Below are 55,182 nucleotides of genomic sequence, written 5' to 3' on the forward strand. Positions count from 1 at the left end.
GGCTACCGCGTCGGCTATGTCGACGCGATGTACCAGGACGGCTCCGGCGACCCGATCGCGGTCGGCGGCGGCGCGTACGGCGGGCGGGCACGGCGCGGCGCAGGTGCTCCAGGGAGTCGGCAGACGGCTGCAGTTCGTCGACGGAGCTGTGCAGGAGGCGGCGCAGGGCGTCCTCGTTCATGACGTCCGGGCTGTTCCTGTCGTCGGTGCGGGGGCTGTCGTCGGTGCGGGGGCTGTCGTCGGTGCGGGGGCTGTCGTCGGTGCGGGGGCTGTCGTCGGCCGGGCTGTTGCTGTCGTCCGTACGGCTATCGCCGTCCGTACGGTCGCGGTCGCTGCCGCCCGCACGGTCGCTGTTGTTCGTACGGTCACTGCCGTCCGGGCTGTCCGGACCTTTCCCGTCGTCCGTACGGTTCGCGCCGTCCCTACGGTTCACGTCGTCCGTCGCCGCGGCCTTGCTGGGCGGGGCCGTGCCGTCGGGCTCGTGACCGGCCCGCCGGTCGGGGTTTCCCGAGGCCGGCTCGTATGTGTCGTCGTTCATGCCGGAGCCTCCATTGCGACGCGAAGCGCCGCGATGCCACGCGATCCGTACGCCTTGACCGAGCCGAGCGATATGCCGAGCGTCTCGGCGACCTGGGCCTCGGTCATATCCGCGAAGTAGCGCAGCACGAGAACCTCGCGCTGACGGCGCTGCAGCCCTCTCATTGCCTTGATCAACTGGTCTCGCTCAAGCTGCTCGTACGCCCCCTCCTCGGCACTGGCCATATCGGGCATCGGCTTGGAGAGCAGCTTCAGCCCGAGGATGCGGCGGCGCAGCGCCGAACGCGAGAGGTTGACGACCGTCTGCCGCAGATAGGCGAGCGTCTTCTCCGGGTCACGGACCCGGCGCCGCGCGGAGTGCACGCGGATGAACGCCTCCTGGACGACATCCTCGCAGGACGCGGTGTCGTCGAGAAGCAGCGCGGCAAGACCGAGCAGCGATCGGTAGTGCGCGCGGTAGGTCTCGGTGAGGTGGTCGACTGTGGTGCCCGCTGCCATCGTGTCGTCAGCGTCCTCGCGCCCTGTCGACGAGATCTGCGGCGCGGGGCGAGTGGTCGACCATGGCGCGATCACCGGCATGCCACCAGGAGTGCGGGGACGCCGGGGCCGCACTGCCGTGCCGCCGCGCCCAGGAACCGTTGCGATGCCGAATACCTCTGCTGCCACGCCAGTTGGACACGCTGCCCCCTGTCAGGGTTGTACGCGTGAGGCAACGCTTTTGACGAAGCAACGAATGCCCCCATACATACCAACCCGTCCCCAAATGCCCCGGTTTGCCCAACGCCCACCGAGGGGCGGCTGGAAAGACGCTCCCCGCCCGCTGACGGTTGCAGCAGGCGGGGAGGGAATCTTATCCGTAGATCTTTGCCCTGGTTTGAGCCCGGTTCAAGTGGTCCAGGCCATTGTTCGGGTCACAGAAGGCTCACAGTTTGGCCGTAAGCCAACCGTCGGACCGCCGGACCGCCAATCGCCAGACCGTCAGACCGACAGCTCCGCCGCGACGAGCTCCGCGATCTGCGCGGTGTTGAGCGCCGCGCCCTTGCGCAGATTGTCGCCGCAGACGAACAGCTCGAGCGCCCTGGGGTCGTCGAGCGAACGCCGGACCCGGCCCACCCAGGTCGGGTCGGTGCCCACGACATCGGCCGGGGTGGGGAACTCCCCCTCCCCCGGGTTGTCGCAGAGCACCACACCGGGGGCGGCCGCCAGGATCTCGTGCGCCTGGGCCACGGTCACCTTGTTCTCGAACCGGGCGTGCACGGCCAGCGAGTGGGTGGTGATCACGGGTACACGGACACAGGTCGCGGTGACCCGCAGCTCCGGCAGGCCCAGGATCTTGCGGGACTCGTTGCGCACCTTGAGCTCTTCCGAGGACCAGCCGTCCTCCTTGAGCGAGCCTGCGAACGGCACCACGTTGAGCGCCATCGGCCCGGGGAACGGCCCGGTGTCGCCGATCGCCCGCCGTACGTCGCCCGGCTGGGTGCCCAGCTCCGTACCGGCGACGAGGGCAAGCTGCTCGCGGAGGGTGTCGACGCCCTCCTTGCCCGCCCCGGAGACCGCCTGGTACGAGGAGACGATCAGCTCCTGGAGCCCGAACTCCGCATGCAGCGCGCCCATCGCGACGATCATCGTGAGGGTGGTGCAGTTGGGGTTGGCGATGATGCCGCGCGGGCGGAGACGGGCCGCGTGCGCGTTCACCTCCGGGACCACCAGGGGCACGTCCGGGTCCATCCGGAAGGCTCCGGAGTTGTCGACGACGACCGCGCCCTTGCCGACCGCGATCGGCGCCCACTGCGCGGAGACCTCGTCCGGCACATCGAACATCGCGATGTCGACGCCGTCGAAGGCCTCCTCGCTCAGCGCGACGACCTCGACCTGCTCACCCCGTACGGACAGCTTCCGGCCGGCCGAGCGCGGCGAGGCGATCAGCCGGATCTCGCCCCAGATGTCCGCCCGCTCGGAGAGGATCGAGAGCATGACGGTGCCGACGGCTCCGGTCGCGCCGACGACGGCGAGCGTCGGCTTCCGGCCGACGGCACCGCCGTGGCCGGTCATCGGCCGGTCCCTCCGTAGACGACGGCTTCCACGCTGTCGCTGTCCAGACCGAAGGCGGTGTGGACAGCCCGGACCGCTTCCTTCACATCGTCGGCGCGAGTGACGACCGAGATACGGATCTCGGAGGTCGAGATCAGCTCGATGTTGACCCCGGCGTTGGACAGCGCCTCGAAGAAGGTCGCGGTGACGCCCGGGTTCGTCCGCATACCGGCGCCGACCAGCGAGATCTTGGCGATCTGGTCGTCGTAGCGCAGCGAGTCGAAGCCGATCGTCGGCTGCGACTTGGTCAGCGCCCCCATGGCCTTGTGGCCGTCGGTCTTCGGGAGGGTGAAGGAGATGTCGGTCAGGCCGGTCGCCGCGGCGGAGACGTTCTGCACCACCATGTCGATGTTGAGCTCGGCGTCCGAGATCGTACGGAAGATGGCCGCGGCCTCACCCGGCTTGTCCGGCACTCCGACGACCGTGATCTTGGCCTCGGAGGTGTCGTGGGCAACACCCGAGATGATCGCCTGCTCCATCGGCTGCTCCCCTTGCGGTTCGTTGCTGACCCACGTGCCTCTGAGCCCGGAGAAGGACGAGCGGACGTGGATCGGGATGTTGTAACGGCGGGCGTACTCCACACAGCGGTGGAGCAGCACCTTGGAGCCAGAACTGGCCAGTTCCAGCATGTCCTCAAACGAGATCCAGTCAATCTTTCGGGCCTTCTTCACGACCCGCGGGTCGGCGGTGAACACACCGTCGACATCCGTGTAGATCTCACAGACCTCGGCATCGAGGGCGGCCGCGAGAGCGACGGCGGTGGTGTCGGAGCCACCACGACCCAGGGTGGTGATGTCCTTCTTGTCCTGGGACACACCCTGGAAGCCCGCGACGATCGCGATATTGCCCGCGTCGATCGACTGCCGGATACGGCCGGGCGTGACGTCGATGATCCGCGCCTTGTTGTGGACCGAGTCGGTGATGACACCGGCCTGGCTGCCGGTGAACGACTGCGCCTCGTGGCCGAGGTTTTTGATCGCCATCGCCAGCAGGGCCATGGAGATCCGCTCTCCGGCTGTCAGCAGCATGTCGAACTCACGCCCCGACGGAATCGGGGACACCTGCTCGGCGAGGTCGATCAGCTCGTCCGTCGTGTCGCCCATCGCGGAAACCACGACGACCACCTGGTGGCCGTTCTTCTTGGCTTCGACGATTCGCTTGGCAACCCGCTTGATGCCCTCGGCATCGGCAACGGAAGAGCCTCCGTACTTCTGCACGACAAGGCCCACGTGCGCTCCCTGGCTCTCAGTAATGCGGTCGGGTCAGTCTAACGAGTGGCCGGAAATTACCCCGCCAATATCACATTGCGAGACACATGACTCACCTTGTGATCAGGCGCCCAGATATTTCCGCTTCATCCCTGGCACCACCCGCTCAGCGACCAACCCTGCCCGCTCCGCACCGAAGCACACGGAAAGGTAACCCAGGTCACACCTTCGAGGCCGGGCTGAGCTGTCAGGGCTGAGCTGTCAGGGCCGCGCCTCGGGACTCCGCCTCGACTGCGCCTCGACTGCGCCTCAGGGCGATGCGCGACCTCAGGACTGCGCGGACCGGATACCGAGCGGGGCAGCGATCTCTGCCGCCATGACCCGTCCCGCCTCCTCCGCAAGCTGCTCGTCGCCGCCCGCATTGCTGTCGGTGTCCAGGCCGTCCAGCTCGTCCAGCGGGCTGTCCAGCCGTACGTGGGCGACCAGCGACTGCAGCGCGCGCAGGGCGGCGGAGGCGGTCGTACCCCAGTTGGACAGATACGAGAACTGCCACCACCACATCGCCTCGCTGATCCGGCCGTCGCGGTAGTGGGCCATGCCGTGCCGCAGGTCGGTGACGATGTCGGCCAGGTCGTCGGAGATCCGGCAGGCGACAGGCTGGCTGCGCGGCACATACGGGTCGAAGACCTCGGAGTAGACGTCCACCGGGTCGAGCAGCCGGGCGAAGCGCTCACGCAGCTCGTCGACGTCCGGCTCGGGGCCGACATCCGGCTCGTACCGCTCGTCGGGGACGAAGTCCTCATGCGCGCCCAGCCGGCCGCCCGCGAGGAGCAGCTGGGAGAGCTCGAGCAGGAGGAACGGCACAGCGCTGTCCGGTTCGTCGCCCTTCGCCACTTCGGTGACCGCGACGATGAAACTCTCGATCTGATCGGAGATCTGGACCGCGAAGTCGTCCGGATCGGGGTGGGCGGCGTGCAGCGTTGCGTCAGACATCGAGAAGTCTTCTCCCTTCGAAGGCACGCCCCAGCGTGACCTCGTCGGCGTACTCCAGGTCCCCCCCGACTGGGAGACCGCTAGCCAGCCTGGTCACCTTCAAACCCATGGGCTTGACCATGCGCGCCAGGTACGTGGCGGTGGCCTCGCCCTCCAGGTTCGGATCGGTGGCCAAGATCAGCTCCGTGACCGTACCGTCCGCGAGCCGCGTCAGCAGCTCCCGGATCCGCAGATCGTCCGGGCCCACACCCTCGATCGGGCTGATCGCGCCACCGAGCACGTGGTAACGGCCGCGGAACTCACGGGTGCGCTCGATCGCCACGACGTCCTTGGGCTCCTCGACCACACAGATGACGGCCTGGTCGCGGCGCGGGTCCTGGCACACCCGGCACTGCTCGGCCTCGGCGACGTTCCCGCACACCGCGCAGAACCGCACCTTGTCCTTGACCTCGGTCAGCGCATGCGCGAGGCGGCGGACATCGGTGGGCTCGGCCTGCAGAATGTGGAAGGCGATGCGCTGCGCGCTCTTGGGACCGACGCCGGGCAGCCTGCCCAATTCGTCGATGAGGTCCTGGACCACGCCTTCGTACACGCCGCTTCCAATCTCGCGCTGACGCGCGGTGGCTTCTCTTCTTACAGACTTCGGTATAAGGCCCGGGTCAGGGCCCTGCACAGACCCTGGACAGACCGGCTACCGCGGAACGGAAGACCACTCGGCCACTCTCAGAACGGCAGACCCGGCATACCGCCCAGGCCCTGGGCGAGCGGACCGAGCTTCTGCTGCTGCAGCTGCTGCGCGGCGTTGTTCGCATCGCGCACGGCCGCGACGACGAGGTCCGCGAGGGTCTCGGTGTCCTCCGGGTCCACCGCCTTCGGATCGATCACCAGGCCCTGAAGCTCACCGGCGCCGGTCACGGTCGCCTTCACCAAGCCGCCGCCGGCCGAGCCTTCGACAGGGGTCCTGGCCAGTTCCTCCTGCGCCGCGGCAAGGTCCTGCTGCATCTTCTGGGCCTGCTGAAGCAGCTGCTGCATATTGGGCTGGCCACCACCGGGGATCACGAGCTCACTCCTGCGCTGTCGACAGAGTTCTTCTTTCCGATAGCCCGAGCCTACGTGCTCATGGGGCGCCCCGCCCTACGCCGTAGGGAGGAGGGCAGACGGCCTCGGAGTACTCAACTCAGGGGCCGCACAGGGCGAGCGATACGCACAGGATCCCCACCCGCCCCTCCCCGTTCCTACTCGTTCGCGACCTCTTCAATGACCGTCGCGCCGAGCTCGCGCACGATCAGGTCATGGCCGCTGAGCGCGCTCTCGTCGAGGTCCGGGTCGTCCTCGGCAGGCATGTCGTCCTCGGGCGCGACCGGCGGGGGCTCCGGCTCCCGGTACGCCGACGACTGCGCGGCCGGCCTCGCCGACTCGGCCGCCGCCCCGGCGGGGGACGACGACGGACCGGGCGCGGCGGGCGCGGCGGCGGACGCCTGGGCCTGCGGCCGGGGGGCGGACTGCCGCGGCGGGGCCGCCGGGGCGCCACCGCCACCGAAGCCACCCGCACCACCGCCACCGCCTCCGCCGCCGAAGCCGGAGCCGCCGGAACCGCTGAAGCCCCCGGAGCCGCCGGAGCCCCCGGGGCCACCGGCACCGCCGAAGCCACCGCCTCCCGCACCGCCGGGCCCGCCCTGCTGCCCGGCGCCGCCCGACGGATCGACGATCGCCTCGATCCGCCACTGCACGCCGATCGCGTCACTGAGCGCCTGGCGCAGCACGTCCTCGCTGCCACCGCTGACGAAGCTGTCGCGCGCGCCTGCATTGGAGAAGCCGAGCTGGAGGGTGGTGCCGTCGAAGCCGGTGACGGTCGCGTTCTGACTCAGCAGGATCCAGGTGAAGCGGCGGCGGTTCTTGACCGCCTCCAGGATGTCCGGCCACATCTGCCGCACCTGCATGGCGCCCTGCGCCATGCCGGGCGCGGGGGCGGCGGGGGCACCGGGGGAAGGCGCGGAAGGACTGGAAGGACTGGAAGGCCCGGAGGAACCCGAAGCACCAGAAGCACCGGAAGAACCAGAAGGACCACCCGAAGACGCCCCACCCTGCCCCGGAGCGGCGGCCGACGGCCAGCTGCCGGGCTGCCGTCCCGCGCCCTGGGCGCCGGAACCGGGGGCCGCGGCGCTCGGCCAGGCCCCGGGCCGCGACGAGGACGAGGCAGGGGCCCCGCCACCATCCGTATCGCCGCCCTCCGCCTGCCCGCCAGCAGCCGGACCATGAGCCGCAGAACCGCCCGCAGCCGCACCACCCGTGGCCGCACCAGGCCAGGCACCGGGGCGCTGACCACCGCCGTTCGCCCCCGCGGGCTGGGCGCCCCCGGGCTGCTGCCCCGCACCTCCGGCGTCGGCCGAAGCCACACCCGCACCACCACCAGCAGCACCACCACCAGGACCACCACCAGGACCACCAGCGGCAGGATCACCAGCCGCCGGACCACCCGCACCGGGCCCAGCCACGGCCGGGGCCCCACCCTGACCGGACCCAGCCCCGCCCCCGGCCCCACCCCGGCCGGTCACCGCCGCCCGCGCGGCCGCCGGGCCGGAGGGGCCCGCGGCCGGGACGTGTGCGTCGGGCCCCGGTACGTACCCCATGGCGGGCCCTTGGCCTTCCGCCCCGCCGGAACCTCCCGGCAGACCACCGGCCCCCGCCCCGGGGAAGCCTCCACCCAGACCACCCGCCAGAGCCCCCCGCTCCAGCTTCTCCAGCCGCGCCTGCATCGACCGCTCGTCGCCGAACGCCGCGGGCAGCAGCACCCGCGCACAGATCAGCTCCAGCTGCAGCCGCGGCGAGGTGGCACCGCGCATCTCGGTCAGGCCCTCGTTGACCAGGTCGGCGGCGCGGCTGAGCTCGGCGCCGCCGAAGACGGACGCCTGCGCCTGCATCCGCTCGACGACATCGGCTGGGGCGTCGATGAGCCCCTTCTCCGCCGCGTCCGGCACGGCGGCGAGAATCACCAGGTCACGCAGGCGCTCCAGAAGATCGGCAACAAAGCGCCGAGGGTCGTTACCCCCCTCGATCACACCGTTGACGAGCTCGAACGCGGCCGCGCCATCGCTCGCCGCGAAGGCGTCCACGATCGCGTCGAGCAGCGATCCGTCCGTATAGCCGAGCAGCGACGTCGCCATGGCGTACGTCACACCATCCTCGGCCGCGCCCGCGAGCAGCTGGTCCATGACTGACATGGAGTCCCGGACCGACCCCGCCCCGGACCGCACCACCAGCGGCAGCACCCCGTCCTCGACCGGGATCGCCTCCCGCTCGCAGACCTCCGCCAGATAGTCGCGCAGCGTCCCGGGGGGCACCAGCCGGAAGGGGTAGTGGTGCGTACGCGACCGGATGGTGCCGATGACCTTCTCGGGCTCCGTGGTCGCGAAGATGAACTTCAGATGCTCCGGAGGCTCCTCGACCACCTTCAGCAGGGCGTTGAACCCCGCCGAGGTGACCATGTGCGCCTCGTCGATGATGTAGATCTTGTACCGGCTCGACGCCGGCCCGAAGAACGCCTTCTCCCGCAGTTCACGCGCGTCGTCCACGCCTCCGTGAGACGCGGCGTCGATCTCGATGACATCGATCGAACCCGGCCCGTTCCGCGCGAGGTCCTGGCAGGACTGACACTCCCCGCACGGCGCCGGGGTCGGCCCCTTCTCACAGTTCAGACAGCGGGCCAGAATGCGCGCGCTGGTCGTCTTGCCACAGCCACGCGGACCGCTGAAGAGGTACGCGTGATTGACCCGGTTGTTGCGCAGCGCCTGCTGCAGCGGGCCGGTGACATGCTCCTGACCGATGACCTCGGCGAAGGTCTCGGGGCGGTAGCGGCGGTACAGCGCGAGGGACGACACGCTTACGACGATATCGGTGCCCACCGACATCCGAAGCCGCCCCGCATCCCTCTCCCCCGCCCCTCCCCACAACGCAAGGGCCCCCCACGCACCCGCCAGAGCCCACTTACCCTTGCTGCCTTCCGGCCCTGGGGGAGTTCGGTGAGATAGCGCCACGTGAGGGGCTGGCCCCCACCCTAGCGGATGGAGCGGGGTGGGAACGAGTTCGCATCCACTGCTTCTGGTCTTGTATTGTTTCCCCCGGAGGATTCGCCTAGAGGCCTAGGGCGCACGCTTGGAAAGCGTGTTGGGGGCAACCCCTCACGAGTTCGAATCTCGTATCCTCCGCACCCGCCCAGCAGGGCATACGAAGGGCCCGACCGCTCAGCGGCCGGGCCCTTCGTGATCTCCCGTCTCGGTTTCCGGCTCGGCTGTCGGGGACTCCCACCAGGACGACCGCAGCGGTGTGGCCGCCGGTCGGCTACGAACCCGTTCCCGCGCTCACCGCACCTTGTGGATCAGCAGCTCCACCGCTTGCTCCCACCGGAACTTGTCGCGACCGCCGCCCGCCTTCGGCTGGTGCGGCTCGTAGTCGGCGATCAACACGCCCATCCCCTGCAGCCGCTCCAGGCTCTGCTGGTACGCCGGGTGGGCGGCCTGCGCGGCGTTCAGATAGGGCAGGGCTGCGGTCGGGATGCCCAAGCCGTAGGCCTCGCACAGAATGCCCAGGGCCAGAGTGTCCGAGATCCCGGCGGCCCACTTGTTGATCGTGTTGAAGGTCGCCGGGGCGACGGCGATGGCGTCCGGCTGCGGGAGGGGGCGCGGGTCACCGGGCGAGCGCCATGCGGAGCGGATCGGATAGCCGGTCTGGGCCTCGACAGCTTGGGGGTCGATGAAGCCCAGGCCCTGCGGGGTCGCGATGACACCGACGTCCCAGTCCCGCTCCTGTGCCGCGGTGATCAGCTTGCCGACATCACCGGCGATCCCGGCCGCACAGACGACGACGTAGAGGAACGGCTTACTCCGCTCGCTCACGCAGGCACTCCCAGTTGTCGGCTGAAGTGATGCAGCTCGGGCACAGCTCGGCGGCGGTCACGGGCGGCCATGTCAGCCACCAGCTCACGTACTGCCGGCCGTCGGATGTCCTGGACCGCGCAGTTTTCAGCGACTCGGAGCGCTCGGTAACCGTCGGCGAGCCTGCCCTGCTGACTGTACGCACGGGCGGCTTCCACCCACAGGGCCGCGCGCCGTTCGGGGACGGGGATCGGCCGCCGCATGAGCGGTCGGGCGGTCTCCAAGGCGATACCCGCATCGCCGAGGGCAACGGCCGCGCTGACGGCGTGCAGCTCGACGTTGGTGGGACTGAAGTTTGCCCACGCTTCGGGGCGGTCGAGTGTCACGTAGCGGGCGACGTCCGTCGCCTCCCTGAGAAAGTCCTGCGTGGCCGCGCGATCACCGGCGCTACTCGCGGCTGTGACTCCGCGCAGCAGCATCAGCCCCAGGGCTGCGAGATAGCGCGGAGAGCGACGATCGTAGGCACCGGTCAGCTGTTCTGCGGTGTGGCGCACCAGCGTCACGGCTTGAGCGGTGTGCTTGTCCCGGGCGAGAACGTGCGCATGCACCCGAACGCTGGACGCCAGGACGACGGGGTCACCACAGCGTTCCGCCTCTGCCATGGCCCGTCCGACAGCCATCCACGCATGTCCGACGTCGCTGAGCTTGAGCAGCAGACTCACCGAGGTCTGGTAGGCCGTGGCCAGCAGCCCGACGACGGTCAAGGAGTGGGAGGAGTCGGCTGCTGCTCGCCGCAGGTCAGCGATCAGTGGCGGCAGGGCACGGCCCAGCTCGGCGTAGTCGCACGTGCAGAACAGTCGACGTGCTGCGGCGACTCGGTCACCCAACTCCCGTGCACTTACCTTGTCGGCCATGGGCGCGGGTGGCGGCGCAGGCAGCAGAGCGTGTACCAGACCCTGATGGGCAGCCGGGCTGGGCGTCGGCGGCGCCGCGAGGGAGGCGACGCTGGCAGCCAGAAAGGTACGACGGTGCATGTCCTCCTTCTTACGGTCTGCCTTACGGTCTGCGGTGTCGGGAGCGGGGGAGGCAGCCAGGCCAAGTTCGTGAAGCGGGATGTCCAACACCCCGGCCACATCCCGCAACACGCGGATGTCTTCCGTGCCACGCCCGTTCTCCAACCGGCTCACCTTCGCCTGGTGGTAGCCCAGCGCTGCGGCGACCTGTGCTTGTGAGCGCTTCTGTCGCAATCGAGCGTCACGGATGACTCGACCGAGTCGTCTCGCCTGATCCTGAGCATCGACCATCTCCGCCACGGCCCCTCCCTGTCGCCACCGATCCTGCCCCTTAAACCGAGCGTAGGTCAGCCGAGATGCGCCGTAATGCGGCTTCTGCATAACTCATGCCCCAGTGGCGCCGACAGGGACCGCTGGGCGTCGATGAGCAGTTCCCTGGGACGGCCCCACTCGTTCCGGAGGCGCACATGGAAACTCACCAACTCAGCTTCGTCCTCCCCAGAGCAACACATGCCGTTGCACACACCCGGCACCGCGTACTCGCGGCCTTATGCCGATGGGGACTACAGGCCGACAGCGACGTACTCCACTCGATTGAATTGGCAACCAGCGAGCTGGTCACCAATGCCGTGAAGCACGCCGACTCCACACACGTCTCGGTGGACGTCCGACTCTGCGGCGGTCTCGTACGAATCGATGTATGCGACGCCAGCCATGAACTCCCGCGGCTGAACCTGCCCGGTGTGGTCGACGAGAACGGTCGAGGTCTACTCATCGTCGCCGCCCTGGCCGCTCGGCACGACGTGGAGCTGACGCCCACCGGTAAGCGGTGCTGGGCTGAATTCGAAGTGCCCCTGGAGACCTATGCCGACGCGAGGGCAGCTTCTGCTGCTCCTACACGCCCTTTGAGCAGCCGACACGTTCGGCCCTGATCCACCTGCGCCTCCGAAACCAGAGGCTCGCCACGAAACGCCAAGTTCCGCAACAGAGGCCTACGCACCACCCGCCTCGCAGCGAAAACTTTGGTTGCATTCACCCCCGTCCGACACCGTCCGCAGCCCGCAAGGCGAGCCGTTCCACCACAGGTCAGGACACCCGCGTCTACGCCCGGATACCCATACGAAGACTTGGAAAGCGTGTTGGGGGCAACGGCCACGAGCCCGGCACCGACTGCCTCGAACCAGAGGAGTTCCGGGCCCGGCATGCCACCGACGGGGAGTCGGACACCCCCGACGGTGTTCCTCTGCGGTGCCTACCGGTTCTCCGGCGACATCGGCACCGGGCTACTCGAAGCCCTGCCGCAGGTCCTGACCCTGCAAGCAGCCGTCGGCGATCCGCTGAGGGACGTGATCGCCCTGCACTCCCACGAGCTCGCCAACCCCGAACCGGGCCAGGCCACCGTGCTCGACCGACTCCTCGACGTCCTCCTGGTACTCGCCATCCGCAGCGACTTCCGCCGCAGCCCGAACGCACCCCGCTGGTACCGCGCCTCCGCCGACCCTCGTCTGAGCGCCGCGCTCCAGGCCATGCACGAGGACGCCGGCCACCCCTGGTCCGTCCCCGAACTCGCGGCGATCAGCGGCCTGTCCCGGGCCGCCTTCGCACGTACCTTCCACGAGGCACTCGGCCAGACACCCATGCACTACCTGACCGACTGGCGCGTGGCCCTCGCACGCGACCACCTGCGCACGGGCGAACTCGGCATGGCGAGCATCGCCAGGAGCGTCGGCTACAGCTCGCCCTACGCATTCGCCGCCGCCTTCCGCCGCCACCACGGCGAACCACCCGGTGCCTGGCGACAACGAGAGTCGACGGGCGACAAGGAAGTCCTGCCCAGCGGCCCCCACATCCACTGACGGGCAGCGCCCGCCGGGCTCGCGGGCGAGATCAGTCGTCGGCGGCCTCGTCATCATCGGCTGCCGCCGGGTCGCGCAGGGGCCGCCACGCACCGCCGGCCGGGCTGGAGGCGCGGAAGCTGCAGCGGCCCAGCACTGGACCATCTTCGACAAGCTGCCGAAAACTCCTCTTTTGCCGGTCGTGGAACTCAGGCAGTGCACGCAGTCGCGGCGGGACGCCGACCTGCGGTGAACGCGGCCGGCGGGACACCCATGAAGTGTCGGAACTCGGCCGTCATATGGGACTGGTCGTAGTAACCCGCCGTCGCGGCGACGTCCGACCACCGGTCGGCATCGGCCGCGAGCACGGTGCGAACGCGGTCAATGCGTGCGAAGTGCTTGGGGGACAAACCGGTGCCGTCGGTGAACAAGGTGTGCAGGCGGCGCTCACTGATGTGCAACCGGGCCGCGGTTGTGGCGACAGTGGCGCCGACCAGTAGGCGTGCCGCCTCTTCGAGCCGCTCCGGGGGCTCCGGGCGGTCGGCCAATGCTTCTTCGAGAGCGGCGATCGGCTCGGTGGCGAACTGGTCACGGTCCAGGCCCGGTAGTTCGCGGAACGGCAGGGCCCGGTCGGCGAGATCACGCAGCGGACGGCCGAGGAGGGCTTGGGCGCGACCCGGCCGCATGCGAACCCGCACGCACGAACGGCCGGGCGCGCCGACGTGATAGCTGGCCCGGGTGCGGGGGCCCATGACAATCAACTCACGCTGGTCGCTGCGCAGGACAAGCGTGATGGCGTGATCGGGCACGTCGACCGCCGACGAACCGTCCGCCGCGGCGACATCGATCCCGGCCACCCAACGCACAAGGGCAGGCGGCACGGCAAGAGAGCTCACGCGGTTCACGATAGTGCCGAAACTTCCTATCACGCGGTGTGAGAGCGCTGTCATCGTCGGGGCATGATCCTTGTTACCGGTGCCACCGGCACCATAGGTAGTCATGTCGTCCGTCTGCTCACCGAGCGGGGCGTGCCGTTTCGGGCGATGTCCCGCCGCGAGCGGCCCGGCGGAGTGCGGGCTGACTTCGACGACCCGGCGTCGCTGGCGGGCGCGGTGGCCGGCGTCGACACGGTCTTCCTGGTGACCGCGCCGCCCGTGCCGACCGCGGACCACGACATCGCCCTCATGACGGCCGCACGGGCGGCGGGCGTCCGTAAGATCGTGAAGCTGTCCGCCATCGGCAGCGGCGAACGGTTCGAGGGGGCGACCGTCGGCGCGTGGCACCTCGCCGCGGAGGAGGCGATCGAGGCCAGCGGGCTCGTGTGGACGATGCTCCGCCCGCCGAGCTTCGCGTCGAACTTCCTGCGCTACCGGGCGCTGATCCAGGCGGGAGAACCGATCCCGAACATGACCGGCGATTCCCGGCAGGCCATCGTCGACCCGAGGGACGTGGCCGCGGTCGCCGTTGCCGCCATGACCAGCGATGCGCACAACGGGCAGCGGTACGACCTGACAGGGCCGGAGCTGCTGACGTTCACAGACCAGGCGACGATCCTGGAGCGCGTGCTGGAACAGCCGGTCAAGATCACCGATGCGAGCGCGCTCGACCAGTTGCCGGCCGGGATGACCACTGGCATCGGCTGGGCGCGCGCCGGCGGTGCGGCCTACGTCACCGACCACGTGCCGCGGGTGCTCGGCCGACCGGCGGGCACGTTCGAGCAGTGGGCACGCGATCACCGGGAGGCATTCGCGGCAATGCCGTAACCCGCCGCCGCCGGCCGCCAGGCTCGGGCGAGCCCGGCCGCCAGGCTCTCGGGTGAGCGGCCCTCGTTGCTCGAGGGATAGAGCCGAGGTGCCCTATCGCGCCTATCTCCTCCTGCACGCTTGCGGAGAAGCTTGATCAACGGGTCGGGGGACCGATCTGCGGGCGGGTGCTCACTTCGCGCCCATGAGTTCGAGGACCTTGTTGATGGCCTCGACGACCGGTACGCCGAGCGCACCGATGGTCGCGGCGATGCCCGCGACGGCGAGCAGGGCGCGGTGCCGCTCCTGCGGTTGGACGTCCGCCTCGGCGCGGAGTGCCGGCAGGGAGTCATCAAGAACGTCCGCGCTGGCCGGCGGCACCTGGGCGCGCAGCTCCTGGATGAGGGTGAGGAGTTCGCGGAGGGCCTCTTGGACGGCCTGGGGCAGCTCTTGGGCCGGAGTGACTCGCTTGTCGATGCCGATGTTGCCCGAGCCGCCGTGCATGGTGACATGGTCGCCGCTGCCGAAGTAGTAGTGCTGGTCCCCGCTCATCAGCTCGCCATCCCTACGTTGCCGGTGCCGCCGTACATGTTGACGTTGTCTCCGAAGTAGTAGTGCTTGGGGCTGATCGTGATGGTGTCCACCCGCACCTGGAAATCCGCCTCCGGGTTCTCGATCGCGTCGGCGATCTGGCGTGCGAGCTGCCGCAGTTGGTCGGGCCACCGGCTGGTCACCACAGCAGTGGAGGGGCCGGAGGTCTCAACGGCCAGAATGAAGTGCGGGGGCGCGCCGAGCACCGTCAGCATCTCCACGAGGGAGTAGATCAGCGCCGCGACCGCGACGACCACGACGAGGACGGAGAGTCCGGAGCCACCGCTGTCACCGCTTCCGAGGCCGCCGCCGGACCCGTCGATCACGGCGGCGAGCAGAGCAAGGAATGTCGTCACCGCTCCGATGATCAGCAGCCGCTTCACGAAGAGCAGAACTGCGTCCTTGCGCCGGGGGTGGATGGTGAGTGTGTACACCCGGGCGAGGTTGTGGAGCGGGTAGTAGGCGTCTCCGATCCAGAGCAGCCGTTTACTGACCCGCAGATCGACTCCGATGATCGGCTGGGCCGAGGCCGGTGCTGCCACATCGGGGTACGGATCGGCGGCGGGCGGCGGACCGGCCGATGGCTGCGGCGGGGCGGCCGGCGGCCGGGCGGGGGGCGGTTGCCAGCCGCCGCCTGCGGATACGGCGCCGGGAGGCGTGTTCCATGCCTGCCCCGCCGAGTCTGCCGATGTCACGCGAACCCCCTTGGGCCAACCTTGCCGTGTGAAGTCCATTCACCCGGTCAAGCCTCACCGACGCAAGTGGGCTCACCGTGAACGGTGGTACTAAGGACTGAAGTTGACACCCCGCCGCATGAGTGGGAGCCGGTGCTCCCGGGTTCGCTTCGTTCTCTGTCCGCGCCGGAATCGACCACTCAGGAACCGGTGCGGACCCCACTGTGCCGCTCACCATGCTCGTCCTGCACACGTCACCTGTGCCGGAGCGTGACCACCGCTGCCACGAGCAGGACCGCGAGCACGATGGCATACCAGGTGAAGAATTGCGGGGCACGGTTCGCGGCCTCCACCGCTCGGACCACCGCGGCGAGGACCTCTTCGTGTGCGATGTTCATCGAGATCGCCTTCTTCTGGGAAAGCGGACCGGTCTAAGTACTCTCACCACCGGGAACGGCGTGATCCGTCGCTCTCCCTGGTTTCATTGAACACCCCGAGCCGCGCATCGTCAGGGGCGAGCCGCGCCGGCATCGTGCGGGCCGCGGAAGGTGGCCCGGTAGGCGCTCGGGGAAGTACCCAGGGCGGACTGGAAGTGCTGCCGCAGGTTGGCCGCCGTGCCGAGGCCGGCCTGGGCCGCCACCTGGTCCACCGGCAGGTCGGACTCCTCCAGTAGTTCTCTGGCGCGTTCGACGCGCTGCTGGGTCAGCCATGTCATCGGTGTCGTGCCGACCTCGTCGCGGAAGCGCCGATTGAAGTTCCTGATGCTCATGGCCTGCTGGGACGCCAGGTCGCCCAGTGTGAGGGGCTCGTGCAGCCGCTGTAGGGCCCAGTGGCGGGCAACCGCGGTGGAGGCGGAGGACGGGTCCGGTACGGGGTGGCGTACGTACTGCGCCTGGCCGCCCTCCCGGTGCGGCGGTACGACGGTGCGGCGGGCGACGTCGCCCGCGACCGCTGTCCCGTAGTCGCTCCGGATCATATGAAGGCACAGGTCGATCCCGGAGGCGCAGCCCGCCGAGGTCAGGACGTCGTCGCCGTCGGTGTAGAGCACGTCCGCGTCCACCTCGACTTCTGGGAACAGGCGCGCGAACTGCTCGGTGTAGCGCCAGTGCGTGGTGGCCGCCCGACCGTCGAGGAGGCCGGCCGAGGCGAGTACGAAGGCGCCCGTGCAGATCGAGGCCATGCGGGTGCCGGGGCGGATCCGGGTGAACGCCTCGGCGAGCGGCGTCGGCAGCCGCGGATCCGTCTGCTCGTAGTCCTCGTACGAGGACAAAACGATCACCGTGTCGGCTTCGGCCAGCGCCTCGGGGCCGTGGGGCACATTGACGGTGAAGTCTCCGTCCGTCCGTATCGCTTCTGCCCGCAGCCCGCAGGTGGCGACCTCGTAGAGCGGCTTCCCGTCGGCCGAGGCGCCCTGTCTGGCCTGCCCGAACAGCTGGTGCACGATGCCCAGCTCGATCGGGAGCATCTTCTGGCGGGCGAAGACGGCGACGTGATGGCGAGTGGGGTGGGTGAAGACAGCCATGGCCATATTTTTGCGTAGCACGGCTATATGGCCACTCGTCGTCCCGCTGAGGTGCGCACAGTCTGGAGAACATGGCTCAGCGGACACAGAACCCACCGGCCGTTCCACAGCCCACGTCATGGCACCGCCCGCACCGCCCGCACCACGCCTGGATCATCGCCGTCGTCGCGGGCGCGGCCATCGTGACGGCAGGCGCCTTCACCACCGTGCCCGGCCTGCTGGTCACCCCACTGCACGACCAGTACGCCTGGGACCGCGGCCACATCGCGCTCGCCGCCTCGGTCAACATGATCTTCTTCGGCCTCACCGCACCCTTCGCGGCCGCGCTGATGGACCGCGTCGGCATCCGCCGGGCCGCCGCCGGCGCCATGCTGCTCATCGCCACCGGTGCCCTGCTCACCAACGTGATGACCTCGGCCTGGCATCTCGTCGTGTACTGGGGCGTGCTGATCGGCCTCGGCAGCGGTTGCCTCACGATGACCTTCGCGGCACAGATCACCGGCCGCTGGTTCGAGCGGCGGCGCGGTCTGGTCACCGGCGCGCTCAGCGCCTCGAGCCACCTGGGCCAGCTGCTCTTCCTGCCCCTGCTGGCCTGGGCGGTCGACCGCTACGGCTGGCGGCCTCCTGTGGTGACCCTGGCGCTGGTGGCTCTGGCGGTGTCCGCGCTGGTGTGGCTGCTGCTGCGCGACCACCCCGCCGACATCGACGGGGCACCCTACGGGGCCAAGGAGTTCGTCGCCAAACCCGCTCCGGCGACCGGGGCGGCGCGCCGGGCGGTGACGGTCCTCCTGGGCGCCTCGCGGACCGGGACGTTCTGGCTGCTCGCAGGCATGTTCATCATCTGCGGCGCTTCCACCAACGGCATCATGTGGAGCAACTGGGTCCCCGCCGCCCACGACCACGGCATGCACGCCACCATGGCCGCGTCCCTGCTGTCGCTGATCGGTGTCTTCTCATCCCTGGGGGCGCTCGCGTCCGGCTGGCTCACCGACCGCTTCGATCCCCGCCGCCTCCTGTGCCTGTACTTCGCCGTCCGCGCGCTCACCCTCTTGGCGCTGCCCGTGGTCCTCTCCTCGACGGTAGGTCCTTCCTTGATCGCCTTCGTGGTCGTCTACGGACTCGCCGACGTCGCGACCGTCCCTCCGGTGATCGCCCTCGGCCAACGCGTCTACGGCAACGACGGCCCCATCGTTTTCGGCTGGGCCAACTCTGCCCATCAGCTGGGCGCAAGCGCCTCGGCCTTCCTCGGAGCCACGGCCCGCGATGTGTTCGGCACGTATGACGTGGTGTGGATCGCGCTGAGTGCGGTCTGCGTCGTCGCGGCCCTGCTGGCCATGGTCGTAGCACCGAAGGGATCGATCATGACGAGTCCTGAAGCGCGTTACGAGTCCTGAAGCGCGGCCAGGACGATCGGCAGTTTGCGGGGGTTACCGGACGCCGACTTGGCGTTGGTGGAGTTGACCACGTAGACCAGAGTGCGGTCGATCCGGCCCTGGGCGTCCAGGGTGGCGCCCATCCCCGAGGCGTAGCCGTAGCGTTCGCCGGTCTTGCCGTAGGTGACGGTGCCGTCGGGGAGTACCACGCGGGTGAGGCCCATGGTGTACGAGGCGGGGTCGGTGCTGTCGTACATGGTGATCCCCTTGGGGACCTCCAGCATGTGGCGGAGCTGGGCCTTGGGGACAACTCGGCCGCTGAACAGGGCCACGGTGAGGCGCTCCAGGTCGGCGGCGGTGCTGATGACGTCTCCCGCCGCCCAGCCCGCGGAGACGTTCCAGTCGGTGACGTCGACCAGGCCGGTGGGGGTGCGCTGGTAGCCGAGGTTGTGCGGCCCGGGGATGCGCGGGTCGGTACCGGGGTAGGAGGTGTCGCGCATGCCGAGGGGGGTCAGGATGCGCCGCTGGACCTGGCGCTCGTAGGAGTCGCCGGTCAGCTTCTCGATGAGCAGGCCCAGCACGGTGTAGTTGATGTTGAGGTAGTGCTGCTTGCGGCCGGGGGTGAACTCCAGCGGGTGGGCGGTGGCGGAGGCGATCAGCTGCTGTGGGGTCGTGGTGTCGAAGCGGTGGGCGTACTGGGCCTCGAAGGGGTCGCCGGGACCGTCCGCGGATCGCAGTCCGCTGGTGTGGTTGAGCAGCTGGGCGACGGTGATCGGCGGGTAGTCGGCGGGGAGCAGTCCGGGCAGGTAGCGCTGGACGGGGCGGTTCAGGGCGACCTTGTGCTCGGCGACGAGCTGCAGGACGACGGCGGCGGTGAGGACCTTGGTCACGCTGCCCGCGCGGAAGCGTCCGGCGGCCAGTACCGGCTGCCCCGAGGCCAGGTCGCGGACGCCGGCGGCGCCCTGCCAGCTTCCGGCTCTGCCGCCGACCCGGATGATCGCTGCGGTGGCGTCATCGGCGGGCAGGTCGGCGATCGTGCGTTGCAGGGCCTCGGTGTCCAGAGCCTTGGTGTCCGGAGTGGACTCCGAGGACGTGTGAGTCGAGGGCGTCGGTGCCGCGTGTGCCAAGGCCGGGCCCGCTGCGATGGCCAGGGCGACGGCGGCAGCGGTCAGGGCGGTGCGGGCGGGGATTCTCATCGGGTGCGCTCCGGGAAGTGGTCGCTGTCAGGGACGACTCCCATGCTGGTGATCAGGCGCCTCCGGCGGATCGCCGGAGCGACCCATCTTCGGAGGGTCGGCGCTCCCTCGCGCGAGGGAGTCGGTCAACCGGCCGTGACCAAGCCCGTCTCATAAGCGCAGATCACCGCCTGGATCCGGTCGCGCAGGCCCAGTTTGGCCAGCACGTTGCTCACATGCGTCTTGACGGTGTGCTCGCTGAGCACGAGTTCCGCCGCGATCTCCGCGTTGGACAGGCCCCTGCCGAGCAGTTGGAGTGTTTCCCGCTCCCGCGCGGTGAGCACCGCCAGCCGGTCGGGGCGCGGCGCGGCGGTCTCCCGGGGGCGCCGTACGAAGTCCGCGACCAGGCGCCGGGCCACCGAGGGTGCCAGGAGCGAGTCGCCCGCGGTCACCACCCGGACCGCGTGGACCAGGTCGTCGCGGCGGACGTCCTTGAGCAGAAAACCGCTCGCCCCGGCGTGCAGGGCCTCATGGACGTACTCATCGGAGTCGAAGGTGGTCAGCATGATCACCCGGCACTCGGTCTCCCGGCAGATGGTTCCGGCCGCCTCGATGCCGTCCGTGCCGGGCATGCGGATGTCGAGCAGCGCCACGTCCGGGGAGTGGCGGCGTACGGCCTCGATCGCCGCCGCGCCATCGCCCGCCTCGGCGACCACCTCCATGTCCGGCTGAGCGTCGAGGATCATCACAAAGCCGCTGCGGACCAGTTCCTGGTCGTCGGCCACCACCACACGGATCGTCACTTCCCCACCCCGAGACTCACGAAGACCTCGAACCCTCTGCCGCCCGGCCCGGGCCCGGTACGGGCGATGCCGCCGTGTGCGGCCGCACGCTCCCGGATGCCGATCAGGCCGTGACCATGACCGGGAGAACGGGGTCCTGCGGAGCCGACGGCGCCCGGACCACGGCCATCGTCGGTGACGGTGATGCCGAGCTTCTCACGGCCGTAGTCGAGCCGGACCGCCACCCGGTCGGCAGTGGCGTGCTTGACGACGTTGGTCAGGGCCTCCTGCACCACACGGTAGACGGTGGCCTCGGTGTCCAGGGGCAGGGGTCTGACCTGGCCGGTGGTGTCGTACGAGACCGTGAGCCCACTGCCCGACACACGCTCGAGCAGCGCGGGCAGCGCGGTGACGGTGGGCTGCGGACCCCGTTCGTCCGTGGCGTCCTCGCGCAGCACCCCCAGCATCCGCCGCAGCTGGACCATCGCCTCCCGGCCCGTCTCCGAGATCGCGTCGAAGGCCGCCTCGGCCCGGTCGGGGGCGGTGCGTACCGCGACCGGGCCGGCCTCGGCCTGCACCACCATCAGGGCGACGGAGTGGGAGAGAACGTCGTGCATCTCCCGGGCGATCCTGGCCCGTTCGCGGACCACCGCCTGCTCGGCCGCCCTGCGCTCGGCAGCCGCCGCGTAGGCCTGGCGGGTGCGGGTGAGGGTGCCGAGGGTGCAGGCGCCGAAGAAGACGATCAGGCTGAAGAGCAGTTCGCGGACCTCGCCCGTGTTGAGGGCCACGCCGGCCGGGATCAGCAGCGCCGCCAGCGCCATCATGGCGATGCGCGTACGCGTCGGGGAGAGGGCGGCCACGGTGTAGGCGGCCACCAGGCCGGCGTACGGCAGGGGCTGGCCCGGGCCGTCGAGGGTCAGCTGGTAGCAGAGTTGGGCGAGGCAGACGGCGACGAGCACGGTGAGCGGCGCCCTCCTCCGCCACACCAGCGGCAGCACGGCCAGAGTCGTCAGCGCGTAGGCGGACCAGGTCGCGGGCGGCAGTTCGGGGCCTCGGGGGATGACGAACGGCATGGTGACGGCCAGTTGCACCAGCAGCGCGAGGCCGAGGTCGAAGGCCGGCGGGGGCAGGGTCCGCAGTGTCCGCTGTGTCCGCCGTGTCCGCCGTGTCCGCGACAGACGAGGGCCGTGGCCCGTCGAGACGGACGCATCATGAGCATGCGGCTGATCGTGCATGCCGCCGATCGTGCCAGGGGAGGGCCCGCCGAGGCCCGCCCCCGCAACTCGGGTCAGGTCCCGATCGGCGGCTCGGCCGGCGCCATGACCGAGATCGTGCCCTGCGCCACCGCGCACAGGGTCGCCGTGCCCTCGCCGTCCACGGTGGACAGATCGCAGCGGCAGACGACGCGGGTACGGCCGGCCCGTACGACCCGTGCCTCGGCCCGCAGCAGCGCTCCGGCGGCGGGGCGCAGATAGTCGATGGTGAATCCGGCGGTGAGCAGCCGGGCGCCGGCCACTGTGCCCGCGGCGAAGGTCAGGGCGTTGTCCGCGGCGTAGCCGAGTACGCCGCCGTGCAGGAAGCCGTGCTGCTGGCGCAGGTCGTCGCGGATGTCCACTTCGAGGGTCGCCGCGCCCTCGCCGAAGGCGACCAGGCGGGCGCCGAGCAGGTTGCTGAAGGGCTGGGCGGCCAGCAGCTTCTGCGCGACCGACAAGTCCAGAATCTCGTCCATGGCACCTCACTTCACTGGTGAAGTGACCCTGCCGCGCCGCTCCCGCGTCTGTCAAGATCGGCCCTATGTCTGAGGCTGAGCCCGCATCCGACCAGCGCCTGTTCTTTCTGCTGCAGCGGGCGGCGCACCAGCTGCGTACGGTCGCGGACCGGCGCTGTCTGGCCGCCGCCGGGGTCACCACGGCGCAGCTCGGTGCGCTGTTCGCCGTACGCGATCAGCCGGGCATCACCCAACGGGAGCTCGCGCACGCCCTGGGGCTGCGCGAATCCGGCGTCACCGCGCTCGTCGCGCGGCTCGCCAAGGCCGGCCTCGTCGGCAGGCGGCCGCACCCGCGCGAGCACCGCGCCGTGGTGCTGGAGCTGACCGACGGCGGGGCCGCCGCCCTCCTTGCCGCCCAGCCGGAAATCGAGCGGTTCAACGGCGAGTTGCGGGGTCTGCTCGGCGATCAGGAGTTCGCCCGGACCGCCGCCGCGCTGTACGCGCTCGCCCACTGGGAGTCCTGACCGGGAGAGGGCCTGCCTGCCGGCCGCGCCAGGCGCGGGGCTGCCGCTCACCGCAGTTGCCGCGCCACCGTGTCCGCGAATGCGCGGGCGAGTGGCGGGAGGGCGTCCCAGCGGCGTACGGCCCAGCCGACGGACAGCGGCGGCAGCGCCGGGACGGGCACCAGGCGCAGCGGCCCGCTGTCGCCTGGCACCGGCAGGCCCGGCAGGGCGGGCACGACGGCGTGCCCCAGGCCGAGCTCGGCGAGGAGCAGGGCCGTGTCCCAGTCGGCGACGCTCGTGTCGGAGCCGGTGCGGACGCCGAGCTCGGCGAACGCCGCGTCGAGCCGTCCGCCGGAGGTGGAGTTCGGCGGCAGCCGTACGAGGCGCACGTCGGCGAGGTCGGCTACGTCGATCCTCGACCGGGCCGCGAGTGGATCGCCGGCCCGTACGGCCAGCACCCAGGGCAGGTCGACGACGGGGCGCTGTTCGATGCCCCGCACCGGGGCGCCCATGGTGATCCAGGCCAGGTCCAGATCGCTGGCGAGCAGGGCGTCGAAGCAGCCGCGGCTGGAGCTCTCGGTCTGGAACTCCAGGCTGACCTTGGGGTAGCGGCGGCGGAAGGCGACGACCGCGTCGGCCATGAAGTGGCGTACGGTCGTGCCGCCGGTCGCGATCCGCACCGTGCCGCCCTCGCCGTGCACCAGATCCCCCAGCCGCCGCAGCGCGCGGTCGAGTCCGGCGATGCCCTCGGCGGCGGCGTCGCACAGGATGCGGCCCGCGGCGGTGGGCGCCACGCCGCGCGGCAGGCGTTCCAGCAGGCTCACGCCGGTCTCCCGCTCCAGCCGCTTCACATGCTGGCTCACCGCCGACTGCGTACAGTCCAGATCCCGGGCCACGGCGCTGAGGCTTCCGGCGCGGCATACGGCCACGAACACACGCAGGTCATCCAGGGTCACAATTCCCCAGTTATAGCTTGGGTATTGCGAGTAATCCCCAGGATTGACTGGGGTGAGCCATGGCCGCGAAGATCGACGCAGGGCCCAGGCGGCAACCCGTACGGCGCCTTCGCGAGGATCCGGACCGGACGAAGACGCCGCACGGGTGCCGACCGCCCCCTCGGAGGGGCCCCCTCAGAGCAGCCCTCTCAGAGGGGTACGGCGACGCCGTTGAACGTCGTCTCCGGTGTCTGGGGCGAGGTGAAGCGGGCGTTGACGAGATAGAGGCGGTCGGCCCAGCGGGCGACGGTGGTGGGGACGTCGAAGCGGGGGTCGGTGACCGTACGGCGCAAGGTCGCGGTGGGGGTGGGGGCCTTGGCGTCGAGGTCGAAGACGCTGATCAGATTCAGCCGGTTCTGTACGACGTACAGCGTGCGGCCGATGCGGAGGAGGCCGTCGCCGTTCGCGACATCGGCCGCGCCGGAGAGCGCGATCTCGGTGGCGTGGCCGCCGGCCAGATCCACGTGGTACAGCCTGCCGGGCGAGCTGCTGACGACGATCAGCCCTCGGCCGTCCGGGGTGCCCACGACGCCGTTGGCGTTGTTGACGTCGGGCGTCTGTACCCAGTCGCCGGTCAGCGGCAGGCGGCGGACCTCTCCGGCGCGGCCGCGCGGTACGCCGTACAGCACGGCGTCGCGCGAGTCGGTGAACCAGGCGCGGTCGCCGAGCAGGATCACGTCGTTGATGAAGTGGCCGGTCGCGTCGGTCAGTTGGTACGTGGTCACCAGCTCGCCGGTGTGCGAGTCGACGATCCGCGCCGTCCCTCCACCGCCTCCCGAGACGTACAGCAGACCGTCCTCGTCCAGCTTGAGCCCGACGGCCACCGTGCCCGTGGCGCCCTCGTGGATGACTCTGCCCTCACCGGTCCGCAGATCGGTGCGGTAGACGGCGCCGTTGGCGCGCGAGCCCATGTACGCGTACGGCCTGCGGCCGATGGTGATCCCCTCGGGCATGAAGCCGTCGGGGAGCGGGAACTCGGTCGGCCATGTGGCCCGTGCCGGGGCGGACGAGACGGCGTGCGCCGCCCCGACGCCGGTCGCCGTCGCCGTCGTCGCGAGCGCGGTGACGGCGGCGCCGCGGAGAAGGGTGCGGCGGGACGGCTGGGGGTGGTTCCAGATCATGGTCCGGGCCTCCGTGAAGGGTGGGGGCATCAGTGAGTCGTCAGCGTCAGCGACTCCCTGCACTCTGTGCACTTCGAGCGCTCTGCTTCAACGCCGTTTCAGGTCACCTCGTGCGTAAGATCGGGTGAATCAGCAGGGGCACGGACGGGCGAACGGAGAGTGGCCGAAAGCCATGGGCACGGGCGAGGGCGGGCGCGGCGGATCCGCCGACAAGCTCGGGCGGCCGACGTCGCGGGATGTCGCCCGGCTCGCCGGGGTGTCCCATACCGCAGTCTCCTTCGTGTTCAACGACCGGGCCGAGGGGAACCTCTCGGCCGCCACCCAGGAGCGCATCCGCCAGGCCGCCGCCCGGCTCGGCTACCGCCCCGACCCCGTCGCGCGCGGTCTGCGGCGCCGCCGCACCGCGGTGATCGGGCTGGTCACGGACGAGATCGCCTCGTCGCCGTTCGCGGGGAGGCTGCTGCGCGGGGCCATGGAGACCGCCTGGGACAGCGGGCATCTCGTCCTCACCGTCGACTCCGGCGGCGATCCGGCCAAAGAGGACGCGGCGGTCGCCGAGCTCCTGGACCGGCGGGTGGACGGGATCATCTACGCGGCCATGTCGCTGCGCCGGGTCCGCGTCCCCGAGGGCCTGCACCGCACGCGCTCCGTCCTCGCCAACTGTCTGGCCGAGGACGACTCCCTGCCGGCCGTCATCCCCGCCGAGCGCGCCGGGGGCCGTACGGCGGCCCGGCTCCTGCTGGACGAGGGGCACCGCAGGGTCGCGATGGTCGGCGGCCAGGACGACATGGCGTCGGTCGAGCGGCTGCGCGGCTTCCGTGACGCCGTGCGCGCCAAGGGGATCATCGTCCCCAAGGAGTGGGTCCTACGCACCGGAGGCGAGATCTCCGGCGGGTACGAGGGCGCGCTGCGGGTGCTCGACGGGGTGCCCGCCGATCGCCGCCCCACCGGCGTCTTCTGCTACAACGACCGGGTGGCGGCGGGCGTTCTGCACGCCGCGGCCCGGCTGGGGGTCGCCGTCCCCGGCGACCTGTCGGTGGTCGGCTACGACGACCAGGAGCACATGGCCGAGTTCCTGGCGCCGCCCCTCACCACGGTCGCGCTGCCGCACCGGGCGATGGGCGAGGCCGTCGCCCGGCTGCTGCTGGAGGCCATCGAGACCGGGCGGACGCCGCTGGCCACCACGCGGCGCCTCGCCGGCCCGGTGATCAGCCGTGCGTCGGTGGGACCAGCTCCGGTGGGACCAGCTCCCACCCCGTGACGGCGGCCACGGACCCCGCCACGACGAGTTCGCGCACATCGTCCGGGCGCCGGTAGACGCGCTCGGTGACCGTGGCCCGGTCGTCGACGAACAGCTCGAACAGCGAACCGTCGACGAGTACGCGCACCTCCCTCCCCGGCGCCCGCACCACGATCGGCCCCGCCCCCCGGGCCCCGGTGCCGGGCGTCCGGGGCCAGTCACCGCGGTCCAGCGTCACGGTGTCCTCGTCCGGGTCCAGCCGCACCGTCAGCCGCGCACCCGAGGCGGACCGCAGCAGACTCACGGTCGTCAGGCCGCGGGCCGTGACGGTCAGGTCGTACGCCTCCGGGAGCGGAACCCGGCCCGGTGCGGTGACAAACGGTTCGGCGACAGACGGTGCGGTGACAGACGATTCATTGACGAACGGTTCGGCCGCGCGCAGCAGTTCGAGCTCCGGCGCCGGTACGACGCGCAGCGCGCCGTCCGGGTGTACGTCAACGACCCTCGGCGCGGTGAGCACACCGGCCCACCCAGCACGCTCGACCTCGCCGCGCTCACGGGCCTCCCAGGACCAGCCCCACATCAGGGTCCGGTCCGCCTCCTGGAGCACAGCGGGCGCGTAGAAGTCCCGCCCGTGGTCGAGCCGCCCGCCGGTGCGCGCCTCGAAGCGCAGACCGCCTCGGCCGTCCGTGCACAGACGTCCCGTCAGGTATCCGGTGGCGCACGGATCTCCGTCCCACAGCGACACCGCCAGCACCCAGTCCCCGCCCGCCGTCGCGTACATCTGCGGGCATTCCCAGCCGACCGCCTGGTCGCCGAACGCTTCCACGGCAACCGGCCCCGTGCCATCCACGAGCACACCGGCGAACCGCCAGTCCGCCAGGTCGTCGCAGTCGTAGAGCAGCACCGACGGGGTCCCGTCGGCGTGGCCCGCGCCGACCAGCGCCCACCGCCGCCCGTCGCACCGGAAGACGAACGGGTCGCGGAACATCACCACGTCCAGGCCGGCGGGCGGCCCGGCCACCACCGGGGTGGGCGACGGCTTCCACTCGGCCAGCGCGTCGTCGTCCGGGTCGGCCGCCCGTGCCAGGCAGATGGTGCCGAGCCCGGTGTGGTGGCGGTCGACGCCGGTGTACACGGCCGTGGGCACGCCGTCGTCGTCGACCACGCACCCGGACCAGCAGCCCGCCTCGTCCGGGCCGCCGGGGGTGGGGGCGAGGGCGATCGGATGGTGCTCCCAGTGGACCAGATCGGGGCTGGAGACATGGCCCCAGTGGACGTTGGCGTGGCTCGGGGCGTCGGGGTTGTGCTGGTAGAAGAGGTGGTGGCGGCCTCGCCAGCGAAAGGGACCGTTGGGGTCATTGATCCAGTTGGCGGGCGGACGGACCCTGAAGCGCGGAGCGTCCGGGTCCGGGGACTGAGCGGTGGGGCTCAACGGTTGACTCCTGCGGAGGTGATGCCCTCGCGAAGAGGGCGCTGGCCGACGATGAACACGGCGACGGCGGGGATCATGGAGAGGACGACACCGGCGAGCACCACCGAGACGGAGCCGGTGCCGAGGTTGCCCTGGAGCGAGACCAGGCCCAGCGGCAGGGTGTAGTTCTGGCCTGAGGTCTCGAGGATCAGCGGCCGGAAGAATTCGTTCCAGTGGTAGTTGAAGGCCAGCACGCCGACGATCGCGAGGCCGGGGGCGGCCAGCGGGGCGTACACCGACCGGAAGATCCGCCACGGGCCGCAGCCGTCCAGCATCGCGGCCTCGCCCAGGTCCTTCGGCATCCCCAGGAAGTACTGCCGCATCAGGAAGGTCCCGAAGGCGGTCGGAAAGGCCGGAATGATCAGGCCGAGGAGGGTGTCGGTCAGGCCCATCGACTTGAGCACCAGGAACACCGGCACGATGGTGACCTGGAGCGGCACCATCATGGTCGCCAGCACCAGTCCGAACAGCGGCTTCTTGAAGCGGAATTCCAGGCGCGCGAACGCATACCCCGCCAGGCCCGCCGTGATCATCTGACCCACCGCGATCAGCGCGGTCACCAGCGTCGAGTTGAGGGCGACCAGCCACACATCGATCTGGTCGAAGACCCCGCGGTACGACTCCGTCGTCGGGTGGGTGGGGATGATCTTCGGTGGCAGGTCGAAGGACTCGGCCGGGGTGCGCAGCGAGGTGGAGACGGTCCAGATGACCGGGCCCAGGGTGAGCAGCGCGCATACGGCCAGCCCGGCGATCCGGGCCCAGGGCGCGAGCGCGTACCGCGCACGGCTCAGGTTCGTGGTCGGTCGGCTCGGATTCGCTCGGCTCGGGTTCGGCCGGCTCGAGTTCGGCCGGCTCGGGTTCGGCCAGCTCATGGGCGCCTGGCTCATGGGCGCTCGGCTCAGGTTCGCTTGGCTCATGGGACTCACCCGGCTCACTGGTAGTGGACGAAGCGCCGGCTGAGCCGGAACTGGAGGGCGGTGACCGCCATGATCAGTACGAACAGCAGCACGCCCACCGCGGACGCCGGGCCGAAGCGCAGCTGCTCGAACGCGGTCTCGTAGACGACCATCACGACCGTTCGGGTCGAGTCGCCGGGCCCGCCGTTGGTGAGCACATACGGCTGCTCGAAGACCTGTAGCGCGTTGATGATGCCGACCACCGACGCGACCAGCAGCGTGGGCGACAGCAGCGGCAGCGTGACGTTGAGGTGCTTGCGCAGCCCGGTCGCGCCGTCGAGAGAGGCGGCCTCGTGGATCTCCTTGGGGATGTTGTTGAGGCCGCCGACGAACAGCAGGAACGAGAAGCCGAACTGCTGCCAGACATAGATCAGGATCACCGCCGCCATCGCCCCGTGCTCCGACGTCAGCCATGGCACCGGGGCGATCCCGACCAGCCCGAGCAGCCAGTTCACGACCCCGAAGTCCTGGTTGAAGAGGTACTTCATCACCACCGAGATCGACGCGGCGGACAGCACCAGCGGGAAGAAGAACGCCGACCGGAACACCGAGCGCAGCCACGTGGGCATCCGCCCGTTCACCGCCAGCGCCAGCGCCAGGGCGATGAGCAACTGCAGCGCGACCGCGAGCACCATGAACACGAGGGTGTTGCGGAAGGAGATCAGCACGGTCGAATCGCTGAACACCTCACGGTAGTTCGCGGCCCCGGCGAAGCTCGGGTCGTCGATCACGTTCCAGTGGAAGAGGCTGAGGACGACCGAGCCGACGATCGGTACGACCGTGAAGACCACGATCCCGACGATCGTGGGCGCCAGGAACAGCGCGGCGAGCAGCCGGGCGGAGCGGGTGCGGGCGGAGGGCCGCGAGGGGTCGGCGGCCGGTGTCGCCCGCCGCTTTCGTACGTGCGGGGCCTGCGCGTTCGCCTGCGAGTTCGCCTGCGAGTTTGTCGTCATACGTCACGCTCCATGGCCTTCTCCAGGTCGCCCTGCATCCGGCGCAGCGCGGGGCGCACCGCGCCCCGGGAGGCCAGGGCGGTGCCGGTGTGCTTGAGCAGCACCTGCTCAACCTCGGCGACATGCGGCGGCGCGGGGATCGGCCCCGTGTCGGGGAACTTGTCGAGGGTGTCGTAGAAGACCTGCCAGTGGCTCGGGCCGGTCTCCCGATAGCGGGCGGGGTCGAGCATCGAGCGGCGGGCCGGGGTGGTCTGGTTGGTCTTGAACAGCCGCATCAGGGTGTCCCTGCGGGCGGCGTACTTGATGAACTCCCAGGCCTCGTCCTGCTTCTTCGAGGTGCGCAGCAGGGCATAGCCGGCCGCACCGAACTGCATGCGCTGGGTGCGCCAGCGCGGGAAGTACTGCACGTCGTAGTCCGTCGCCTGCATGCCCGCCAGACTCAGACCACCCGCCCAGAAGCCGCCCGCGGGCGTGACGCCGACCCGGCCGGTGGAGAAGACGCCGACGAGGTTCTGGCCGTTGCCGCCCTCGGGGCGGGTGCACAGGTGCTCCTCGATGAGGGAGGCGAGATAGTCGTACGCCTCCTCCACGCGGGCGTCGGTGGCCTGCGGGGTCGTCCACCGGAAACCGCCCCCGCGCCCTTGCCGTTCGGCGGCCGGGTAGAAGGAGTCCCACAGCCAGGCGCCGCCCGGCGCCTTGGACTCGGCGAGCAGATTGGTGCCGTTCGCGAACAGCCAGGGCACCACGCCGCCCCACAGCCGGTTGGTCCAGAAGTACGGCGTGAACCGGGAGCCGCTTGCCTTCTTCATGTCCCGCAGCAGCGCGGTGAAGTCGTCGCGGGTCCAGTCGGCGGCCGGGAAACCCGCGCCGGCCCGCTCCAACACCTGCCTGTTGAGATACATGTCGGCCGCGTTGAACTCGACCGGCAGCTGGTAGAGGCTCCCTTCGTACATCATCGACTCCACCAGCGAGGGATGGACGTCGGCGAAGTACTCGCGCAGCTCCTCGGCGTCCCGCCGCACCCAGCGGTCCAGCGGGACCCCGAGCCGCCGCGCGAACAGCTGGACGCCCTCGGTGGCGACGTAGACAAGGTCGGGGGCGGTGCCCGCCGCGATCTGGGTGAGGATCTTCGCGAAGAAATCGGACCAGTCCACGGCCTGCACCGCGTTGACGCGGAGCTTGATGTCGGGGTGCTGCTTCCGGAAGCCCTCGGTGAGCGTGCGTACGGCCTCCGGTCCGTAGGCGGGGCCGAGGGTGGCGACGACGAGGGAGCCGTCGTTCCGCCCGGGGATGTCGGCGCCGGTGAGGCGGTCCCAGCTTGCGGCGACACCGCCGAGGGCCGCGGCCCCGGCGCCGTACGTCCCGTACCGCATCAGGCCGCGACGGGAGATGAGCGAGTCGGTCATCGGCGAGCCTAACTCGTGTTAGGAAGAAGTGATTCCCCGATGATGAGAAGCCTGTTACGGGCTGTCAAGGCGCCCGACAGGGTTGACCTTTAACGAGTTAGGTCTACAGTTCCGGACCACTGAGCCGCAGCCCCGACGACGACGTCGGGAAAGGAGCCGCACCATGGTCCGTACACCAGGCATGCCAGGCGGTCCTGGCCTGTCCAGGAGGTCGCTCTTCGTCGCCTCGGCCGCGGGCGCGGCCGGCGCGTTACTGCCCGTCGCGGCGAGTCCGGCGGCGGGGAGTCCGGCGGCGGGGAGTCCGGCGGCGACGAAGCCCAAGAAGACGGCCGCATGCGGGAGTTACCGCGCCGAGTACCACTTCACCGTCCCCGACCAGTGGAAGAACGACCCGCAGCGCCCGATCTGGATCGACGGCGAATACCACTACTACTACCTGTACAACCCCGACTACCTGACCGGCGGCACGACCGCGGGCACCGCCTGGCGCCTGGCGACCAGCACCGACCTGGTCTCCTTCACCGACCGTGGCATAGCCGTGCCGAAGGACACCACCCCGGCCGGCGACGTCTGGTCCGGCTCGGCGGTGGTCGACACGGACAACACGGCGGGCTTCGGCGCGGGCGCGGTGATCGTCCTGGCCACCATGTCGCCCGACGACAACGCCAACACCCAGGCGCAGTACCTGTTCTACTCCACCGATGGCGGCCGGACCTTCACCCACCACGGCACCGACCCGGTCCTGCCCAACCCCGGCGTCCGCGACTTCCGCGACCCCAAGGTGATCCGCGACGAGGAGCGCGGCCGGTGGGTGATGGCGCTCGCCGAGAACAACAAGGTCGGCTTCTACCACTCGACCGACCTGAAGTCGTGGACGTACGTCAGCGGGTTCATCAAGGAAGGCATCGGCGTCCTGGAGTGCCCCGACCTGTTCCGGATCACGGCCGAGGACGGCACCGCCAGGTGGGTGCTGGGCGTGAGCGCCGACGGCAAGGCGTCCGGCCTTCCCAACACCTACGCATACTGGACCGGCGACTTCGACGGCACCACCTTCACGGCGGACGCCTCGGACCCGCAGTGGCTCGACCACGGCTGGGACTGGTACGCGGCCGTCACCTTCGAGAAACGGGACGCGCACGGCACCCTCGACCCGGCCGCGCGCTACGCCATCGGCTGGCTCAACAACTGGGGCTACGCGAACACCACCCCCACCATCGACTGCGACGGCTTCAACGGCACCGACTCGATCGTCCGCGAGATCACGCTGGGGCGCGCCGCGAGCGGCACGTACTACCTCGCCTCCCAGCCCATCGGCGCCCTCGACGCCCATGTCTCCCGCATGGTGCACCTCGGCGACCTGGAGGTCGACGGACACCGGGCGCTGGACTACACCGGCACCGCCTACGAGCTGACGACCGAGCTCGCCTGGGACCAGCTCACGGGCGCGGGACTGCAGTTGCGCCGCTCTCCCGACGGCGTGCGGCACATCGACGCCGGGATCTACGGCGACTACGCCTTCGTCAACCGCGGCTACACGGTGAGCCCGGATTCCTCCGGCCGGTGGCAGGAGAGCAGGAGCCCCTTCGACCCGTCCGCGCGGACGGTCCGGCTGCGGATCCTGATCGACCGCACCTCCGTGGAGATGTACGTCGACGACGGCCGGTACATGCACTCCTCCGAAGCCTTCCCGGACCCTGCCGACACGGGGCTCGCCCTGTTCACGATCGATGGCGGTGCGGTGTTCAGGAACACCGTGATCCGCGAGTTCAGGCTCTGATACTCGGCTCGGCTCGGCTCGGCTCGGCTATCAGGCGGTGCGCCAGGCACGCTTTCGGGTGGCCTTCGGGTGGCCGGGTCGTGGGCGCTCCACGCCGAACGGCCGGGTCGGTGAACGATCGGTTGACCAGTCGACTTCGAGGCGACCGAGCCTCCGACCGTTTCGCGAAGGCAGGCCACAGTGATCAACAGGCGGGACGTATTGCGGACGGGCACCCTGGGGGCGCTCGGCGCCGGGGCGGTGGCCATGACGGCGGCGCCCGACGCGGTCGCCGCCGCCGCGGTGACCGAGACGGTGGCCGGGACGGTGACCGAGACGGCGGAGCGGGTCAGCAAGCAGGACTGGAAGCGGCTGGCCGCGTCGCTCTCCCCCGGTGCCACCCTCTACCGGCCCGCGAACTCCGGCTACCCGCCGCTGGCGATCCCGTTCAACCACCGGTACGCCGGGGTCCACCCCGCCGGCATCGTCGCCTGCGCCACCACGAAGGACGTACGCGAGTCGATCCGCTGGGCCCGCGCGGTGGGGCTGCCCGCGGTCCCGCGCTCCGGTCTCGGCCACAACTACGCCGGCTACTCCACCACCACGGGCCTGCTGCTCAACATGAGCCGGATGAAGAACATCGTCACCACACCGCGGCGCAGCGCCGCCCGCTCCCGGGCGTACGGGCCGATCAAGGTCGTCCACGGCGCCGGCACGGTCACCGTCGGGGCCGGGGTCACCAACGGCGATCTGCATCCGCTGCTCGAGGACGAAGGGATCTTCGTGCCGACCGGGCGCTGCCCCTCGGTCGGGGTCGCCGGGCTCGTGCTGGGCGGGGGTATCGGCTTCAGCGACAAGATGTTCGGCCTGACCTGCGACCGGCTGGTCGCCACGACCGTCGTACTCGCCGACGGCCGGGTGGTCGAGGCCAGTGAGGACTCGGAGCCCGATCTGTTCTGGGGCTGCCGGGGCGGCGCGGGCAACAACTTCGGCGTGCACACCTCGTTCACGTTCCAGTACGAGCGGTTCCAGGGCGATGTGGGGTTCTACCGGCTCACCTGGAGCCTGGACTCCGTACTACCGGTACTGGCGACCGCACAGCGGATCGCCCTGGAGACCTCGGACGACAAGCGGTTCCACCTCCGCCTCGGCATCGGCACCCACGGGCGAACCCGGGACCAGATCCGTACGAACGCCAACGTCAATGCGATCGGGCAGTACTACGGAACGCTCGATGAGCTGCAGGCCATCCTCGCCCCGCTGCTCGCCATCGGCACCCCGGAGGAACGCGCCCGGAACTGCGCCGCCGTCCGCGAGGTCACCCCGGCCGAGGCGAGCACACTGCTGAGCGCCACCACTCCGGTGGAGAAGTTCGCCTCCAAGTCAGCGGTCCTGAACTCCCGGACGCTCCTCACCGACCAGCAGGTCGGCGCCGCGGCCGAGCAGCTGCTCAAGTGGCCGGGCAGCGGCAACCCGGACGGGGCCGGATTCGCGATGTTCGCCCTCGGCGGGGAGATCAACCAGGTGCCGCGGCGGGCGACCGCGTTCGTGCACCGCAACGACCTGTTCATCCTGGCCGCCGAGACCTCCTGGGCGGACTACGACTCCCCCGAGGTCGGCGCCGCGAACCTGCACTGGCTCCACGACTTCTACGACGCGATCTTCCCCGAGGCGCCCCCCGAGCACTCCTACCAGAACTTCCCCGATCCGAAGCTGAGGGACTGGCGGGAGGCCTACTACGGCGTCAACTACCCCCGGCTGGTCCGTGTGAAGCGGAGGTACGACCCGACCGGCTTCTTCCGCTACCCGCAGGCAATCGGCTCCTGACCGCTCTCACAATGCCGCCCGGCCGGGCCCCGCCAGGCCGGGCCGGGGGGACAGGCCAGGCCTGGCCCCGTCAGCCTTGCCGGTGAGACCCGCGTGGAATGGGCGCCGTCAGCCGTCGCACCAATGTGCGTGAGGTTCTGGCCCAGGTTCCACCCATGTCACTCCGGGAGGGGTCCCCGCACGGGCGTGCCAGCCTCTGCCGCATGAAACGCTGGAAGTCCGCGATCGGGCTCGTCATCTGTCTTGGTGTGACGCAGCAAGCCAACACGCCGGGCGCACTTTACTATTCGGCCGTATGGCAGGATCTCGGCCTGATCGGAACCGTCGTCTTCCTCGTCGTGCTGTGCATCGGCCCGAGAAAGAACGGACGAGAAAAATAACGCATCTGTACGCTCGAGCCTTTGACCGACTCTGACCGGCCACACAAAGCACCGCTCAAGAGGGCGAGAACTCGTACTGCAGCTCATAGAGGTGACCAGCCTTGGCCATCACCGTGGCCTCGATGGGCCGTTCACCATCGCTGAACACGACCCGCAACGTCCGCAGGACGGGCAGATTCCCCGGCAGGCCGAGCACCGTGTGCTGCTCCTGCGTGGGTACCCGGGCGGACACCTTGTCCACGCTGAGCCGCGGCGGATAGCCGAGCTCCGCCAGCAGCGCCGGAGTACCGCCCTTGATCTTGCGGCGATCCATCATCGCGGTCCCACGGGCGAGATCCAATGGATAGTAGGACTTCACCAACTCCACCGGCTCGTCATCCAGCGACAACACCTGCGCCCGCAGGAGCGCCATCCCACCCTCCGGAAGCCGTAGCGCCTCCGCCACATCGGCAGGCGGCCTCACCTCGGCGACCTCCAGAAGACGGCTGCTCCCGCGCGCCTGGTGCCCGGTGGCCGCCTCACTGATCCACCGATACGGCTCCCCCTGCGCAGCCGGCGCCATGTACGCGGCGGGCCGCATGGTGCGCTGCCGGTGCTCCCGTACGGTAACGGCCGCCCCGGCCCTGCCCACCGCGAGGCCTTCGTCCTTCAGCAGTTGCAGCGCCTTCTGCACAGTCGCGTTCGACGCACTGAACCGCTCCTTGAGCTGCGCGGTCGAGGGAAGCCTCGCACCCGGCCGAAGCTCGCCCGACATGACCTCGTCCCGCAGATCAGCGGCGATTCGCTCATGCAGCGACCGCCGGTCGATTGCGTCCTGATCGGCCTTGGGCACGGTCATCCCATCCTGAGTTCGTAACGAAGTCGCTGGCGGTGGGCGGGCATGGTGATGAGATCGGCCTGAATCGGCCGATCGTCCGCGTCGAAGACGACCCGCTCAAGGCACATCACCGGCTCCAGCTCGCCGGTCCGCAGCAGCTCGCGCTCCTGCCCGTCGGGCATCCGCGCCATCACATCCTCCCGCACCCGACTCCCGACGTAACCGAGTTCCGCGAGCAGAGCGACCGCTCCCCCACGGATCTTCGCCGTGCCCGCGAGGCCGGTACCCGCCGCGATGGGAGCGGGGTAGTAGGAGTCGGTCAGCTCGCAAGGCTGCTCGTCCAGATACATGATCCGCCGCCGCACGACCACTGCGGCCCCCGCCTCTACCCCCAACAGCCGCGCCACGACTGCGGGAGCGGGCAGCTCCCCGGCCTGGACGATGCGCTGAGTACCCCGCCGCCCGTGAGCCGCGGCCTCCTCACTCCACACATCACCTCGGCCTCCCCCAGCCGGCCGCAGGTAGGGCATCGACGTACTGGTCCACGCATCGCCGTCCAACGGGCCCTCCTCATGTCTTGGTCGGTCCTCGCCAACCTTGCCGCTTTACACAGTAAGCGAACCGTTGGCCACCACCCAGGGCTCCTTGCCGCTTTTCGCGAATAGCGATAATGTCGACTTGAGCTTACAGCGAGCCCAGAGGTGGTGACTCACCGTGCCCCTGACACGGCAGCAGTTCTTGGAGGCCGACCGGAATACGCTGGAAACGTGCCGTAGGCCGCTGTGATCACCCTCGACGCCGGGCGGCGGGGTCGCGCTCCGCGACGTGTCGGGCGACCGCGTCGATGCCGGGGCGGGCGTACCGCTCCAGGGAGCGTACGGAGGCGTGCCGGGAGCGGGCCAGCAGCATCCGGCCTTGGGGGCCAACGGGACAGCCAGTAACGGCCCTGTAGTCCCAGCTCGGACACCAGGGAGCAAGTAACCCGCCGGTAGGTTCCGAAGGGGCTTCGGCCTGCCGTTTCCTGCTGCTGGAGAGCCTCGTTGGGCTGATCGGATGAACCGACGGCTCGACGACGGCAAGGGGCGGGTGTGCGACAGGAGTGGTCGCCGGAAGATGTGGTGGCGTGCTGGACGTTGGTGGATGGCGACTGGGACCTGGTGGCCAACAAGTCCGGCCCGACCAGGCTCGGCTTCTGCCTGATGCTCAAGTTCTTCGAGATCGAGGCCCGGTTCCCGGAGTTCATCGAGGAGTTTCCTCAGCCTGCTGTTGAGTACGTCGCCGGTCTGGTCAAGGTGCCGGCGGCCGAGCTCGCGAAGTACGACCTGGCGGGCGCGAAGCGGCACCGGAAGCAGATCCGCGAGGCTCTGGGGTTCCGGCCGTCGACCGTAGCGGACGAGGAACGGCTGACGAAGTGGCTGTCAACGGAGGTCTGCCCGGTCGAGCTGGTCGAGGACCGGCAGCGGGAGGCCCTGTTGGTGCAGTGCCGTGTCGAGCGGATCGAGCCGCCGGGCCCGACCCGTGTAGAGAAGGTGCTGGTGGCGGCCCGAAACCGGTGGGAGCGGGCGTTCTGTAAGCGGACCATCGAGCGCCTGGGCGACGTCGGGTTGGCCCGCCTGCTGGCGCTGGTGGCGGAGGACAACGAGGACGGCGCCGCCCTGCTGGCCTCACTCAAGCGTGACCCGGGCGCGGTCGGTCTGGACTCACTGCTGACCGAGATCACCAAGCTGAACGACGTGCGCAAACTCGGCCTTCCCGAGGGGCTGTTCGCGGACTGCTCGGAGAAGATGGTGGCCGCGTGGCGGGCGCGGGCAATCAAGATGTACCCCTCGGACTTCCGCGACACCGCCGAGGACGCCCGGATCACGCTGCTCGCGGCGCTGTGCTCCTCCCGCCAGGCGGAGATCACAGACGCGCTGGTGGAGCTGCTGGTGGCTCTGGTCCACAAGATCAACGCTCGAGCCGAGCGGCGGGTGGAGAAGCAGCTGACGGCGGAGCTGAAGAAGGTCCGTGGCAAGGAGGGCATCCTCTTCAAGCTCGCCGACGCGGCGATCGGCAAGCCGGACGAGGTGGTGCGCACAGCGCTGTACCCGGTGGTCGGGGAGAAGACGCTGCGCGACCTGGTGGCAGAGGCGAAGGCGAACGAGAAGGTCTTCAAGGCCAAGGTCCGCACCACCCTGCGCTCCTCGTACAGCTCGTACTACCGGCAGATGCTGCCGCCGCTGCTGCCGCCGCTGGGCTTCAGGTGCAACAACACCGCTTACCGGCCGGTGATGGACGCGATGAAGCTGCTGGAGAACTACGCGGAGGTCGACGGCAAGACCCGTTTCTACGACGGCGCCGACGCGGTGCCGATGGACGGCGTCGTACGCAAGGACTGGCGCGAGGCCGTCGTGGACGACAAGGGCAAGGTCGAGCGCATCCCGTACGAGCTGTGCGTCCTGGTCGCGCTGCGGGAGGCGATCCGGCGCCGCGAGATCTACGTCGAGGGCGGGCTGCGCTGGCGTAACCCGGAGGACGACCTGCCCGGCGACTTCCAGGCCACCCGCACCGTGCACTATGCCGCGATCCGCCAGCCCCAGGACCCCAAGGATTTCATCCAGAGCCTGAAGCGGCGGATGACGGATGGCCTGGACCGGCTGTCCGCCGCGCTCGCGGACGGTTCGGCAGGCGGGGTGAAGGTCACTACCCGCAAGGGCGAGCCGTGGATCACCGTGCCGAAGCTGGAGAAGCTGGACGAGCCCACCGGCCTGGCGGCCCTGAAGGAAGAGATCGTACGACGCTGGGGCGTCCTCGATCTCCTGGACGTGCTGAAGAACGCCGACTTCGCGACCGGCTTCACCGACGAGTTCGCCTCCGTGGCCGCGTACGAGTGCATCGACCGCGCCACCCTCCAGCGCCGTCTGCTGCTCGCGCTCTTCGGGCTCGGCACGAATATGGGCATCCGCGCCATCGTGGCGACCGGCGAGCATGAGGAGACCGAGGCCGCGCTGCGGCATGTGCGCCGGCACTTCATCACCGTCGACAACCTGCGGGCCGCGGTCACCACACTGGTGAACGCGACCTTCGCCGCCCGCGATACCGCCTGGTGGGGGCAGGGAAACGCGTGCGCGTCGGACTCGAAGAAGTTCGGCTCCTGGTCCAGTAACTTCATGACCGAGTACCACGCCCGCTACGGCGGCAACGGCGTGATGATCTACTGGCACGTCGAGCGGAAGAACGTCTGCATCTACTCCCAGCTCAAGTCCTGCTCGTCGTCCGAGGTCGCGGCGATGATCGAGGGCCTGCTGCGGCACTGCACGGACGCCGAGATTGAGTCCAACTACGTGGACACGCACGGCGCGAGCGTGGTTGGGTTCGCCTTCACCGAGCTGCTGAACTTCCGGCTGCTGCCGAGGCTGAAGAACATCGGCAGCATCCGCCTGTACCGCCCGGACGACACCCTGCCCGGCTGGCCGACGCTCGGCGCATCCCTGACCCGGGCCATCAAGTGGGGCCTGATCGAGCAGCAGTACGACCAGATGGTCAAGTACGCCACCGCCCTGCGCTTGGGCACCGCCGAGGCGGAACAGGTGTTGCGACGTTTCACCCGCGGCGGTCCCAAGCACCCTACCTACGCTGCGCTGGAAGAACTCGGCCGCGCCGTCCGCACGATCTTCGCCTGCGACTACCTCGCCAGCCCCGACCTGCGCCGCGAGATCCACGGCGGGCTCCAGGTCGTGGAGAACTGGAACAGCGCGAACACCGTCTTGCATTACGGCAAGGACGGCGCGCTGACCGGCCCGGACAGGGAGCATGCCGAGACCTCGATGCTCGCCCTGCACCTCCTCCAGTCCGCGCTCGTGCACATCAACACCCTGCTGCTTCAGCAGGTCCTCGCCGACCCGGCCTGGGCGCAGAGGCTCACCGCCGAGGACCAGCGCGGCCTGACCGCGCTGTTCTGGTCGAACATCAACCCGTACGGCACCTTCCGCCTCGACATGGACCAGCGCCTCGACCTGGGCCTGGTGAACGACGTGATGCCCCGGCCTCGAACTGCCGAAGCATTCCCGGCCGCACCGGGCGCGGGGACGCGCTTGTCGTAGACGTTGATGTACTCGTCTGCGTCGTGGCGGCTACGCAGTCAGGGAGTCCAGCTGCGCCAGAAGGCGTTCCTTGCCCGATCGGTCCAGCCAGGTACCGAAGTCCATGAGGTCGGGGAAGGCCCTCCGCACGGGCGCGAGGTCGATGTCGTAGAAGGTCTCGTTGGCCCAGGCCATCACCTTCGCCACCTCGGGGGCGTGCTCCCACAGTACGTCGAGCGGTACCTGCGTGTGGGGGATGGGGCGGCCGGCCACCCTGCCCAGTGCGTCGGCGATCTGCGGGGCCGTCAGCCGGTCGCCGGCGATCTCCATCGTCCGGCCCGCGTAGGTGTCGGGGTCGGCGAAGGCCAGCGCGGCGAAGGCGCCGACGTCGTCGATGGCGATCAGTTTCATGACCATGTCGTCGTGCCAGGGCACGTTGAGCGCGCCGTTCTGGAAGAACCGCGCTGGGCTGGTGAAGTCCTCCATGAACCCGGCGGGACGCAGGATCGTTGCGGGGATGGCCAGTGTGCGGAGGTGCTGCTCGATCTGCCATTTGTCGATGAGGCCCCAGCCCTGCTCCACGTAGAAGCGGTTCTGCTGTTCCATGCCACCGACTGAGGAGTACACCAGGTGCTGCACTCCGGCGGACTGGGCGGCGTCCGCGATGTTCTTCGCCTGGGTAATCTCGTTGGGGTTGTCGGACTGGACGCTGTAGGCGCCGTACGCGCCGCGTATCGCCGCGTCGATGGAGGCGCGGTCGTCCAGGTCGCCGCGGACGAGTTCGGCGCCGGCGGCGGCGAGCGCGGTAGCCGCCGGGGCGCGGTCGTCCCGGACGAGGGCGCGGACCCGCCAGCCGGTGGCGAGCAGATGGCGGGCGGTCGCGCCGCCCTGGTTCCCGGTGGCGCCCGTGACCAGAACGGTTTTGGCGTGAGCATCCATGGCGATCTCCTCTGCAACCCTGAGTCGTCTTTGCATTTGATGCGAGTCTGCACTGAGTGCAAGTTTGCCGTCAATGCATTAACCTCTACGTCATGGCCAGACATGAGACCGCCGCCCGGGAGCCCTCCCTGCGCGAACGGAAGCGGGCGCGCACCCGCCGGGCACTTATCGACGCGGCCGCGGAGCTGTTCGCGCGCCAGGGGTATGACGAGACGACCGTCGCCGAGATCGCAGCGGCGGCGGAGATCGGCACCCGGACCTTCTTCGGGCACTTCGCCAGCAAAGAAGACATCCTGTTCCCCGACAGCGACGCGCGCGCGCGGGCCACGATCGCGGCGATCGCCAACCGCGCCCCGGCCGAGGGCCCGGTGGACGTGCTACTGCGGGCGCTCGACGCCATCGCCGAGAGCGACGCCGACATGGTGAGCCCGATGGCCGGCGTGCGGATGCGGCTGTTCCACACCGTTCCCGCAGTGCGGGGCAAGGCGCTGCAGGTCCAGCTCGCGGCCCAGCGAGAGATCGCCCGCGAGCTGCAGGTGGCGTTTCCCGACGAGCTAGACCGGGTGACTGCGGCGGCGCTCACCGGGGGGCTGACGGGAGCGGTGAGTGGCGCACTTGACGCGCTCATCAGCGAGGACGGCATCGACGGCGCGGACGCCGACCACGTGCGGACGCGGGTGCGGCAGGCGACGGAAGCGGCGTTGCGACCGTGGCGTCAGGCCGCCGGGGAGTAGTCCGGAGGGTCCGCGGTCGCAGCGCACCCCAACCCCATGACCTGCCGTCCACAGCCATGGACTCGATCCGCCGCACTCAGCCAAGGCGACCATCCATGGATCGCCGTACCGAAAACCGAGCGGCATGGCGATGAGTGTCGGCAAACGACCGTCTGCCGACACTCGGGATCCTGATCGTGAACCCGCAGGTGGACACTGTCGGCAACTCGCGTCGGAAATCAACGTCGGTGAACGGTCATTGGGGTAGTTTCCGACAATGCTTCTTGGCTACTGCCGCACTTCGACGGCCGACCAGAACCCCGATCACCAGATCGACGCGCTTCTCCGCAACGGCGTCGACCGCGACAACATCCATGTCGACGTCGCCAGCGGTGCGAAAGCCTCCCGCCCCAAGCTCGATCTCGTCATGCAGCTGATGCGCGAGGGTGACACGTTGAAAGTCACCCGGCTCGACCGGCTCTCCCGCTCCGTGCTGCACCTGGTCACCCTCGGCGTCGAGCTGCGCGAGCGCGGGATCGGGCTGCACGTCATCGAGCAGGGCATCGACACCGCCACCATGGAGGGCCGGGCCATGTTCGGGATGCTCAGCGTGCTCGCGGAGCTCCAGAGAGAGCTGATCGTGGCGAACACGAACGACGGGCTCGCCTCTGCGCGGGCCCGTGGCCGGGTCGGCGGGCGCCGGCCGAAACTCACGGCCGACCAGGCTGAGCTCGCCCAGCAGCTCTACGACGCCCGGGAGAAGACCGTCCAGCAGATCGCCGACATGTTCAACGTGCCCCGTTCCACGGTGTACGGACACCTCGACAAGACCAAGACCGTGCCCCGCCAGCCGAAGAAGACCGCCGCCGCGAAGCCCTGAAAGCTACCGGCAGGTTACTTGCTCCCTGGTGTCCGAGGTGGGACTACAGGGCCGTAACGCTAAGCACTTGATCTTGGATGACCGATAGCGCGTGAGGGCACTTCAGCGCCGAGCGTCGGTCACGAGGGAGCTGACGCGGCTCTCGTACTCCCGCCGGGCCTTGCGCTGTGCCGGGATCGCCGGGTTTCCGTCGAGAGGCTGGCAGCGGGCGAGAAGTTCGCGGTGGACTGCGGGCCTGGCGCTGACGCGCAAGGTGTAGCCCTGGCCGCGTCGTACGGTCACGCCGTGGTCGAGTGCGGCCCGCTCGGCGGGCTCCAGGTCGGCGGTGCGAAGGAAGTCGGCGACCTTGCCCGGCATGTCGAGCGTGACCGCCAGCTCCGGGGCCGGGGCGTCCTCGCGGCCGGTCGTCGTGTGCTCGGGCATGAGGTCGGCGACGGCCGTGCGGATAGCGCCCCGGCTGACGCCGTGTTCGCGGGCCAGGGCGGCGATGGACCGGCCCTCCAGGTACGCCGTGCGCACGGCGTCGGTCTTCCCGGCCTTGACGGCCGGGCGGCGGCCGCCCTTGCTGCCCTTGGCCTCGGCGGCCCGCAGGCCGTCGTAGGTCATCTCGCGTTGGAGGTCACGCTGGAGTTCGCCAGCGGCGGCGAGGGTCTGCACCATGAACTTCACGGTGGACAACAGTTCTCCGGTGCGCGGGTGGCGTGCGGTGAGGTCCATCGCGGAGAACGCGCCGTCGTGGATGCGCAGGGCGAGGCGGCCGGCGTGCAGGACGTCGAGCACGTCGAGGATGTGCTGGGTGCCGCGGACGAGACGGAACATCTCGGAGATGTGCACGGTGTCACCCGGCCGCGCGTACGTCAGCAGCTCGCCGAACTTCGGTCGTTCCAGCGGGTGGAGGCGGCTGGAGGTGCCGCTCTCCTCCTCGAACGTCACTGGATCTTCGATCCCGGCCTCGTCGAGGACGAGGTTCTGACGGTCGGTCGACTGCTGGTCGGTCGACACCCGCTTGTAGACCAGGTTGGCCATGCTGCTCCCCGTGTCGGTGGTCGCATTCGACCCTAGCTGTCAGCAAACCCTGTCATCAGCCGTCATCGGATCTGATTGGATCGGCTCCGCCGTCGGGCCCCGGAAACTCCGGGTTCATTGGATGCCTGTCGCGCCTGTCGTCATTCGACGACAGATCGGCCTGGCGCGCTGTCAGGGGGTCCCCGTAGTAATCGCCGCAAAAACAACGGATTGTGCGACATCCCCAGTTCTCGTTTAGCTGCCGCCAGTCGACAGGCGGCTACCTGTAGTCAGAGTGACGCTCGGTCACGATGAGCGAGCCGGAATCCGGGGGCTTCGCCGCCGTGGAGCCCGTTGATCGATAAGCGGATGCGACGACCTGGGCGCCTCCGAGCCGACGGAGTGAGTGCGTGCGCCTCCTGGACGCGCGTATCCGGAGACTACGCCGACGACCGAACCCGCCCCGCACCCCTGGGGCCCGAGCGGTGCATGCTCCACTGCGCGAGCGGCAACAGGGCCTTCACCAGTGCCTGGCCGTCCGGGGCTAGCTGATAGCGGATCTGTACGGGCGTGGTGGGGATGACGGTGCGCTCGATGAGGCCCGCGGCCTCGAGTTCCTTCAGGCGCTGGGAGAGCAGCCGGTCGGAGATGCCGTCGATCATCGCCCGGTACTCGCCGAAGCGCCGGGCGCCCTGGCCGGCGGCCTTCAGTACCGAACCTGTCCAGCGGCGTCCGATCAGTTCGAGGGTGCCCTCGAAGTTCGGGCAGGTGTCGTCATGAATGGAGTCCACTTACAAAAGATTAGCGCCTTACCCAACGTTTTGCCAGTGGGGCGGTCCGGCCCACCCTGGACTCATGACCGACTACGGACGCCCGCTCTCCTTCGGAGTGAGCCTCGACCCCTCCGCCGGGGCATGGGCCCAGACCCGGCGCCTCGCGCGCAGGGCGGAGGACTCGGGCCTGGACTACCTCGCCGTTCAGGATCACCCGTACCAGCCCGGCCACCTCGACACCTGGACTCTGATCACCCATCTGTCCGCGGCCACCGACCGCATCTCCTTCCTCACCGATGTCGCCGACCTGCAGCTGCGCCCGCCGGTGATGCTCGCCAAGACCGCCGCGTCGCTGAGCGTGCTCACCGACGGACGGATCCAGCTCGGGGTCGGCGGGGGCGGCATCCCCGACGCCATCGCCTCGATGGGCGGACCGGCGCGACGCGGCCAGGACATGGTGGCGTTCACTGAGGAGTCCCTGGGGCTCCTGCGCACGGCCCTGGCCGGGGACGTCGTACGACTGCACAGCCCGTACCACTCCGTCGACGGTTACCGTGCCGGACCGGTGCCCCCGAAGCCCGTCGAGCTCTGGCTCGGCGCCCAGAAGCCCAGGATGCTCGCCGTCACCGGCCGACTGGCCGACGGCTGGATCTCTCCGCTGAACATCTACGTCCCACCGCAGGAGGTGCCCTCGCGGCAGCGGATCATCGACGAGGCGGCCACCGACGCGGGCCGCGACCCGCGGACGCTGCGGCGCGTCTACAACGTGATCGGCGTGATCGGCGACCACGGAGACGGACCCGGGCTCGTCGGCGAGGTGCGGCGGTGGGCAGACACCCTCACCGAGTGGGCCGTGGAACTCGGCTTCGACACCTTCGTTTTCTGGCCCGCCACCGACCCCGAACGGCAGCTCGCACGCTTCGCCGGCGAGGTTGTGCCCGTGGTGCGCGAGCGCGTCGACGCCATCCGGAGCGGGCGATGAACCGCGCCCTCTCCGCCGTGCCGGCCGAGCTCGCGGGCAAGGTGGTCACGCCCGACGACCGCCGCTACCGGCCGCTCCGCTCCACCTACACCACCGTCGGCCACCCGGCCGCCGTCGTCGTGCCCGAGTCCGCGGGCGACATCGCAGCGGCGCTGCGGCTCGCGCGGGAGACGGGGCTTCGGGTGGCGGTCCGCAGCGGCGGACACGGCCTGTCCGGCAGCGGCACCAACGAAGGCGGGCTGGTCATCGACCTGAGCGCGCTGCACCGGGTCGACGTCCTCGACCGCGGCTCCCGACTCGTCCGCGTCGAGGCGGGCGCCCGCTGGGCCCAGGTCGCCCAGGCGCTCGCCCCGCACGGGCTCGCCATCAGCTCGGGCGACCACGGCAACGTCGGCGTCGGCGGCATCGCCACCGGGGGCGGCGTCGGATGGCTCGTACGGCAGTACGGGCTCACCATCGACCACATCCGTGCCGTCGAGGTCGTCCTGCCCGACGGAACGGCCGTGCGCGCCGATGCGGAGGCCGAGCCCGACCTGCTGTGGGTGATGCGCGGGGCCGGCGCGGGTGCCGGGATCGCGGTGGCCTTCGAGATCGAGGCCATGGAGCTTCGTGACGTCGGCCACGCACAGCTGGTCGCCGCAGTGGACCCGGCCGGTCAGACGCTGCGCCGCTGGGCCGACGTCATGGCGCAGGCGCCGCGCGAGCTGTCGACGGCGGTGATGCTGTCCTCGCAGGGCACCGGCACTGCCGCGTTCATCACCGCGGTCGTGGCCTCGGACCGCCCGTCCGTCATCCGCGACGCCGTCGAACCGCTGCTCGGCATCGGCGACGTGAGGGCCCAGCAGGCCCACGTCGTCCCCTACACCGAGCTGGTCCCACCGCACCATCTGCACGCCAACTCCGGCCAGATGCCCGCCAGCACGACCAACGGACTGCTCACCGACATGACCCCGGACGCCGCCCGCGCACTGGTCACCGCATCGGCCGCCCCCGACCCGGTCCTGATCCAGCTGCGTTCACTCGGCGGCGCGACCCACGACCCTGCCCCCTCGGCCACGGCGTTCGCGCACCGCCACCAGAACACCCTCGTCGTCGCCTCGGCGTTCCCGCCGGACGACCGCGCCACGCTGGCCGCCGCCTGGCGCCCCCTCGCCCCGCTCACCGACGGCTCCTACGTGAACTTCGAGAGCGCCCCCGACGAGGAGACGTTCGCCCGCGCCTACCCGGGACCGACCGGCACCCGTGTCACCGACCTGTGGAAGCGCTACGACGCGGACGGCGTCCTGCGCCCCCGGCCACCGGCCTGACCGCGGCCCCATTCACCTCACCGACCACGAGCCCGCGGCACCCGCCGCAGGCGCCCGACCCTTCATCTCACCCCTTACCGGAGATACTCCATGGCCACGTTGCTGCACATCGACTCGTCCGTGTTCCCGGGCGGCGCCTCCGCCTCCCGCGCCGTGACGGAGACCTTCCGCACAACCTGGGAGGAGCAGCACCCGGAGGGCACGGTGATCTACCGCGACCTCTCCGCCCACCCCGTCCCACACATCACCGCCGACGCACACACCGCGGGCTTCGCCGATCCGAACGCCCACACGCCCGAGCAGGCCGCCGCCTTCGCTCAACGCCTCGAGCTGATCGAGGAACTGGAGCAGGCAGACGCGGTGCTGATCGGCGCCCCGATGTACAACTACTCGATCCCCTCGACCCTCAAGGCATGGCTGGACAACGTGATCCTCTTCGGCCGCACCTCGGGCGAGAACCCGTCCGCCAACGGCACCCCGGTCACCGTCGTCGCCAGCCGCGGCGGCTCCTACGCGCCCGGCACCCCGAAGGAGGGCTACGAGTACGTGCAGAACTACCTGACGGCGACCCTCGCCGACATGCTCGCCCTCGACCTCGACTTCATCGTCCCGGAACTCACCATGGCCCCGCACGTCCCGGCCATGGCCGAGCTGGTGCCGCTCTTCGAAACCTCCCGCGACCGCGCTCTGCAGGACGCGGCCACCAAGGCCAAGGCCCTCGCCGAACGCCTCGCCGCGTAAACACGAGAACGCCGTGTGCGTCCCTGCTAGGACATCGCACGGCGTACTGGATTCGCGCAACAGCGTCCACGGGAATGAAGGTCGTCTTCGATGCCGACACCCGGCTCATCGTCGCCGCCGCTCGGCCGGTGGCGCCCCGTGGGTGGACCAGTGCCTCATCCGGGTGCGATCACGCACCGGGCCGGGCCCAGGCCCGCATCCTGGACGTCACCGACCACGACCAAGTCACCGCCGTCGTCAACGAAGTGACGCAGACCGTGGGCCCCGTCGACGTGCTGGTCAATAACGCCGGTTACGGCGTGGAGGGTCTCCCCATTGCTGGAGCTGTCTGTGCGTCGTCCAGTGCCTGCGTGACGCACTGCCCGATGGAAACCGGGGCCACGTCAATCATGGGCCGGCGTACGGGAGCGGCTCCGTCTACGAACCGCGGTAGATCTCAACTCCGGTGCCGAAAGCTGGGGACACCTGAATGCGGTCAAGCATCATCAGAACCACCAACAAGAGGAATGACATGACCTTCAACGTATCGATCCCGGACAAGGAAGACCCGCGCTGGACCCAGCGAAACGGTATTTTCGTGCGACGCGGCGAGGGCATCACCAAGTGGCTCATCGGTGATACGACTACCGTGAAGATCTCAGCCGCACAGACGGATGGCCGACTTGGCGTGCTCGAGACCTCCGTCCCGCCCGGTGGCGGAGCCGTGGCGCACTCGCACGGAAGGGAGGACGAAGCTTTCTATATCCTCACGGGTGACTTCGAGTTCATCAACGGGGATGAAGTCCTCGCCGCCGGTCCTGGCGACTTCATCTGGATTCCCCGCGGAAATCGACATGGATTCAAGAACGTGGGGGCGCTTCCCGCCACTCTGCTCACGTTCCTTTTCCCGGGCGGCCACGAGCAGTTCTGGATCGACAACGGGATAGACCCGGTACCCGGAGAGCAGGCACCGAAGTGGGGGCCGGAGGAGTTCGCGCCGCTCGTCGAGGAGCTCACACGACACCACGTGACCCTGCTCCCGGACGACCCCAAGTAGCCATGCGCTCAGTGTGGCTTCCGTCGGCCGCGGCACTGCCCAGCGTCATGAAGGCCTGAGCAGCGCGTGAGGCGCAAGAGCCCATGGCCGACAACGCGGACGTGGCTCTCTCCCGTGCGGCAACTGGGAACTGATCCGGACAGCCGGATCGCGGTGGCCGCCGGCATCCTCACGGTGCTGGCGGCCGCAGCCGAGACCAGGGCGGCGATGCCGGCGGCGGCCTGGACCGTGGCCCCGCTCACCCGGTCGGCGACGACCCGGCTGCGGTCGCGGCCGCGGTGAGGGCGGACTGGCAGGAGCACCTCGCCGCCGAGACCGAGGCGATGTATCCGGTGGATGTCGCCGACGAAATCGACGACCTGTGCACCCGGCTGCACGCCCTGCTCCAGGAGCACCCGCTCGGCACCCTGGCCGCGCTGCGTGAGCTGGACGGGCGGATCGAGCCGCTGCGCACCGTTCCAGCAGTCGGCCACCACCTGGCGCTGACGTAGCCGGGGCGGTCGGCGCAAAGGGCGCCCGCAGTCATCGGAGCTGACTGCGGGCGCCCTTTCGACTGTACCGGCGCGGGTTCATCGCATAGACCGCACCCTCACGCGGCCATCCGCAGCCGCCCTACCGCCTCGTTCTCCGGCGGCTCCATGTCGAGGTGCCAGGTCCCGAAGCGGCGGGTCTTGCTGGTGATGTACGGGGTGACGGTGGCCAGGTCCACCGGGTCCACTTCCCACCCCTCGTCGATGAGGTCGTTGGCCACCTTCGTGATGTCCACGGCGGTATGAAAAATGAGGCAGTTCGCCAGCAGCTCGTTGAACTTGATGGTCTTCTCCTGATGGTCCGGGTCGTTGTCCTGGAGCACGTCGGAGGCGAACATCAGCCAGTTGCTGAACTTGTGGAACGCCTCGACCTTGTTCGTCATCGCCTGGATCGATTCGCGCAGCTCGGGTTCCGACAAGAACCTGAGGAGCACGATCGTCCTCATGACCCGGCCGAGCTCGCGGTACGCCTGGTAGATGCGGTTGCGCTTGGACTCGTTGCCCAGCCTGCGCAGCAGCGCGGCCGAGGACAGCCGGCCCTCGCGGATCGACAGCACGACGCGCATGAGGTCCTGCCAGTGGTTCTCGATCAGCCGCCAGTTAATGACGTCCTTCTCGGGGTCGCCGAACAGCGGGTCGATGTGCTGGTACTTCACCGTCGCGCTGGGCCGGTAGAAGGTCAGGTCCTTCCAGTTACGGATGCGCGGCAGCAGCTCCACACCGAGCATCTGCGCGAGCCCGAAGACAGGCAGCGACTGGCCTTGCGTATCCCCGTGAACGATGTCCACGGTCACCTCGGACTGGTTCTTCAGCAGGCCCTCGAACAGATACACCGCCTCCCACACGCCACACGGGATGAAGTGGCTGAAGAGCGCGATATAGGTGTCGGACACATGCCTCATCGAGATGCCGCCGAATCCCCCATACCGGATGTGGGACTCGGCCAGCATGTTGTTCTCCCAGGTGTCGTACTGGGAGCCGTCGATCCCGGCCTTGCCGACATCGCCCCACACGTGCGCCAGGTCGAGCTGGATGAACATGTCGATCACGTCCGCCGAGGCGGCGTTCAGCTTCTCCGCGGTGATGTGCTGGTTGCCCGCCAGTGACAGCTCGTGCACCGAGACCTTCTGCCGCATGTGCCGCGCGACCTGCGCGGGCCCCGCGTTCGTCCCGTAGCAGAAGACCGTCAGGACGTAGCGGGCGAGCTTGTCGCGGATCTTCGGATTGCTTCCGGAGGCCGGGCCGAAGTGCCGCCACCACTGGATCCAGTACGCCGTGCGGGCGAGCACATCGAGCAGGCTCCACTCCGGCAGCCGGCGCAGGATCTCCGCCTCCAGGTCCTGCGCGGACTTGCGGCGGTCCTTGCCCTTGCGCGGGGTGAGCACGATCTTCCCCGACGCGGTGTCGATGGTTAGGTCCGCGTTGTCCGGGTATCCGGCGTCCACCTTCGCGGCCGTGGCGGTGAGCTTCTGCTTCAGCGCCGCGGTGAACGCCGTGGCGGTGGCGGGCAGTCCGGCCTGCGCGCAGTAGTCGGCGACCAGCGGCTCGCACGCCTGCCAGGACAGCAGCTGGTCGTGCAGGTTGGCGTACGACTCCGAGCCGATGACCGCCACGTCTCCGGTCCGCAGCTCCTGGGTGAGGTAGAAGAGCGTGCACACCTCGAAGTGCCGCCGGTTGATCCTGCCCGGCTTGTGCTTGTCGAACAGGATGCGCTGCCACATCTGCGAGGCGAAGTCGGCCGAGACCGTCTTCGTCTTCTCGGTGCCGTCCTCCTCGGTGACGGTGTACGTCACCGGCACCCACTGGCTGCCGCGGTGCCGCATGGCCTGGCAGAACCCCACCGCCTGGAGCACACAGTCGTCGGTGGAGGTGGCGACCATCGACAAGGTCTCGGTCAGGTCGAGCAGAACCTTGCGGTGGCTGCGGAAGTGCCGCCGCATCAGCGGCGCATAGTTGTCGCCGTGGTGGGCGGAGACCAACTCGTGGTCCTCCGAGAGCTTGGCCAGCCCACCGGCCTTCTCCAGCCGCTCCAGCACCGCCTTGCCGCACTCGGCATGCACCGCGTTCTGCCTGCGGGCACTGGTGGGGATGGTGACCGACTCGCCGTCGAAGCCGACCGCGTCCTTGGCCGCTTCCAGCACCTCACCCAGCACCGCGATCAGCCGCTCGGACTCCGCCCGGTGCCGCTCACGGATCTTCTCCAGGTCCTCCTTCGCCTTCTTCGTGATCGACCCCATGCGCTTGCACAGCATCGTCACCAGCTCGTCTCGGGCCCGCACCTTCGCCATGTGCAGCAGACTCGCCAGCAGCGCACACCGCTTCACCACGCCGACCTTGGACATCTCGGCGGCGTCCAGCACCTTCGCCTGCCCGGCGAAGTGCTCCACCTTCCCCGGCGGTACCCCCTGAAGCCACGTCGCCGTCGCCCCCAGCGCTTCCAGCCTGTCCAGGTGGGCCAGATGCTCGCGCAGATGGGAGACCGTCGGCGCCTTCGCCGGCCGCTTCAGCTCGTCGAACCTGCTGCGACCGCCCGCGGGCACCCGCAGCAGTCCCAGCAGCCGGGCGCAGTCAACCTCATCCATCCGCGACACGATCGCCGCGAAGAAGTCCTCGTTCACCTCGGTCCTGATCGCCGAGGCCATCTCGTCCAGCGTGGAGTAGCCGGGCAGCTCCATTCTCGCCTTGACCAGCTTCTCCAGCGCCACGTTGATCAGGTCGGCCGGATTGTCCTTGGTCTGCACGGCCTCGTAGATCGCCGCTGCGGCGACCTGGCGGGCCTGCTCCATGTCGTAGACCACGCCAAGCCGTTCGCGGATGAAGTCCCGCTGCCGCGCGGCCGTACGCACCGAGTCGTGCCGCGGCTGAACGCTCTCGTCCTGCTCCAGCAGGCCGCGCACATGCCCGACCACCAGCTCCGGCACCTGGCCCAGATCCGGGAAGTAGCCCAGCTTCTGGTAGCTCTTCAGCAGCACCACCAGTGCCAGCAGATGCTCCGGCGACCGCGCCTTGCCGCGCGCCCACGTCACCTCGGCCGTGCCGGGGGTGAACGCCTCGTGCAGCTCGCGCGAGGAGATGGTGCGCTTGAACCGCGGGTACGCGGTACGTTCCGCCGAAGCCATGCGCCGCATAATCCCGGCCGCTCACCCGTGCGGAGCACGCGCAGCTGAGCCGATCACAGACACCACAAGCACATGACCAGGGAAAAGCCAGCCAGGCGCCCCGCCGCCAATCATCAGAAGAACCCACGAACAGGTGAGCCGCCGGCGGGCCAGTGACTTCAGATCACCATCGCAGACGGCCTACGGCACATTTCCGACGTATTCCGGCTGCCCTCCTTCTTCACACGTCGCAAACCGGCTGTCCCCCCCGTGCGTCGGAAGTTCATGACCCACGCCGTCGCGTGGGTCTTCGAAGCATTGCTACGGCTGGTGTTACCGCCGTCAGGCCGACACCGCGCGGCCGACGGCCGTCCCGCCGTGCAGCACCATCACCCTCCGACGATGCGTACAGCGCGAGTACCCGACACACCGGCACGATCCATGGCGGCGGAGCGCGTGAACGTCTCCACCGTCGAGTTCCGCCCGGCTTCCGGGCCGCCGGACGGCCACGGGGCCGCCTTGATCCGGCCCTACGTCGTAGCCCACGAGCAACTGGAGGGCGCCGAGCGTCGGTTGCGACGGCAACGTCGGCGGACGCTGTGGCTGGCCGTGCACGGCATCGACGTCGGCCCGCGCGTCATCCACGGCGTGAGGGTGGTGGCGTAGTGAGCAACCCGACGACGCTCCCGCCGCAGGAGGGGCAGGACGGCGGACAGCACGGACCGGGCGGGCAGCAGGGCGACGAGGGCCGCCCGACCCTTGAGGAACTGCGGCAGCCATCGGTAGCCCTGAGCGAACAGATCGCCCAGCATCTGGGGCGGAGGCCGAAGTGAAAACCAGGCCCGTCGTGTTCATCCCGCCGGGGGCCGACATGCCACCGAGTTCGTTCCCGCACACCCGATGCCGCGCCAGGGGCGAGCAGTGAACGGCGGGGACTGGACCAACATCCTGCCCAGTCTTGCGGTCGGCATGGTGGTCTACGACCGGCGGTACGAGATGCCCGGGACCATCACCGACTTCGACGGCCCGATGGTGTGCCTCACCCGCCCCACAGGCCTCGAATGGCGATCGCACTGCGTCTCGGTACGCCCCGCTACCGCGTACGAGCGGCGGCAGCTACGAGCCCTCGCCCGGCTTCACGCCCAGCGCCAACGAGGCATCGCCCCCGCATAGACCACGCCCCCACGCCACCGGCACCAGAGATTTGCGGTGAGTATCGGACGACGACACGCCGACGCCACGGCGTGTCTGTGTCTCATACTCACCGCAAAGTCGCCGGGAGCACTTCGCCAGATCGGTGATCAACCATGACAGGCAGACCCTGGCACGCCGAATGGACGTTCATCGGCGCATCCGGCGTCACCACGGGAACCGTCGACCAAGCGCGGTATTTCGATATCCGCATGGCCATATTCGAGGCGGCCGACAAGTCGCTACGTGATCTGTTCCACGGGGGAACCGATGAGAGAGACGAGCCCTGGAAACTCCTCGTCGGAGCCCTGTGCTCCGAAGCGATGCTGTCCGCCGACGAAACCGGCACATGGCACTACGCGAGCCCGGACGGCTGGGCGAACGTCACCATTCGCTTCACCCCGTAGCGGCCCGCCGGACACCCGGCGGGCCCGGCCCGGTGACAGCCTCACGCTGAGCGCGTACGGCCGCGACGGGCGCCCCGGCCGCGGGTTCCCGGGCCCGGCTGGTCGGTGCGCGGGGTCACGCCCAGGCCCTTGAGGCGTTCGAAGTCCGCCGCGTCGATCTTCTCCAGGACCTCCAGCTGCCGCTCCAGAGCATCGGACTGCGAGCCGAAGTCGTCATGTCTGCGCAGCGCGTTCGCCGTGGTGACGTGGTAGCGGGCGAGGGCGACCTTCAGGCTGCGGCTCTCCAGGACCATCCGGTAGATCGTCTCCTCCGCCAGGGCGTCCTGGACGGATCTGACCGGCCGGGTGAAGAAGAGCGTCACGATCTGCCCGGCGCCCAGGGCGCCGAGGACGGCGGGGCTCTGCCAGCCGACCCGGCCGGGGAAGAAGACGCCCAGGAGGGAGAGCAGCAGGGCGGTCAGCAGCAGACAGGTGCCGAGGCCCAGCAGGAACTTGCTGGCGAAGCCGACGGTGCGCTGGGCCTGTCTGAGGCGTTCGGAGGTCTGGATGCGGTAGTCGCGCAGCCGGGCGTCCTCGTACGAGAGGATGCCCTGCTTGTCCTGGATGTACGAGGAGTAGCCGGCGAACTCCGCGCCCCCGCCCCCGCTCCCACCCCCGCCCCGGGTGAGCCGCCGGTCGTCGTCCGGGCGGGAGCCGAGGAAGCGGGCCAGTTCCGCGAGTCCGGTCATCACCTCGGTGCGCAGCACGCGCTGGCAGAAGTCCAGGGCGGTGAGGTGGCGTTCCAGGGTGCGGCTGGCGGTGAGGGCGTCGGAGACGACGAGTTGCCGGACGTCGTAGCGGGAGCGGATGCCGGTCAGCAGAAGCTGGATCTTGATGTCGGTGAGCACGCCGATCACGACGACATGGGTCGTCTCGTGCCGGCCGTCGGCCAGGAGCTCGTCCAGCAGCGCGGCCAGCGGGGAGGACTCGCGGGTGGCAGGGGTGTCCTGGAAGTCGTAGAGGGTGTTGGAGCGCACGTGGTGGACGCGCAGCCTGCCGCCCCACTCGTCCTCGGGGCGGCAGTCGGGAGGCGGTTCCGGGGCCAGCAGGTCGGTGAGGCCGTCGACGTACGCCGCGCCCCAGGTGTCGGCTTCGCAGTGCGCGCCGTACTGCCTGCGTTCGAGGTCGTACGCCTCCCCCGGGACATGCCAGTCCCGGACGTTGATCAGGTGGAGCACCCCGTCGCCGTGGCCCCGCATACGCGAGCCGACCGTGGCGTCGAGGAAGCGGGCGAGAGGCGAGTGGCGCAGCTCCGCCTCGGGCAGCACCCGGCGGTGGCCCTCCGTACGAAGGGCCTCACCGCCCTCGCTGTCCAGCAGCAGCTTGGACACCGCGCTCTCCGGCAGTGACAGCTGACAGTCGAGATTCAGGAAGAAGTCGTTCTGCAGGCACTGCGTGATGAGGATGTACTGCTCCTCGCCCGCCGGTTCCATCGGTCATCCACCCCCTCAGCGCGGCAGCAGCGGCCACTGCTGCGACAGCCGCTTGGCGGCCTCGGTGACCGCCGAGTCCGCGCACTTCCCCGCGAGGCCGTCCAGATAGGCGTGGGCCGCGGCCTCGTACAGGGCGTCGACGGCGTACAGGCGCGCCTCATGGGCCGTCCGGCGCGCTCCGGCGCGGGCGTCCAGGGTGGCCTCGGCCTCCTTGGCCCGCTCGACACCGGCGGTGTCCGCCTCGGTCTGCTCCTCCAGCTCCCGCAGCTGCTCGGCGGTGGTGCGGTACGCCGCGAGATACGGGTGTTCCTCGCCGAGCCCGAGCAGGAAGGCGATGCCTCCGGAGAGCAGCAGCAGCGCGACGAACATCAAGGAGACGCTGTGCGGGTCCAGATTCAGGGACTCGATGAGGCTCGGCTGGTTGCCGATGCTGTCCCTGACGTCCTTGGGCACATCGGCCGGCAGTTCCAGCGGGGGCTCTTCCTGGAACGCCACCTTGGCCCG

The 55,182-nt window shown here is 69.8% G+C and carries 55 protein-coding genes, 1 tRNA gene, 1 other RNA gene and 2 pseudogenes (1 of these 59 only partly in view); 24 read left to right on the forward strand and 35 right to left on the reverse strand.

Translation table 11 applies throughout. From position 1 onward, the window contains the following. The 9 genes and pseudogenes from ACWDSL_RS07600 to ffs all read right to left on the reverse strand — a co-directional run. Positions 1–538 (reverse strand): annotated as a pseudogene (locus ACWDSL_RS07600) (hypothetical protein); the annotation flags it as partial. Next, positions 535–1,116 (reverse strand): SigE family RNA polymerase sigma factor, encoded by a 582-nt coding sequence (locus ACWDSL_RS07605; protein ID WP_385627176.1) that lies wholly within the window; start codon positions 1,114–1,116, stop codon positions 535–537. The pseudogene ACWDSL_RS07600 and the gene ACWDSL_RS07605, both read right to left, overlap by 4 nt. 399 nt (positions 1,117–1,515) lie before the next feature. Next, positions 1,516–2,589, reverse strand: a complete 1,074-nt coding sequence (locus ACWDSL_RS07610) for an aspartate-semialdehyde dehydrogenase (RefSeq protein WP_450482716.1) — start codon at positions 2,587–2,589, stop codon at positions 1,516–1,518. Continuing rightward, positions 2,586–3,857, reverse strand: coding sequence for an aspartate kinase (locus ACWDSL_RS07615; RefSeq protein WP_450482718.1), 1,272 nt, complete (start codon positions 3,855–3,857; stop codon positions 2,586–2,588). The genes ACWDSL_RS07610 and ACWDSL_RS07615 overlap by 4 nt, the downstream gene beginning before the upstream one ends. Before the next feature lie 306 nt (positions 3,858–4,163). After that, positions 4,164–4,829, reverse strand: coding sequence for a DUF5063 domain-containing protein (locus ACWDSL_RS07620; protein WP_089512802.1), 666 nt, complete (start codon positions 4,827–4,829; stop codon positions 4,164–4,166). Continuing rightward, on the reverse strand, positions 4,822–5,421 hold the full coding sequence (recR, locus tag ACWDSL_RS07625; protein ID WP_450482721.1) for a recombination mediator RecR: 600 nt from the start codon (positions 5,419–5,421) through the stop codon (positions 4,822–4,824). Before recR ends, ACWDSL_RS07620 begins: the two co-directional genes overlap by 8 nt. A gap of 131 nt (positions 5,422–5,552) precedes the next feature. Next, on the reverse strand, positions 5,553–5,888 hold the full coding sequence (locus ACWDSL_RS07630; RefSeq protein ID WP_014177713.1) for a YbaB/EbfC family nucleoid-associated protein: 336 nt from the start codon (positions 5,886–5,888) through the stop codon (positions 5,553–5,555). 176 nt (positions 5,889–6,064) lie between these two features. Then, the gene (locus ACWDSL_RS07635; RefSeq protein WP_450482723.1) at positions 6,065–8,707 is read right to left on the reverse strand and encodes a DNA polymerase III subunit gamma and tau; all 2,643 of its coding nucleotides are present in this window, start codon (positions 8,705–8,707) and stop codon (positions 6,065–6,067) included. Between the two features lie 73 nt (positions 8,708–8,780). After that, an RNA gene (ffs, locus tag ACWDSL_RS07640) (signal recognition particle sRNA small type) lies at positions 8,781–8,875 on the reverse strand. 74 nt (positions 8,876–8,949) lie between these two features. Between ffs and ACWDSL_RS07645 the strand changes: the two genes are divergently transcribed. Next, positions 8,950–9,034, forward strand: a tRNA-Ser gene (locus ACWDSL_RS07645). Positions 9,035–9,187: 153 nt separating this feature from the next. Here the strand turns inward: ACWDSL_RS07645 and ACWDSL_RS07650 are convergent. Continuing rightward, the gene (locus ACWDSL_RS07650; protein ID WP_450482725.1) at positions 9,188–9,721 is read right to left on the reverse strand and encodes a flavoprotein; all 534 of its coding nucleotides are present in this window, start codon (positions 9,719–9,721) and stop codon (positions 9,188–9,190) included. Then, positions 9,718–11,004, reverse strand: coding sequence for a helix-turn-helix domain-containing protein (locus ACWDSL_RS07655; protein ID WP_450482853.1), 1,287 nt, complete (start codon positions 11,002–11,004; stop codon positions 9,718–9,720). Before ACWDSL_RS07655 ends, ACWDSL_RS07650 begins: the two co-directional genes overlap by 4 nt. Before the next feature lie 176 nt (positions 11,005–11,180). Between ACWDSL_RS07655 and ACWDSL_RS07660 the strand changes: the two genes are divergently transcribed. Together ACWDSL_RS07660 and ACWDSL_RS07665 are read left to right on the forward strand one after the other, a co-directional pair. Then, positions 11,181–11,645, forward strand: coding sequence for an ATP-binding protein (locus ACWDSL_RS07660; RefSeq protein WP_450482727.1), 465 nt, complete (start codon positions 11,181–11,183; stop codon positions 11,643–11,645). Between the two features lie 270 nt (positions 11,646–11,915). Beyond that, positions 11,916–12,569, forward strand: a complete 654-nt coding sequence (locus ACWDSL_RS07665) for a helix-turn-helix domain-containing protein (RefSeq protein WP_450482729.1) — start codon at positions 11,916–11,918, stop codon at positions 12,567–12,569. A gap of 188 nt (positions 12,570–12,757) precedes the next feature. Here the strand turns inward: ACWDSL_RS07665 and ACWDSL_RS07670 are convergent, their stop codons facing one another. Beyond that, complete coding sequence (locus ACWDSL_RS07670) at positions 12,758–13,498, reverse strand: helix-turn-helix domain-containing protein (RefSeq protein ID WP_450482731.1); 741 nt, start codon at positions 13,496–13,498, stop codon at positions 12,758–12,760. A gap of 9 nt (positions 13,499–13,507) precedes the next feature. On the opposite strand from ACWDSL_RS07670, the gene ACWDSL_RS07675 reads away from it, so the two are divergent. Beyond that, positions 13,508–14,311: an NAD(P)H-binding protein gene (locus ACWDSL_RS07675; protein WP_450482733.1), complete on the forward strand. Its 804-nt coding sequence runs from the start codon at positions 13,508–13,510 to the stop codon at positions 14,309–14,311. Positions 14,312–14,482: 171 nt separating this feature from the next. Here the strand turns inward: ACWDSL_RS07675 and ACWDSL_RS07680 are convergent, their stop codons facing one another. The 4 genes from ACWDSL_RS07680 to ACWDSL_RS07695 form a co-directional block, all read right to left on the reverse strand. Further along, positions 14,483–14,842 (reverse strand): hypothetical protein, encoded by a 360-nt coding sequence (locus ACWDSL_RS07680; RefSeq protein ID WP_450482735.1) that lies wholly within the window; start codon positions 14,840–14,842, stop codon positions 14,483–14,485. Continuing rightward, positions 14,842–15,576 carry a DUF6232 family protein gene (locus ACWDSL_RS07685; RefSeq protein ID WP_450482737.1) on the reverse strand — a complete coding sequence of 245 codons (735 nt, stop codon included), beginning with the start codon at positions 15,574–15,576 and terminating at the stop codon, positions 14,842–14,844. Before ACWDSL_RS07685 ends, ACWDSL_RS07680 begins: the two co-directional genes overlap by 1 nt. Before the next feature lie 233 nt (positions 15,577–15,809). Then, a complete protein-coding gene (locus ACWDSL_RS07690) occupies positions 15,810–15,953 on the reverse strand; it encodes a hypothetical protein (RefSeq protein WP_450482739.1) in 144 nt (47 codons plus the stop codon). 110 nt (positions 15,954–16,063) lie between these two features. Beyond that, positions 16,064–17,083: a GlxA family transcriptional regulator gene (locus tag ACWDSL_RS07695; protein WP_450482855.1), complete on the reverse strand. Its 1,020-nt coding sequence runs from the start codon at positions 17,081–17,083 to the stop codon at positions 16,064–16,066. A 65-nt stretch (positions 17,084–17,148) separates the two neighbouring features. Between ACWDSL_RS07695 and ACWDSL_RS07700 the strand changes: the two genes are divergently transcribed. Next, complete coding sequence (locus ACWDSL_RS07700; RefSeq protein ID WP_450482741.1) at positions 17,149–18,471, forward strand: MFS transporter; 1,323 nt, start codon at positions 17,149–17,151, stop codon at positions 18,469–18,471. Here ACWDSL_RS07700 and ACWDSL_RS07705 read toward each other — a convergent pair. The 4 genes from ACWDSL_RS07705 to ACWDSL_RS07720 all read right to left on the reverse strand — a co-directional run bounded on the left by ACWDSL_RS07705 (position 18,459) and on the right by ACWDSL_RS07720 (position 22,136). After that, positions 18,459–19,646, reverse strand: a complete 1,188-nt coding sequence (locus ACWDSL_RS07705) for a serine hydrolase domain-containing protein (protein ID WP_450482742.1) — start codon at positions 19,644–19,646, stop codon at positions 18,459–18,461. The two genes, ACWDSL_RS07700 and ACWDSL_RS07705, sit on opposite strands and share 13 nt — an antisense overlap. Positions 19,647–19,771: 125 nt before the next feature. Further along, on the reverse strand, positions 19,772–20,428 hold the full coding sequence (locus ACWDSL_RS07710) for a response regulator (protein ID WP_450482744.1): 657 nt from the start codon (positions 20,426–20,428) through the stop codon (positions 19,772–19,774). Next, entirely contained in the window at positions 20,425–21,642 is a 1,218-nt protein-coding gene (locus tag ACWDSL_RS07715; protein ID WP_450482746.1) for a sensor histidine kinase, read from the reverse strand. The genes ACWDSL_RS07710 and ACWDSL_RS07715 overlap by 4 nt, the downstream gene beginning before the upstream one ends. Positions 21,643–21,695: 53 nt before the next feature. Continuing rightward, a complete protein-coding gene (locus ACWDSL_RS07720) occupies positions 21,696–22,136 on the reverse strand; it encodes a PaaI family thioesterase (protein WP_450482748.1) in 441 nt (146 codons plus the stop codon). 65 nt (positions 22,137–22,201) lie between these two features. Between ACWDSL_RS07720 and ACWDSL_RS07725 the strand changes: the two genes are divergently transcribed. Then, positions 22,202–22,639 (forward strand): MarR family winged helix-turn-helix transcriptional regulator, encoded by a 438-nt coding sequence (locus ACWDSL_RS07725; protein WP_450482750.1) that lies wholly within the window; start codon positions 22,202–22,204, stop codon positions 22,637–22,639. A 47-nt stretch (positions 22,640–22,686) separates the two neighbouring features. Here ACWDSL_RS07725 and ACWDSL_RS07730 read toward each other — a convergent pair whose 3' ends face one another. Both ACWDSL_RS07730 and ACWDSL_RS07735 read right to left on the reverse strand, forming a co-directional pair. Further along, on the reverse strand, positions 22,687–23,574 hold the full coding sequence (locus ACWDSL_RS07730) for a LysR family transcriptional regulator (protein WP_450482752.1): 888 nt from the start codon (positions 23,572–23,574) through the stop codon (positions 22,687–22,689). 188 nt (positions 23,575–23,762) lie between these two features. Continuing rightward, complete coding sequence (locus ACWDSL_RS07735; RefSeq protein ID WP_450482754.1) at positions 23,763–24,734, reverse strand: SMP-30/gluconolactonase/LRE family protein; 972 nt, start codon at positions 24,732–24,734, stop codon at positions 23,763–23,765. Between the two features lie 172 nt (positions 24,735–24,906). Between ACWDSL_RS07735 and ACWDSL_RS07740 the strand changes: the two genes are divergently transcribed. Further along, complete coding sequence (locus tag ACWDSL_RS07740; protein ID WP_450482756.1) at positions 24,907–25,995, forward strand: LacI family DNA-binding transcriptional regulator; 1,089 nt, start codon at positions 24,907–24,909, stop codon at positions 25,993–25,995. Here the strand turns inward: ACWDSL_RS07740 and ACWDSL_RS07745 are convergent. The 4 genes from ACWDSL_RS07745 to ACWDSL_RS07760 are packed head-to-tail and all read right to left on the reverse strand — an operon-like array spanning position 25,943 to position 30,763. Further along, positions 25,943–27,409 (reverse strand): glycoside hydrolase family 32 protein, encoded by a 1,467-nt coding sequence (locus tag ACWDSL_RS07745; RefSeq protein ID WP_450482758.1) that lies wholly within the window; start codon positions 27,407–27,409, stop codon positions 25,943–25,945. The genes ACWDSL_RS07740 and ACWDSL_RS07745 overlap by 53 nt on opposite strands. Beyond that, on the reverse strand, positions 27,406–28,320 hold the full coding sequence (locus tag ACWDSL_RS07750; protein ID WP_450482760.1) for a carbohydrate ABC transporter permease: 915 nt from the start codon (positions 28,318–28,320) through the stop codon (positions 27,406–27,408). The genes ACWDSL_RS07745 and ACWDSL_RS07750 overlap by 4 nt, the downstream gene beginning before the upstream one ends. A 59-nt stretch (positions 28,321–28,379) precedes the next feature. Continuing rightward, on the reverse strand, positions 28,380–29,357 hold the full coding sequence (locus tag ACWDSL_RS07755) for a carbohydrate ABC transporter permease (RefSeq protein WP_450482762.1): 978 nt from the start codon (positions 29,355–29,357) through the stop codon (positions 28,380–28,382). Further along, positions 29,354–30,763 carry an extracellular solute-binding protein gene (locus ACWDSL_RS07760; protein ID WP_450482764.1) on the reverse strand — a complete coding sequence of 470 codons (1,410 nt, stop codon included), beginning with the start codon at positions 30,761–30,763 and terminating at the stop codon, positions 29,354–29,356. Before ACWDSL_RS07760 ends, ACWDSL_RS07755 begins: the two co-directional genes overlap by 4 nt. Before the next feature lie 163 nt (positions 30,764–30,926). Between ACWDSL_RS07760 and ACWDSL_RS07765 the strand changes: the two genes are divergently transcribed. The 3 genes from ACWDSL_RS07765 (at position 30,927) to ACWDSL_RS07775 (ending at position 34,726) form a co-directional block, all read left to right on the forward strand. Then, a complete protein-coding gene (locus ACWDSL_RS07765; RefSeq protein WP_450482766.1) occupies positions 30,927–32,540 on the forward strand; it encodes a glycoside hydrolase family 32 protein in 1,614 nt (537 codons plus the stop codon). 180 nt (positions 32,541–32,720) lie between these two features. Beyond that, on the forward strand, positions 32,721–34,346 hold the full coding sequence (locus ACWDSL_RS07770; protein WP_450482768.1) for an FAD-binding oxidoreductase: 1,626 nt from the start codon (positions 32,721–32,723) through the stop codon (positions 34,344–34,346). A 203-nt stretch (positions 34,347–34,549) separates the two neighbouring features. After that, the gene (locus ACWDSL_RS07775; protein WP_385627149.1) at positions 34,550–34,726 is read left to right on the forward strand and encodes a hypothetical protein; all 177 of its coding nucleotides are present in this window, start codon (positions 34,550–34,552) and stop codon (positions 34,724–34,726) included. A 55-nt stretch (positions 34,727–34,781) separates the two neighbouring features. On the opposite strand, the gene ACWDSL_RS07780 is transcribed toward ACWDSL_RS07775, so the two are convergent. The 3 genes from ACWDSL_RS07780 to ACWDSL_RS07790 form a co-directional block, all read right to left on the reverse strand. Next, a complete protein-coding gene (locus tag ACWDSL_RS07780) occupies positions 34,782–35,564 on the reverse strand; it encodes a GntR family transcriptional regulator (protein ID WP_450482770.1) in 783 nt (260 codons plus the stop codon). Continuing rightward, positions 35,561–36,073 carry a GntR family transcriptional regulator gene (locus tag ACWDSL_RS07785; protein ID WP_450482857.1) on the reverse strand — a complete coding sequence of 171 codons (513 nt, stop codon included), beginning with the start codon at positions 36,071–36,073 and terminating at the stop codon, positions 35,561–35,563. Before ACWDSL_RS07785 ends, ACWDSL_RS07780 begins: the two co-directional genes overlap by 4 nt. A gap of 256 nt (positions 36,074–36,329) precedes the next feature. Continuing rightward, positions 36,330–36,452: a PmrA gene (locus ACWDSL_RS07790; protein WP_450482772.1), complete on the reverse strand. Its 123-nt coding sequence runs from the start codon at positions 36,450–36,452 to the stop codon at positions 36,330–36,332. Between the two features lie 170 nt (positions 36,453–36,622). Between ACWDSL_RS07790 and ACWDSL_RS07795 the strand changes: the two are divergent. After that, positions 36,623–39,625 (forward strand): annotated as a pseudogene (locus tag ACWDSL_RS07795) (Tn3 family transposase); the annotation flags it as partial. Positions 39,626–39,655: 30 nt separating this feature from the next. Here the strand turns inward: ACWDSL_RS07795 and ACWDSL_RS07800 are convergent. Continuing rightward, complete coding sequence (locus tag ACWDSL_RS07800) at positions 39,656–40,543, reverse strand: NmrA/HSCARG family protein (protein ID WP_450482774.1); 888 nt, start codon at positions 40,541–40,543, stop codon at positions 39,656–39,658. Positions 40,544–40,635: 92 nt separating this feature from the next. On the opposite strand from ACWDSL_RS07800, the gene ACWDSL_RS07805 reads away from it, so the two are divergent. Beyond that, entirely contained in the window at positions 40,636–41,277 is a 642-nt protein-coding gene (locus ACWDSL_RS07805) for a TetR/AcrR family transcriptional regulator (RefSeq protein WP_450482776.1), read from the forward strand. Positions 41,278–41,533: 256 nt separating this feature from the next. Continuing rightward, a complete protein-coding gene (locus ACWDSL_RS07810; RefSeq protein ID WP_450482778.1) occupies positions 41,534–42,136 on the forward strand; it encodes a recombinase family protein in 603 nt (200 codons plus the stop codon). A 102-nt stretch (positions 42,137–42,238) separates the two neighbouring features. Here ACWDSL_RS07810 and ACWDSL_RS07815 read toward each other — a convergent pair whose 3' ends face one another. Both ACWDSL_RS07815 and ACWDSL_RS07820 read right to left on the reverse strand, forming a co-directional pair. Next, the gene (locus ACWDSL_RS07815; protein ID WP_450482780.1) at positions 42,239–43,162 is read right to left on the reverse strand and encodes a recombinase family protein; all 924 of its coding nucleotides are present in this window, start codon (positions 43,160–43,162) and stop codon (positions 42,239–42,241) included. A gap of 419 nt (positions 43,163–43,581) precedes the next feature. Continuing rightward, complete coding sequence (locus ACWDSL_RS07820; protein ID WP_450482782.1) at positions 43,582–43,932, reverse strand: winged helix-turn-helix transcriptional regulator; 351 nt, start codon at positions 43,930–43,932, stop codon at positions 43,582–43,584. A gap of 64 nt (positions 43,933–43,996) precedes the next feature. On the opposite strand from ACWDSL_RS07820, the gene ACWDSL_RS07825 reads away from it, so the two are divergent. The 7 genes from ACWDSL_RS07825 (at position 43,997) to ACWDSL_RS07855 (ending at position 48,471) form a co-directional block, all read left to right on the forward strand. Continuing rightward, the gene (locus ACWDSL_RS07825; protein WP_450482784.1) at positions 43,997–44,896 is read left to right on the forward strand and encodes an LLM class flavin-dependent oxidoreductase; all 900 of its coding nucleotides are present in this window, start codon (positions 43,997–43,999) and stop codon (positions 44,894–44,896) included. Continuing rightward, on the forward strand, positions 44,893–46,203 hold the full coding sequence (locus ACWDSL_RS07830) for an FAD-binding oxidoreductase (protein ID WP_450482786.1): 1,311 nt from the start codon (positions 44,893–44,895) through the stop codon (positions 46,201–46,203). Before ACWDSL_RS07825 ends, ACWDSL_RS07830 begins: the two co-directional genes overlap by 4 nt. A 90-nt stretch (positions 46,204–46,293) precedes the next feature. After that, positions 46,294–46,944, forward strand: coding sequence for an FMN-dependent NADH-azoreductase (locus ACWDSL_RS07835; protein WP_450482788.1), 651 nt, complete (start codon positions 46,294–46,296; stop codon positions 46,942–46,944). A 74-nt stretch (positions 46,945–47,018) separates the two neighbouring features. Continuing rightward, a complete protein-coding gene (locus tag ACWDSL_RS07840) occupies positions 47,019–47,459 on the forward strand; it encodes an SDR family NAD(P)-dependent oxidoreductase (protein WP_450482790.1) in 441 nt (146 codons plus the stop codon). Further along, a complete protein-coding gene (locus tag ACWDSL_RS07845; RefSeq protein WP_450482792.1) occupies positions 47,456–47,980 on the forward strand; it encodes a cupin domain-containing protein in 525 nt (174 codons plus the stop codon). The genes ACWDSL_RS07840 and ACWDSL_RS07845 overlap by 4 nt, the downstream gene beginning before the upstream one ends. A 114-nt stretch (positions 47,981–48,094) precedes the next feature. Continuing rightward, positions 48,095–48,262 (forward strand): hypothetical protein, encoded by a 168-nt coding sequence (locus ACWDSL_RS07850; RefSeq protein WP_450482794.1) that lies wholly within the window; start codon positions 48,095–48,097, stop codon positions 48,260–48,262. After that, positions 48,259–48,471 carry a hypothetical protein gene (locus ACWDSL_RS07855; RefSeq protein WP_450482796.1) on the forward strand — a complete coding sequence of 71 codons (213 nt, stop codon included), beginning with the start codon at positions 48,259–48,261 and terminating at the stop codon, positions 48,469–48,471. Before ACWDSL_RS07850 ends, ACWDSL_RS07855 begins: the two co-directional genes overlap by 4 nt. A gap of 98 nt (positions 48,472–48,569) precedes the next feature. Here the strand turns inward: ACWDSL_RS07855 and ACWDSL_RS07860 are convergent, their stop codons facing one another. Next, positions 48,570–51,629: a Tn3 family transposase gene (locus tag ACWDSL_RS07860; RefSeq protein ID WP_450482798.1), complete on the reverse strand. Its 3,060-nt coding sequence runs from the start codon at positions 51,627–51,629 to the stop codon at positions 48,570–48,572. Positions 51,630–52,010: 381 nt separating this feature from the next. Here ACWDSL_RS07860 and ACWDSL_RS07865 point away from each other — a divergent pair, with 381 nt between their 5' ends. From ACWDSL_RS07865 to ACWDSL_RS07880, 4 genes are all read left to right on the forward strand, one after another. Then, a complete protein-coding gene (locus ACWDSL_RS07865; RefSeq protein ID WP_450482800.1) occupies positions 52,011–52,274 on the forward strand; it encodes a hypothetical protein in 264 nt (87 codons plus the stop codon). Then, on the forward strand, positions 52,274–52,441 hold the full coding sequence (locus ACWDSL_RS07870; protein ID WP_450482802.1) for a hypothetical protein: 168 nt from the start codon (positions 52,274–52,276) through the stop codon (positions 52,439–52,441). Before ACWDSL_RS07865 ends, ACWDSL_RS07870 begins: the two co-directional genes overlap by 1 nt. 88 nt (positions 52,442–52,529) lie before the next feature. Further along, positions 52,530–52,781 carry a hypothetical protein gene (locus ACWDSL_RS07875; RefSeq protein WP_450482804.1) on the forward strand — a complete coding sequence of 84 codons (252 nt, stop codon included), beginning with the start codon at positions 52,530–52,532 and terminating at the stop codon, positions 52,779–52,781. A gap of 134 nt (positions 52,782–52,915) precedes the next feature. Further along, positions 52,916–53,206, forward strand: a complete 291-nt coding sequence (locus ACWDSL_RS07880; protein WP_450482806.1) for a hypothetical protein — start codon at positions 52,916–52,918, stop codon at positions 53,204–53,206. 41 nt (positions 53,207–53,247) lie between these two features. Here the strand turns inward: ACWDSL_RS07880 and ACWDSL_RS07885 are convergent, their stop codons facing one another. Both ACWDSL_RS07885 and ACWDSL_RS07890 read right to left on the reverse strand, forming a co-directional pair. After that, the gene (locus ACWDSL_RS07885) at positions 53,248–54,678 is read right to left on the reverse strand and encodes a hypothetical protein (protein ID WP_450482807.1); all 1,431 of its coding nucleotides are present in this window, start codon (positions 54,676–54,678) and stop codon (positions 53,248–53,250) included. Between the two features lie 15 nt (positions 54,679–54,693). Continuing rightward, on the reverse strand, positions 54,694–55,182 hold the final stretch of the coding sequence (locus ACWDSL_RS07890; RefSeq protein WP_450482809.1) for a hypothetical protein. 1,101 nt of this gene lie beyond the right edge of the window; 489 of the gene's 1,590 nt are visible here — the last part of the coding sequence; its start codon lies beyond the right edge, outside the window; it ends in the stop codon at positions 54,694–54,696.

This window comes from Streptomyces sp. NPDC000941, from assembly GCF_053599555.1.

Bases quoted from the DNA above. Each gene is read 5' to 3' on its own strand.
- ACWDSL_RS07695 (WP_450482855.1), bottom strand. From the start codon at position 17,083: ATGGCCATGGCTGTCTTCACCCACCCCACTCGCCATCACGTCGCCGTC.
- ACWDSL_RS07670 (WP_450482731.1), bottom strand. From the start codon at position 13,498: ATGACAGCGCTCTCACACCGCGTGATAGGAAGTTTCGGCACTATCGTG.
- ACWDSL_RS07775 (WP_385627149.1), top strand. From the start codon at position 34,550: ATGAAACGCTGGAAGTCCGCGATCGGGCTCGTCATCTGTCTTGGTGTG.
- ACWDSL_RS07620 (WP_089512802.1), bottom strand. From the start codon at position 4,829: ATGTCTGACGCAACGCTGCACGCCGCCCACCCCGATCCGGACGACTTC.
- ACWDSL_RS07825 (WP_450482784.1), top strand. From the start codon at position 43,997: ATGACCGACTACGGACGCCCGCTCTCCTTCGGAGTGAGCCTCGACCCC.
- ACWDSL_RS07755 (WP_450482762.1), bottom strand. From the start codon at position 29,357: ATGACGACAAACTCGCAGGCGAACTCGCAGGCGAACGCGCAGGCCCCG.
- ACWDSL_RS07780 (WP_450482770.1), bottom strand. From the start codon at position 35,564: ATGACCGTGCCCAAGGCCGATCAGGACGCAATCGACCGGCGGTCGCTG.
- ACWDSL_RS07810 (WP_450482778.1), top strand. From the start codon at position 41,534: ATGCTTCTTGGCTACTGCCGCACTTCGACGGCCGACCAGAACCCCGAT.
- ACWDSL_RS07705 (WP_450482742.1), bottom strand. From the start codon at position 19,646: ATGAGAATCCCCGCCCGCACCGCCCTGACCGCTGCCGCCGTCGCCCTG.
- ACWDSL_RS07840 (WP_450482790.1), top strand. From the start codon at position 47,019: ATGAAGGTCGTCTTCGATGCCGACACCCGGCTCATCGTCGCCGCCGCT.
- ACWDSL_RS07790 (WP_450482772.1), bottom strand. From the start codon at position 36,452: ATGCTGCTGGCCCGCTCCCGGCACGCCTCCGTACGCTCCCTGGAGCGG.
- ACWDSL_RS07715 (WP_450482746.1), bottom strand. From the start codon at position 21,642: ATGCACGATCAGCCGCATGCTCATGATGCGTCCGTCTCGACGGGCCAC.
- ACWDSL_RS07725 (WP_450482750.1), top strand. From the start codon at position 22,202: ATGTCTGAGGCTGAGCCCGCATCCGACCAGCGCCTGTTCTTTCTGCTG.
- ACWDSL_RS07660 (WP_450482727.1), top strand. From the start codon at position 11,181: ATGGAAACTCACCAACTCAGCTTCGTCCTCCCCAGAGCAACACATGCC.
- ACWDSL_RS07835 (WP_450482788.1), top strand. From the start codon at position 46,294: ATGGCCACGTTGCTGCACATCGACTCGTCCGTGTTCCCGGGCGGCGCC.
- ACWDSL_RS07665 (WP_450482729.1), top strand. From the start codon at position 11,916: ATGCCACCGACGGGGAGTCGGACACCCCCGACGGTGTTCCTCTGCGGT.
- ACWDSL_RS07750 (WP_450482760.1), bottom strand. From the start codon at position 28,320: ATGAGCTGGCCGAACCCGAGCCGGCCGAACTCGAGCCGGCCGAACCCG.
- ACWDSL_RS07830 (WP_450482786.1), top strand. From the start codon at position 44,893: ATGAACCGCGCCCTCTCCGCCGTGCCGGCCGAGCTCGCGGGCAAGGTG.
- ACWDSL_RS07605 (WP_385627176.1), bottom strand. From the start codon at position 1,116: ATGCCGGTGATCGCGCCATGGTCGACCACTCGCCCCGCGCCGCAGATC.
- ACWDSL_RS07740 (WP_450482756.1), top strand. From the start codon at position 24,907: ATGGGCACGGGCGAGGGCGGGCGCGGCGGATCCGCCGACAAGCTCGGG.
- ACWDSL_RS07805 (WP_450482776.1), top strand. From the start codon at position 40,636: ATGGCCAGACATGAGACCGCCGCCCGGGAGCCCTCCCTGCGCGAACGG.
- ACWDSL_RS07690 (WP_450482739.1), bottom strand. From the start codon at position 15,953: ATGAACATCGCACACGAAGAGGTCCTCGCCGCGGTGGTCCGAGCGGTG.
- ACWDSL_RS07800 (WP_450482774.1), bottom strand. From the start codon at position 40,543: ATGGATGCTCACGCCAAAACCGTTCTGGTCACGGGCGCCACCGGGAAC.
- ACWDSL_RS07865 (WP_450482800.1), top strand. From the start codon at position 52,011: ATGCGTACAGCGCGAGTACCCGACACACCGGCACGATCCATGGCGGCG.
- ACWDSL_RS07655 (WP_450482853.1), bottom strand. From the start codon at position 11,004: ATGGTCGATGCTCAGGATCAGGCGAGACGACTCGGTCGAGTCATCCGT.
- ACWDSL_RS07680 (WP_450482735.1), bottom strand. From the start codon at position 14,842: ATGAGCGGGGACCAGCACTACTACTTCGGCAGCGGCGACCATGTCACC.
- ACWDSL_RS07735 (WP_450482754.1), bottom strand. From the start codon at position 24,734: ATGATCTGGAACCACCCCCAGCCGTCCCGCCGCACCCTTCTCCGCGGC.
- ACWDSL_RS07785 (WP_450482857.1), bottom strand. From the start codon at position 36,073: ATGCCCTACCTGCGGCCGGCTGGGGGAGGCCGAGGTGATGTGTGGAGT.
- ACWDSL_RS07760 (WP_450482764.1), bottom strand. From the start codon at position 30,763: ATGACCGACTCGCTCATCTCCCGTCGCGGCCTGATGCGGTACGGGACG.
- ACWDSL_RS07720 (WP_450482748.1), bottom strand. From the start codon at position 22,136: ATGGACGAGATTCTGGACTTGTCGGTCGCGCAGAAGCTGCTGGCCGCC.
- ACWDSL_RS07815 (WP_450482780.1), bottom strand. From the start codon at position 43,162: ATGGCCAACCTGGTCTACAAGCGGGTGTCGACCGACCAGCAGTCGACC.
- ACWDSL_RS07845 (WP_450482792.1), top strand. From the start codon at position 47,456: ATGACCTTCAACGTATCGATCCCGGACAAGGAAGACCCGCGCTGGACC.
- ACWDSL_RS07885 (WP_450482807.1), bottom strand. From the start codon at position 54,678: ATGGAACCGGCGGGCGAGGAGCAGTACATCCTCATCACGCAGTGCCTG.
- ACWDSL_RS07610 (WP_450482716.1), bottom strand. From the start codon at position 2,589: ATGACCGGCCACGGCGGTGCCGTCGGCCGGAAGCCGACGCTCGCCGTC.
- ACWDSL_RS07700 (WP_450482741.1), top strand. From the start codon at position 17,149: ATGGCTCAGCGGACACAGAACCCACCGGCCGTTCCACAGCCCACGTCA.
- ACWDSL_RS07675 (WP_450482733.1), top strand. From the start codon at position 13,508: ATGATCCTTGTTACCGGTGCCACCGGCACCATAGGTAGTCATGTCGTC.
- ACWDSL_RS07765 (WP_450482766.1), top strand. From the start codon at position 30,927: ATGGTCCGTACACCAGGCATGCCAGGCGGTCCTGGCCTGTCCAGGAGG.
- ACWDSL_RS07880 (WP_450482806.1), top strand. From the start codon at position 52,916: ATGACAGGCAGACCCTGGCACGCCGAATGGACGTTCATCGGCGCATCC.
- ACWDSL_RS07860 (WP_450482798.1), bottom strand. From the start codon at position 51,629: ATGGCTTCGGCGGAACGTACCGCGTACCCGCGGTTCAAGCGCACCATC.